This is a genomic window from Haloarcula halophila (genome assembly GCF_029278565.1).
Taxonomy (GTDB): Archaea; Halobacteriota; Halobacteria; order Halobacteriales; family Haloarculaceae; genus Haloarcula; species Haloarcula halophila.
The window spans coordinates 285145-342815 of sequence record NZ_CP119560.1 but is presented as its reverse complement, the minus strand read 5'-3'; the positions used below and the strand labels follow the sequence as shown (position 1 = coordinate 342815).

Genomic DNA, 57671 nt, shown 5'->3' with positions numbered 1-57671 from the left:
CCCGACCGGCTCCATCGTCACCGAGTAGCTCTGCTGTCCGGTCGCCGTTCCGTCGGTTGCCGTTCCGTCGGCCGCTGTCCCGCCGGTTGGGGTCGACTCCGAGCCACCACCCGAACAGCCCGCGAACAGGCCGATACTGACGGTCGCGCTGCCGTACTTGAGATACTCACGCCGCGTCGCTTGTCTTTCGCGATTGTCTTCTACCGGCATGTTTTTAGGTCAACCTAAAAATAGTAAAACCCTCCGGTCTCGCGGTGCGTTCGGGCCGATGCTGTGAGTGCGCCAGGATCGAAAATCCCGTTTTGCGAGGCTGCTGGTGGGATCTCGGCCGCCAGACTGGTATCAGTCCGCGTGACTGTCTGCCTGGTCGCCCTCGTGGCGCGCACGGAGTGGTTCGATCCGTGGTCCGCGGGGCGTCTGCTCGACCTCGGCGTCGATCTCGAAGACGTCCGCGAGCAGTTCCTCGGTCACGACCTCGTCGGGTCTTCCCCTGGCCTGGATCTCGCCGTCGCCGATGGCGACCATCTCGTCGGCGAGCCGTGCTGCCTGCTCGATGTCGTGTAACACGACGACGATGGTGATGTCGCTCTCCTCACGAAGCGTCTCGATGATCTCCATGACCTCCAGCTGGTGATGGAGATCGAGAAACGTCGTCGGCTCGTCGAGCAGGAGCACGTCGGTGTCCTGGGCCAGCACCATCGCGATCCACGCCAGCTGTTTCTGGCCGCCGCTCAACTGCCCGACCTCGCGGTCGCGCAAGTGGCCACAGCCGGCTAGTTCGATCGCCCGGTCGACCGCCTGCTCGTCGTCCTCGGTGGTACCCTCGAAGAACCCCCGGTGGGGATACCGGCCGTGATAGACGAGATCCTCGACGGTGATGCCGTCTGGTGAGGTACTCTCCTGTGAGAGCAGCCCCAGCGTCCGTGCGAACTCCTTCTTGTCGAACGACTGGACAGCCCGGCCGTCGACACGGACGGTCCCGGAGTCGGGCGAGAGCTGGTCGGCCAACCCCTTCAGGAGCGTGCTCTTTCCCGACCCGTTCGGCCCCACCAGCGCCGTCACCTTGCCGGCCGTGGCCGAAATGTATTCGCCGTCGATCACCGGCTCGTCGCCGGTCGGGTACGAGAGGACGAGCTCCTCTCCCTCGACGATCCCGCTGTCGGCGGTGCTCTCGTTGTTTCGTGCTGTCTTCGAACCACCCGATTCCGTTTCGTTCGGTCGTGGATGTTCCAGTGTCATCAGATCTCACCCATCTGTTGTTGCTTGCGCATCAGGTAGAGGAAGTACGGCCCGCCGACCAGTCCCGTCACGATCCCGACGGGGATCTGGACGGGGCTCAACGCTAGCCGGGCACCGACGTCGGCTCCGACCATCAGCGCGGGGCCGGCGAACACACAGCCGACGACGAGTTTTCGGTAGTCGCTGCCGACGATGTTGCGGACCATGTGCGGGACGATCAGACCGACGAAGCCGACGATGCCGGCGACGGCGATGCTGGCCGCGGCCGCCAGGACGGCGACCCCGGAGAGGGCAAACCGGACCTTCTCGACGTCCATCCCCAGCGACTCCGCCGTGCTCTCCCCGAGCAACAGGACGTTCAGCTGTCTGGAGCTGAGCAGCGCCAGCACCATCGCGACGGCAGTCCAGGGGAGGGCCATCCGGACCTGTTCCCAGTCCGTACCCGTCAGCGAGCCTGTCGTCCAGGCGATCGCCGACTGGACGACGCCGATGTCGTCGGCGAAAAAGAAGAAGGCCGTCTGGAGGCTGCCGAAGACGGTGCCGACGATGACGCCAGCGAGGACCAACCGTACCGGACTCGTGCCGTTCTTCCAGGCGATCGCGTAGACGATCAGGAACGCGACCGCGCCGCCGACGGAGGCGATCAACGGCAGGAACGCGCTCAGGCCCGAGAAGACCACGAGCGTCAGGAGGATCATCAGTCCCGCACCGGAGGAGACCCCGAGGATGAACGGGCTGGCGAGTTCGTTCCGGGTCACTGCCTGGAAGATCGCTCCCGAGACCGCGAGGTTCATCCCGACGAGCATGCCGACGAACACGCGGGGCAACCGGATGTTCCAGACGATGAGGCTCCGTCTGTTCATCTCCGGTACCTCCCCGCCGAGGATGAACGCCTCCCAGGCGTTGGCGTTCAAGATCACGTTCGGGTTGAAGACGGCCTGCCAGGCCTCGACGATCGTCATCGAGAACGCGCCAAAGCTCACCTGGATCAGCCCGCCGACGACGACCACCGCGAGACTGCCGAGACAGAGACTGAACAAGCTCCCGTCGAGCCACCAGAACAGCCGTTCGCGCCAGCCATCCGCCTGCTCGGTCGGTGCTCCGGTCGCCATCTATCCGGTCACCCCCGTCTCGTCGAGATACGCCCGCAGTCGCTCGTCCCCGATCGCGCGGAGCACTCGCTCGGTATCGAGGTGGTCGACGAGGCGGTCGATCCCGCGATTCCGTCGTCGCTCGATCTCCTCGTCGGAGAGCCGTGTCTCGAACGCTTCGTCGATATACTGTTCCCGGAGATCGGTCAGACGCTCCTCGGGGAGTTCGGGGCCGTCGGGGATCTCGTCGTGGAACCACTCGCGCCAGCGGTCCCGGTCGCTCCACTCGCCAGTGAACTCCGCCTCGGGACGCATCCAGTCGTACCGTTCGGCGACGCTGTCCGGGTACCCCTGCTCCCGTCGGCGGTCGGCCAGCAGCGTCCGCGCGACGTGGGCGCCCTGGCCCGCGCTGATCACTGCCTGGTCGTTGCGGTCGCCGGCGGGAGCGGCGACGTACAACCCCTCGATCGGCGTGCGACCGTCCCGATCGGGGTAGTCGGGATCGAACCGCTGTTCGGTCTCGCCGTGGTGTTCCCGTTCGGTGAACATCTCGCCGTCGGCCAGGGGACGCAGGTACGACCCGTCGTACCAGGCCGCAGCGACGACGGCGGAGGTGTGTACCGTCCGATCGTCTTGTGTCTCGACGACGAACCCGCCGTCGGGCGCTCGTCTGACACGATCGACCGTGTCTTCGACGACAGTCCCACCTGCCGCAGTGACGTGGTCGGACAGCAGCGAACGGAACGTATCGACGCCGATGCCGCCGGGGAAGCCGGGGTAGTTCTCCAGGTACGCACACCGCGGGAGCGCGGCCGGTCCCCTGTCGAAGACCACCGTGTCCAGTCCGTCTCTCGCGGTGAAGACGGCCGCCGAACAGCCCGCCGGGCCACCACCGACGACGACCACGTCGCGGTCCCGGCCCGGTTCGTCCGTCGAAGCTGTGTCCTCGGTGCTCACGATCAGATCGCCCCCGTGACGATATCTCCAATCCGTTGACGGTCGAACAACCGCTCGCCACCGAACAGTTCCGGGTAGAGTCCCCTCGCGGCCGTTTCGAGCTGGAAGAGGTTGATGATCGGTCCCTGGTAGGTCATCCCGCCGTAGACGACCCGGCCGGTGTCGACGGCGGTCAGTTCGGACGCGATCGGGTGGTCCCGCATGTGGGCGGTGACGTTCTCGTCGACCCACTCCTGTGTGATCTCGCCCGAGAGCCTGATCGCGATGACGTCGGGATCGATCTCCAGTAGCGTCTCGAAGTCGATCTTGCCGCCGCCGGCCTGGGCGTCGGTGACGCCGGCGTCGGCAAGCGCGTCTGTGGCCTCCAGATCCCGCCAGTGTTTGGACTGTGTCCCGGCGCCGATCCGGTACGGCCAGAAGGCTTCCGGCGGGTCGCCCGCGGGGACCAACACCGCGACGTCGGGCCGCTCGGACGGGAGACGCTCTCCCACGTCGGAGACTACCTCGTCGTGGTACTGTTTGAACGCCTCGTACCGCGCCCGTTCCCCGAAGAGGTCTGCGACCTTCTCGAAGGCCTCGTACAGCGAGTAGTACCGGTAGTCGTGCCAGTCGTACACCCGGGTGAAGGTCGTGTTACCGAACCACGGCGCGACGTTCTGGTCGATCTCCTCGACGTCTCCCCGATCCCACTGGAGGCGGTTGACCATGAAGTTGGGATCGACGACGTGGACGTCCGCGTCGAGTTCGTAGAAGAGTTCCTTGTCGGTCCCGTCCTGCCACAGTTCCGTCAGTCCGCTCTTGTCGACCGAGACGCCTGGTATCTCCTCGTAGCGGTATGCGCCGAACCGGCGACGGACGCCGATCGCCGAGAGGCCGTCGGCCTGTCCGAGTGCGACCCCCATATCGGCGTAGTCGCCGGTGTACGGGACCCACGTTTCGGGGACTGACTCGAACGCCACAGATCCGACCGGCTCCATCGTCACCGTGTGCTGGCCATCTTCGGACACGGTCGCCGTTGGGGTCGGCGTCCTATCTGTCACGGCCGACTCCTGACTCGACCTCCCGCTACTCGAACAGCCCGCAAGTACCCCACTCCCGAGGACTGCACAACCGTCTCTCACGAACTCCCTCCGTGTCGGTTGGGGTGTCCCGCCGGAATTCTGTTCCATGCCTTTAGGCTAGCCTAATAAGTATAAAAACTCCTCGAAATTTAGGTCGACCAAACTGTCGGCTATCGCGGGGCTCCACACTGTGGACACATCGGTGGCCCGCAGTCGGGGAGTTCGAGTCCGCAGTGTGGACATTCCGTCTCGCTGTCGGGCGAATCGATCGTCTCGGCGATGTTGTCTGTCGCCGTTCGAACGCTATCCACGGTCCCGACGCCGTCCGGTGGAGAGGCGTCCTGACCGTCCTCTAGACTCTTTCGCAAGAACGCGACCCGCTCGGTCGAGAACGCCGGTGGGTCGTCGGGGGCCGGTTCGATCCCGGCGAGATCCGCGAGCGACTCCGATCCGTGGTCCGAGGCGGCGAGCAAAGCAAGTGCTTCGGCCGCGCGCCCGCGAACGTACGAGTTGTCGTCGTCCAGCCGATCCCGGAGCGCGTCCGTCGCGGCTGCCACCGCTTCCGGATGTTCACACCCGATGGTGACGACGGCTGTCCCGAGCTGATAGCGGACGAGTTCGCTGTCGTCAGCTAAGTGATCGGCCAGCGACTCGACGTGGTGTCGGAGCCGACCCGGATCGCCAAGTGTGACGTACGCGAGCGCCTTGGCCAGCTTCTCTTTGACCTCCGGCTCGTCGAAGGAGAGCCCGACGCGAAAGTCCGCCAGTATCTCGGGGTCTCCGACAACGTCCGGGTGATCGAGCGCGACGTAGCCCAGCGCCTCCACGCACCGTGCCCTGACGTAGTAGAACTCCCCGTCGTCGGCTACCCGCGACGCGAGCGTCCCGACGGCCGGGACGACGACGGCGGGGTCGGACCGCGCGAGCGCGACGAACAGTTTCGCGGTCGTCAGCCTGACCGCTCGGTCGCTGTCGGTCAGGAACCGGGCGAACGCTTCGGCCAGCCCGTCGAACAGGGAGGGTCGGTCCTCGGCGATGTTCCGGACGGCTCGAAGGGATCGCTTCCGGGTATCGGGGTCGGCTTCGGTCAGCCGGTCCAGCGACGCGATGGTCTCCTCGGGCGGCGCTTCGCCGAGTCGCTCGGACAGGCGGCCCGGAGCCGGCGGCTGGTCGGAGTCAGTCATCGGACTGTCGTGCGTGATCCGTTCCCGCACCAGGCGCTTCAATCCGGTGGTTCGACGCGACCCAAGCGCCCGGGTCGGGACCGGATCACCCGGTCGCGGCGGCCTCGTCGAGCTGTCTCGCGACGACCGCCCGGACGCGGTCGTGGAACCGATCCACGGCGAACCGATCCGGCGGGAGTCGCGGTCGGGCGTCGGTCTCTACCGCGGCGGCGAGCAGGTCGGCCGCCTCCTCGACGGTCCCGTACAGGCGGTCGTCTGCGCCCTCGACCACGTCGCGCTGGCCGCCGGAATCGTGGGCAAACGGGACCATACCGGCCGCGACGTACTCCGCCAGCGCCATCCCGAAGTGTTCGCCGCGTTTGGGGTTCACCCCGTAGCGGTGCCGGCCCAGCAGCGTCTCCAGGCGCTCCCGCGGAACGGCCACCTCCAGTGTGACGTAGGCCCGGCGGTCGACGGCGGCCTCGACGCGGTCGACGTAGGACCGGTAGGCGTCGGGGGCCGACCCGACCAGGTGGAGGTGGAGGTCGTGGCCCCGGTCACGGACTCGATCGACCAGTTCTATCGCGTCCAGCGTTCGGTTGTCCGGGGCGATCCGGCCGACCGTCACCACGCCCCGCTCGCGCTCGGCCCAGGGCTGGCCGGGGATCGGATCGACCGGCGGATGCAAGACCGTCGCCGCCCGGCCGTAGCGCGCGGCGAGGTGATCGGCGGTGTACGAGGAGTTCGCCAGCAGCGCCGCGTCGTCGGGGAGCTGTCGGTCGGCCAGCCCCGCCAGCCGCGTCCAGACTCTGTCGGCTACCCCGTCGTCGTGGACGCCGTCGGGGCCTGGAACGTGGCCGTTGAACTGCGGGAAGTGGACGTACTGCACCGACGGGAGTGGCAAGGCGAACTCGTTTGCCGTACTGACCGCCAGGTCGAACGCGTCGGCCTGCCGGCGGAACCACCGGTCCAGGACGACGCTCCGGAACGCCAACTGTGGCCCGCGCCAGTCGTCGATCCGTGAGAGGAGCCCCGCGAGCGGGCCGGTTCCGGGCAGCGTCTCGACGGTCACGTCCGCGCTGGTCCCGAACAGCCGGTTCAACGCCGCGAGCGGGGTCGTCGAGATCGTAAACAGCGTCACGTCGTGGACGGCCTGCAACGCTTCACAGACGTGGAGACAGACCGCGTCGGCGCCGCCGTTGAAATCTAGCGTGTTGTGCAGGACCGCCACCCGTGCCATACCACTGGGTCGGAGTGAGACTGACTAAAACGGTTGGGACTGGACTTTTTTCCGCGAGGTCCCTCTGAGGGGTATGGAGTGTCTCGTCGTCGGCGCGGGTTCGGTCGCCGGGCAGTACCTCCCGGAACTGGCCGACCGGGCCGGGCTCACCGTCGCTGCGGTCTGTGACCGCGACGAAGACCGTGCGCACAGCGGTGCGGCGACCGTCCAGGGCCGAGCCTACACCGACATCGAGACCGCCCTGTCGGCGGAGGCGGCACCGCTGGTGCTCAACCTCACCAGCCACGCTGCCCACGCCCCGGTGACACGCCGGGCGTTGCTGGCGGGTCGACACGTCTACACCGAAAAACCGCTGGCACTCGACGCGACGACGGCGAGGGAGTTGGTCCACCTCGCAGCCGACCGTGGCCTGGGGCTCGGCTGTGCGCCGACGAACCCATCGAATCCAGGACAGCGACGCGCCGCGCGGTTGCTCGCCGACGGCCGAACGGGACGTGTCCGGGTCGCTGACGCGACAGCCCACGTCGGACGGGTCACGGAGTGGCACGACCGCCCCGAGTCGTTCCTCTCGGTCGGGCCGCTGTACGACGGAGCCGTCTACCCGCTGACCCTGCTCGTCGCCTGGTTCGGCCCCTTCGAGAGGGTCGTCACCGCCGACACGTCCCGCCCCTGGCCCGACCGCGAGCGCCAGCGACCCGATGCCCCGACCCACGTCGAGGCCGTCCTCGAACACCGTGACGGGCCACGCGTCCAGTTGACTGCCAGTCTCTACGCGCCACACCGAGCCCGTGAGTTCTACGGGCTGGAACTGCACGGCGACGACGGCTCCCTCTACGTCGACGACATCGGCGCACAGACCGACAGCGACGACCGCGTCCAGTTCGGGCGAGTCGGGAGAGACTACACGCCGGTCCCGCCGACGAGACCGGAACGGCCCGGGACCTACGCCGACGGCCCGGCGGCCCTCGCCCGGTCGATCCGGCGGGGGGATCCGGCCCGGACCACTGCTCGACGTGGTGCCCACGTCGTCGCCGCCTGCCAGGCCATCGAACGCGTCGCGGAGCGCGACGATCCGGTCTCCCTGGACGGTGCGGGTGTCACGCCCGAACGCGCCCCGGCACCGACGTACCAGCTCCTCGATACGCCGCCCGCAGAGGCCAGTCTCCGGCTCCCTCCCGTCGGTGCGTTCGTCCGCGACGGGGCGGCCGAGAGTGTCGAGGATGTGCTCGACAGCGGCTCCCAGCTGCTCGCCGTCGAGCCGTCTGGAGCGCGAGTCGTCGGGGACGCCCTCGCCGGGCCGGGGACGGCCGACCGTGGGTCGCTGCACCTCGCCGGCGTCGTCCCCGATGGGACCGGGGTCGAACGCGGCCTCGATCGCATCGCCGGAACACTGGGCGATCCGGTCGACTCCCTGCTGCTCTCGAACCCGACGAGCGACCGGCTTGGGACGGCATCTGGACTCCGAGACGCCGGTCGGGTCCGGGCCGTCGGCCCCATCGGGACGCCCCCGGAGACCGCCACGGAGTGGCCCCTCGTCGGAGCGACCGCGCCACCGGACGGGCCGACGCTCTCGGCACACCACCGACGGGGGACCCGTGTCCTCGCGCTCCTCGACGACCCGACGGCCCTCGTCGGCGAGCGGGCGAGGGCAATCGCAGAGCAACAGGGTGTCTCACCCGTCCGTACGGCGGTCGCGCTCGCGGTCCGGCGCGGGCTAGTCCCGGTCGTCGGTGAGGACTTCGCGTCGGTGCTGGCCGGTGCGGGAACGGCGATCCCCACCGAGGGACACGGAATCGGGGTGGGCGACGGATGAGCCACGACGGGTTGCCCCCCCTCTCCGAGCGCCGGCGCGTGGTCGAGGGGGTGGCCTTCGTCGTGCTCGCGCTGGCCGCGGTCGGTTCGGGGTACCGCTGGCTCTTCGGGACGACGATGCCCGAGACAGCAGGGCTGTGGCTCGGCCCGACGACCGCCGTCGTCGGGTTCGTGGCCGTGTTCACCTGGCGGCACCGCGAGGCGATGCGGACCACGGACGGGGTGGCGATGGAGTCGCTCGGGGTCGCCAACGCGGTCACGCTCGGCCGGGGCGTCCTGATCGGCATCGTGGCCGGGTTCGTCCTTCTCGAACCGGAAGGGCGGTACCTCTGGGTCCCCGCCGTCGGCTACGGTGTCGCCGTCGTCCTCGACAGCATCGACGGGGCGCTCGCGCGCTCGCTGGGGACCGAATCCCGCCTCGGCACGCGACTGGACATGGCCGTCGATACCATCGGGTTTCTGGTGGCTCCGCTGGTCGCGGTCGCCTGGGGCTGGCTCCCGGTATGGTACCTCTCGCTGTCGGCCGCTCGCTACTGCTACCGGGCGGGGTGTTGGCTCTACCGGGTCCGCGGCGGGACGGTCGGGCCACTCCCGAAGAGTCTGTTGCGTCGCCCGCTCTCGGGCCTCCAGATGGTGTTTCTCTGGGTCGCACTCGTCCCGATAGTTCCGACCGATCCGGTGGCGCTGGCCGCTCCGTTCGTCCTACTTCCGTCACTCGCGGTGTTCGTCCGGGACTTCCTCGCGGTCACCGTTCTGGCAACCGAAGAGTGAAACCGCTGGGAGCCAACAGTACCTTGTGCCAGAGAGCCCAGACGCGGTCGTACAGTTCTCGCTCGTGCAGTTGGACGACTACGGTCCGTGGACTGTGACACCCGATCCACGACCGGAACCCGCGCTCCAGGCGCTCCAATCCCGCCTCTACGCGGATCTCGCGGATTTCGTCGGGACCCGCGACGGCTACGTCTTCCCGGGACGGTACGACAACCTGCTCGCGGTGACGAACCAGGTCACACCCGAGCAACACCGCCGGTTCCAGTCGCTCGTCCGCAACCGGTATCCCGTGACGGCGAGCGTCGGCGTCGGGACAGGGGGGACACCGCGTGCTGCGCTCGGTGCCGCCAGCGAAGCGTTGCAAAACACCGGGAGCGCACAGGACGCCGACCGGACCGAGCAACTGGCCGTCTCGCGGACCGCCTATCCGACCGGGCCGATCACCGTCGCACACTTCGACGTCGTCGACGCGACCGGCCGGTACACCGACCGGGAACACGCCTTCGACGCCCACCAGCGCATCCGGCGAGCGGTGCTGGAACTGGGCGACGAACTCGGTCCCCACGGCGCGGTGACGTCGTTCGTCGGCGGCGACAACGCGATCTCCGTCTGTCCGAACCTCCCGACAGGTGTCTACGACGAGGTCCTGGCCGCCGTCCGGGACACGACCGGCGTCGAGATGCGCGTCGGCGTCGGGACCGGTGAGACCGCACAGGCGGCCGGACAGGGCGCAAAGGAGGCACTGGAGAGCGGCCGGGCGACTGGCGAATGGGTGACGACAGCGACCGACGCCGAGGCCGATGACTGACACCGCTCGCACCCTCTACTTCGACCGCCCGGGTTCGGTCAGCGTCCGCGAGCACCGCCGGCCCGAGCCCGACGCCGACGAGGCCCTCGTCGAGACACTCGTCTCCGGGGTCAGCCCCGGGACGGAACTCCTCGTGTACAACGGCGAGGTGCCCGAGGAACTGCCGGTCGACGAGACGATCGATACCCTCGACGGCACCTTCGAGTATCCGATCACCTACGGCTACGCAGCGGTCGGGCGCGTCACGGAGACGGGAGCCGATATCTCCCCGGAGTGGGAGGGCCGAACCGTCTTCGCGTTCAACCCCCACGAGAGCCACTTCTGTGCTACCCCGGAGGCGCTTCGCCCGGTCCCCGACGGACTGGACCCCGCGACCGCGACGCTGTTCCCGACCGCCGAGACGGCGGTGAACTTCGTCCTCGACGCCGCTCCCCGATTCGGCGAGCGCGCCGTCGTCTTCGGCGCCGGCCCGATCGGACTGGCGACCACGGCGGTCCTGTCGTCGTTCCCGCTGGCCGCGCTCGTCGTCGTCGACCCGGTGGTGTCACGGCGGGAACTGGCGGCGGCGTTCGGCGCGACCGAGACTGCGACGCCCGAAGAACTCGACGGCGTGACCGATGTTGTCGGGCCGGACGGGTTCGACCTCGCGGTCGAAGCGTCGGGCAACCCCGCAGCGCTCGACACAGCGATCGAGCAGGTCGGCTACGACGGGCGTGTGGTAGTCGGCTCCTGGTACGGAACGAAACCGGCGGAACTGGACCTCGGTAGACAGTTCCACCGCGGCCGTGTCGACCTGCTATCGAGCCAGGTGAGCACGCTCTCGCCTGAACTGCGGGGTCGGTGGACGAAAGCCCGCCGGATGGATCGGGCCATCGAAGTCGTAGAGCGACACGACCTCGACCGACTGATCACGCACCGAATTCCGTTCGCCGACGCGCCGATCGCCTACGAGATGCTGACCGCGGAGCGGGACGTGTTGAGTACGGTCTTCACGTACGACGAACAGGGGAATTAAGCCGCTCCCAGCCCACCGAACGGCCATGTACGAACTGTCCGTCTCCCGTGATTTCGTGGCACAACACTACCTGACGGTCCCGAACCCTGGACCGGAGGGTGAGATCCACAGTCATCACTACGAGGCGGACGTCCGGTTCGCCGGGCCGGAACTGGGCGACTACGGCTACCTCGTCGACATCGACGACGTCGAAGCGGTCCTGGACGCACTCGCCGACCGGTATCGGGACGAACTGCTGAACGACCTCCCTGCCTTCGAAGGAAACCCGAGCGTCGAGCGGTTCGCACGGATATTCGCCGACGAGATCGCCCGGCGACTCGACACGACGGTACCCGAGCGGCTCACGGTCCGGCTGTGGGAAGACGACGTTGCGTGGGCGAGTTACGAGCGGACGCTGTGACCATGGATCACGCACAGGTCCGGTATCTGGAAGCGAAACGCACCGTCGACGAGCGCGCGCTGAACCGCCGGGTCCGGGACGCGCTGGTGGCCCGACTCCCGGACGCGCCTTCCGTCGTCGAGTTCGCTCCAGGGACGGGCGTGACGGTCCCTCGCCTCCTCGACTGGGGACTCGAACCGTCCCACTACGTCGGGATCGAACAGGACCGGGAGCTCGTCGAGTCCGCCCGCGAGACCCACAGAACGGACCTCGAAGAGCGTGGCTACACGGTCACACGAACCGACGACGGGTTCGCCGTGGGACCGGACGGCTCCGTCGAGGTCGAGTTCGTCGTCGGCGACGCGACGGCGGTCGAGGACCGGGACGCCGACCTCGTGATCGCACAGGCCTTCGCCGACCTAGTGGCCCACGACGTCCTGCTCGACGCCATCGACCGTGCCCTCGGGCCTGAGGGGCTCGCGTACCTCCCGATTACCTTCGACGGCACGACGCTGTTCCAGCCCGATCATCCAGCCGACGACCGGATCGAACGGGCCTACCACGACAGTATCGCGGGACAGCCGGGACGGGACCCCCGGACCGGACGACACCTCATGGAGCGGTTCCGGGCCGCCGACGGGGAGTTACTGGCGGCCGGAAGCTCGGACTGGATAGTCCGCCCGCGCGCGTACGGCTACCCGGCCGACGAGCGGTACTTCCTGGAGTGTATCCTGGGGTTCGTCGCCGATGCAGTCGCCGACGGTCCAGTCGACGGTGCCCAAGACTGGCTCGCGACGCGACGCCGACAACTCGCAGACGAGGCGTTGACCTACGTCGCCCACCAGTACGACCTGCTGTACGCGCCGTGACTCACTCCCGACGGAGCAGCACCACCAACACGCCGACCAGGACGAGCTGTGCGATCTTGTCGATCGCTCCCAGCGTCCCCACGTCGGCGGGGAACGCCTTCGGACCCCCGGCGAAGTTCACGACGTACCAGAGGACGATCTGACCGGCGGTAAACGGGACCCCCAACCCGTAGACGAGTCGTCGTCGGTAGTCCATGGCGACTGCCACGCACGCGAGAACGAACACGACGCCAGCGAAGAGAAAGGAGAGCCCGAGCGGGCTCGGCGCGAACGAGAGCCCGAGACGGACGTGAATGAGTCCGCTGACGAGTGCGAGGACGATTCCCAGGTAGTGGAGCGGACCCAAGCTATCGAGATCGATCGGGCCGGACTGTGTCGCCGTGCTCATGCTGTACGGTTAGCCTACGGAAGAATAAATCATCGGCCGGGAAGCCGACGCCGACCATTGCGGGTAGTCCAACGGCGGGCACCGCTACGGCCCGGTGTCACTTCGCGAAGTAGCTCGTGAAGAACCCCGAGAGAAAGCCCGTGATAGCGACGGCGAGGGCCATCTCGCCGAGGCTGTACGGGCCGTCGTCCTCGTCGGCTAGCTTGACGGTGACCGCGACGCTGATCAGTAGTGAGATCGTCCCGTTGACGAAGTCGGTTGCCAGTCCCATACCGACAGTTGGCGCTCGACTGACAAATACCGTCGGGTCGGCGCGCCCCTCGGGACGCCAAACGGGTTTCCGACGGCGGTCCCTATGCCGGCGCAGATGATCCGACCGTTCGCTACGACCGTCCGCGTATCACGATTCCAGCGAAACACTTCTCAGCCCGGACAGCAGGACGGATGAGGGAGTTGCTCTCCGAACTGCTCGCGTGGGTCCTCGAACTCGATGCGGCGACGGTCGACGTTATCCTCGCGGTTCGCCACCCCGTGCTGACGAAGCTCATGACCTCGGTGACGGGACTGGGCTCGGCGTCTGCGGCCGCCGTGTTCCTCGGGCTCTGTTACGTGGCAGGCTGGCAGCGGGAACGGCGAGTGGGGACGATCGCGCTGCTCCTCTCGGGGATCGTCGTCGTCTCGTTGATGGCACTCGTCCAGCGGCCGTTTCCGCCCCAGCCCGTCTGTCTCACGGACGGAGCGAGCGTGGCTCCCCACTCGTTCCCGTCGGACCACGCCGCGGCGGTGACGGTGTTCGCACTCGTCGCCGGCGACTCCCAGCGGCTTCCGACCGGTGTCGTCGCGGGGATCGCCACCCTCGTGGCGGTCTCGCGGATCTACCTCGGGACTCACTTCCTGAGCGACACCGTCGTCGGCGTCCTGATCGGTGTCGGCGCTGTCGTGGTCGCGACGTGGTCCCTCGACCGGTACGGGTGGCCGTCGATCGACCGCGGTCGCTGAGCGGGGGACCACGCAGAGTCAAGTGCGCGTAGACCCTCGTATCGACCGTGTGCTGTTCCTGACTCATCTCCTCGCGGCCGCGTCAGTGGGTCGCTGGTCGCGCTTGGCACCGCTGTGGCTGATCGTCGGCGCAGCGTTGCCCGACCTCGTCGATAAACCACTCGCGATGGCCGGCGTCGTCGACCTCTATCACACGGTCGGTCACTCCGCGCTGGTGGTTCCCCTGGCAGTCGCGGCCGCGTACACCGGACGGACCGGGATCGCTCTCGCGGTCGGCTGGGGTTCCCACCTGTTTCTCGACGCTCTCCACATCGTCGTCAACGGTCGTCCCGGGGACGCGCTGTTTCTCGGCTGGCCGCTCGTGACCCCGCCGACGCCGCTGGCGATCCCTCCCGGCGAGTTCTTCGTCTATTACCTCTGGTCGCCGTCGTTTTTCCTCGAACTCCTGATCTGGACGGTCGCCGTCGGGATCGCCGTCTCCGACCTACGAAGACGGTCCGCTGCCCGTCGACCCGACAGCGACGAGCAGTGACTCCCTGACCGTCCGACTGTCTATTCGGCCGCCGACGGCTCAGGGGTCGTCGGTGCCCTCGAACACGTCCGCGAACAGCCTCGCCTGCGCCTTCCGAAGGTGGCTATGGAGCGTCGGCGAACTGATCCCCATCGACTCGGCCACTTCCTCTGCGTTGGCCTCCCGAGGCCACTCGAAATATCCGGCACGGTAGGCCACGCCCAGCGCTTCCCGCTGTCTTGCGGTCAGTTCGTCGAGCCCGTCCGACGGGAGCCCGTCGGCAGCGCGAAACGGGTTTTCACGCTTGCGTTTCGTCCGAAGGGTCGTCGCCGGGAACGCGGACGAGAGTCGGTCCAGCAACGCCTGTGCCTCTGCCGCCGACGGGACGAACACCTCGTAGGTCGCTGTTCCGTCGGCGACAGTCCCCTTGAGTAGCGTCGCGTTCCGTTCACAGATCGGTGCTAGCGACGTTGCCTGGCCGATCGCGATATCCAGGAGCCCGTCCCCGCTATCGCCGTGGACCGTATCGACTTCGACACCCGCAGCGGCCAGCCGCGATCTGGCCTGTTCGGCGCCGCCCGCCGTCACGTCCAGCAGCAGGTGGTGTCCGTCGTTGCTTCCGGCCGAGACGATCCCGAGGGTCTCCAGACGGACCTCCCCGTCCGCTGTCACGGCGGCGATCGGATCGCTCTCGTCGGCGACGGCGACGGTGAGCTGTACCCCGCCGTCGGCCGCTGTGAGCGCCTCGACCTCCGACGCGTCGATCGCGTGACCGACGAGTTCGCCCAGTTCCCGGAGCACGCTCCGCTCGCGGTCACTGACGTCGCGTTCGTGAACCAACAGTCCCATCGCACCGTACACCGTCTGGCCGTAGACCACCGGGACGACGACCCACGTGTTCGATGCCCCGTCGGGTTCCACCGGGAGTGTCAGCTCCGTCCCATCGCTGTCTCCGATCGCCCTGAGCTGTCCGTTGTCGAGTCGCGGCGGTGCCCTCGACATGGCGCTCGGGTGGCCGGACGAATCCGTTCGCACGTCGCCGGTGGTTCGCCAGCGATCCGCGTCGCCGGCCCAGGTCTGGACGTCCCCGATACAGACGCCAGCGTAGAGGTCGGATTCCGCGAGCCGGTCACAGACCGCTCTTTCGATCGATTCACGGCCGGTCACGGACGGCAGTGTCTGGTTGACGCCTCTGATCACGGCGTTGAGTTCGTTTACCGTGACCAACTCCTGTTCGCGTCGCGTCCTGGCGGTCACGTCGTAGAAGACGAGCGTCGTCCCCAACTCACGGCCGCTCCGATCCGTGATCGACGACGTTCGGATCTCGTAGGTCCGCGTACCACGCTGGACCTCGCCGAGCGCGTCCTCCGTATCGAAAGAGAGCCACTGCTCGTCGACGACCGACTTGGCCGGCTGGCCCACCATCGCACTCGGATCGCGGTCGAAGATCGTGCCCGCTTCCGGGTTCGCGTAGACGATCCGGTCCTCGGTGTCGACGATCAGGACGCCCGTATCGAGCTGTGTGATCGCGTCGCTCCGCCCGAGCTTCCGTGTCGCGGGGATCAGATCGAACAGCTGTCGCCGGAACACCGCGTACCCGAAGGCGAGCCCGCTGACCGCGAACGAGATCGCCGTGTAGTCGACGGCCGGGGTCGATCCCACGATGAATATCTCGTGGACGTTGGCGAGAAACGGGACCATGATCCCGACCAGCAGTAGTGCCGACTGATCCGCATAGAGGTGATCCGACTGATAGACCAACCGGAGGAGGACCGCGATGGCGACCACCTCGATCCCGTAGCCGTAGACGATGTTGATCCAGAACAACGGCCCGTACGTCGGGACCAGCACCGCCATCCCCTCGACGATGTGGACCGACTGCGCCGTCCAGAGGAGTTCGTGCCACGGGTTCGTCAGCGCGGCGACGACGACGAGTACCGGAATCGCCGAGACGATCGCGACGGTCTTCCGTGTCACCCACTCGTCGTGGCCGGTGTAGCTGAGCCCGAACAGAAGCAGGAACAGCGGGATCGTCGGGTGGGCGATCCACTGGATCTGTAGGATCATGACCCTGAGCGTCGGCGTCTGTATCTGGAGCCCGATCGCGTAGACGAACGCCCAGTGGGCGAGCGCGGCCGACAGCCCCGCGAACGGAACCGCACCGGGGGTCTCCCGGTGCCGATAGGCGAAGACGGCCAGCGCCAGCGTCGAGACGCCCGAGAGCAACAGGACGCCGGTAAAGAGGAGTCGGAAGATCATCGTGGTATCCGTGACAACTGTTGTGGTAGACGTGCTACCGTGGGTCGGGGTACACTAGCGAGAATGAATAGTCTTCCTATCATTCGGGATATCTGTTCCTGGATCGGTGACGTGCCGATCGATAGCTGTCTCCCCCTACCTACATCTCGAGGGACCGCCGCGAGAACCCTCCTACGCGTCTTCGCGGGGCCGTAGTTTCAGGGGTACCGTCCCACTGGGCTGTGAAGTCATCTGTGGCGTGACCGAGACTGATTCGGGTGCCTCGATCCGGTAGCGGCGCAGGACCGTCACCAGTGCGAGTTTCATCTCCAGTCGGGCGAAGTGACGGCCGATACAGATCCGCGGTCCGGCACCGAACGGGACGTACTCGTAGCCCCTCTCCCTGGGTGTAGTATCGACCCAGCGTTCGGGCCGGAACGTCTCCGGGTCGTCGTAGAACCGGCCGTCCCGATGAAGGTTCCAGACCGCCAGCAGGACCTCCGTGTCCCGTGGAATCGTGTGTTCGCCCAGGGACACTTCGGTGGTCGTCACCCGAGGGATTGCATGCACCGGCGGGAACAGCCGGAGTGTCTCGTCGATCACGTCGTCGAGAACGGACAGGTCCCGGACTGTCGAGAGCGCGGGAGTCCCCTCGACCGCGTCGTCGATCTCCCGGGCCACCCGTTCGGCAACGTCACCGTTCCGTCCGAGTTGGTGGAGCGCGTAGGTCATCGCCAGGGCGGTCGTCTCGTGGCCGGCAAACAGCATCCCGACGACCTGATCGAGTATCTCTTCCTGGTCGAACGCCGTCGACGGATCGTCGCGAAGGGCCACCAGCGCCGACAGCAGACTCTCGTCGGCCGGTCCCGGGCCAGTCCGGGAGAGCAGCGACTCCGCCCACGACCGTAGCTCGGCGGCTCCCTGCCGGAACCGGTAGCGGGCGGGCGTCGGGACCCAGTGTGGGAGCACCCACGACCTCGGTTTGAACCACAGGTTGAGTGCGTGTGCGGCCGTCGCCAGTTCGTCGAACTCCTCGTCGGACAGCGAGTGGCCCAGGACTACCTCGAAAAGGTTCTCCAGGGCGAGCTGGCGCATCTCGCTGTCGAGTTCGATCCGCTGGCCGGGCTCCCAGGCGTCGGTGTGGCGTTCGGTCACCTCCCGGATGGTGTCGGCGTGGTCGCGGATCCGCTGTGGGCTGAAAAACCCCTCCATCGCGTGGCGCTGGCGTCGCCACTGCTCACCCTCGACGGAGAGCAACGCGTCGCCGAACGCGATCCGGAAGTCCTCCAGTTTCGCGAACGACTCCCGGTCCAGTAACGCGGTCTCGATGTCCGTGGGGTCGGCGAGGACGTAGATCTCGCGACCGAGGAGGTTCATGACGAACCGCCCGCCGACCGACTCGACCGCGTCGCTGACGAAGCCGAACGGATCCCTCGCGAACGCCGGCGCGTGGCCGACGACTGGGTGCCCCGCCGGTGACGGCGGCGGTGCAGTCTCTCGGGGCATCTACGTGTCCACACCGCCGCGGGGCTTATCAGCGTGCTGTTGGAGCCCCACAGATGCAGCTCGGGGGGTCGAAACAGATCGCTCTACCCTCGTTCGATCGGTGCGATGGATCAAACGGTCCGAAAGACTCGTATCGTGTCTCTCTTCGTCGGCTCCCGGATCAACTGTGCGAACCTGAGCTCCGTGAAGATCGTCTTCCAGTTGCGGTGATAGAGCGGGAACTCGTCGTCGACCTGACTCACGGCCGTCTCTCCGCGGCCCCGCTGTGGGCTGTTGCCCTCGTTTTCAGCGGTGATGAGGATGTCACCCGCGATCCTGGCGATCTCCTCGAACACCCACTCGTCGTCCGGATGGATGTGCTGGAGGGTCTCGACGGTGTAGACGACGTCGAACGCGTCGGTGTCGAACTCCGAAACAAGCCCTTCGATGGCTCCGACGTGGAAGGTGCCCCGGTCGTGGAGTGTCGGATACTGGTCCGCCATCACTTCGAAGGCCTCGTCGTTGATGTCGATCCCGGAGAGGTTCTCGTAACCCCGCTCCAACAGGGCAGCGAGGTGGCGGCCGGAGCCACACCCGATCTCTAAGATCGTCGCCTCCGTCCCGACGTAGTGGTCGAGCACGTCTGTGAGCGTCTCGCTCACCTCGTTGGGACCGATGTCGGCGTAGTACTCCGGCGAGTACTTTCCCGACCGATCGGCCCAATCCGCTCGGACATCGTCCGGGTCCATACCGGCTCGAAGGGGGACACTCGTTTATGCCTCACGGGATCGTCCGGACACGGTTGGCACGGCCCTCGTCACGATATCGGGGAGAGTCACGCCACGCTCGAACTGCTCGTACGCGCCGGTTCCGTCACTGTGACGGCGCTAAACACTAGGTTCAGACAGTTATCCCGTGGTACACATCGGGACCCAGCGGCTGGCGTGTCTCTACTCCGTCGGTCCGGAAAGCGAGAAGCCGACGCCGTCGACGAGATGGGCCACGTATAGCTGCATCCCGAGAAAGAGACAGAACGCGGTGAACAGTCGCATCTCGCTCGTCGTAAAGAGGCCGTACAGTGGGTTTCCACCGGCCGGCAGGAACGGCTCCATCAGCGGATGATGGAAGGCATCGATCGTCACGTGTACGGTGACGGCCGAAACCGCCCCGAGGACGACAGTCCGTTTCGAGACCCGCTGGCGGAGTTTCGCCCGTCGCATGTACTCGGCTATCGAGGGACGCACGAGGAGAATCACACCGGCGAGGACGACGGCGAAGGCCAGACTGCCCAGGTAGCTATGCATCCAGTCGTGGCGCGGGCCGGGCCACACCCCACCGAAGACCAATGCTGCACGCCAGTCGACGAGGACGCTCCCGAGAACGACGGTCGGCATATCGACGTACCGGAACAGGAGCAGCCCGAGTAACAGTCCCGGACCCAGATGAAAGGGAGTCAAGGGCATAGATAGCCTGGAGTGGGCGCGGTGAAAAAAGAAGTGTCGGTCCGACGTGGGTCGTGACACAAAGCCGCGAGAGAGCCCGAGGTGAAAAGCATCCTCCGGCTCTCGTATCGCGTTCTGTTGCCTATCTAGACGGGACTCACCGTCAGAAGTTTCCGGTGACGATGTCTGCGAGCCGCTTCCGATCGAACAACTGCTCACTCCCCGAGAGTTCGCCGTAGCCGGGATACGCCCCAAATTCGTCGGGGTAGAGCTGCTTTGCGGCCATCTCCGTCTGGAACATGTTGATAATCGGACCCTGATACGGGGTGCCACCGACGTAGAGGTCGTCGTTTTCGACTGCAGTCACCTCGCTGCCGACTGGATGGTCCTGGAGGAGCGCTCGCTGTTTCCGGATCAGGTTTTCGCCTTGGAAGTCCCGATACGTGATTCCGAAATTGAAGATGATGACGTCCGGATCGTACTCCAACAGTCCCTCAAAGTCAACCGTGATAGAGGATTGGCCGTCGTACGCGCCCGCGAACGCGTCGACGACGTTCAGATCACGGTATTGTTTCTTCCCCCACGTCCGTTCGATCTCCGATTTCGGGTTATAGACGACCCAACCATCGCGGTTCTCGGGGTTGTATCGTCCGTTCACCAGCGCCAGGGATCGACGCTCCTCTTCCGGCGGAACGCGCGAGCGAACGTCCTCGATGAACGGTTCGTAGAGTGAGAGCAGTGCTTCGCCGCGTCGCGGTTCACCGAACAACTCGGCGTACTTCGGAATGTATTCGGGAAGGGAGAGATAGGGATACGGCTCACCGACCGGCCAGTAGGTCCACCCGTCGAAGCGCTTTCGTCGACTCTCGTTCCCGAACCAGGGTGCGACGTTCTCTCGAATCTCCTCGGCTTCCCCCTTTTCGAGCCCGTAGATCGAGATGAGGGGGTTCGGGTCGACAGCCAGCAGATCCGGGTCTAATTCGTACAGTACCTCGAGATCGGTATCACGTTCCGGCGTCGTAAATTGGGTGAGGTCCGCTTTCTCGGGTGCCGTCACGCCGTCGAGGAAGTCGTAGAACCCTTGATACCAGAACCGAGGGTCGGCCATACCGACAGCACCGTCGGCCTGGCCGAGTGCGGTCAACACGTCCGCAGTGAACCCGAGACCGCCGACCCACGAGGAGGGAGGGGTATCGAGCGTGAGTTCACCAACCGGCGGCATCGTAGCTGTGTAAGACCGCTCCTCCGTGGACGTGCTCGTAGACTCCGTTGTCGATCCGGACTCGGATTGGTCCGTACATCCTGCGAGCAATCCTCCTCCGACGATTGCCCCGCTGTACTTCACGTACTCCCTGCGCGTCGGCGCACCTCGTTCCGTCTCGTCTCTCGGCATGAGTTTAAGGCCAACCTAAAACAATATAACCCTGCCGATTTCTAGGCTGGCAGAGAGACAGTAATCGGCGATCGAATCCGGACAGTCACGTTCCCGTCGGGCGTCTTCGACGAAATAGTAGAGAATAGGCGGCTACTCCCCAATATTTTTAGACGTATTCAGCGACGTTCGGATATGGTCCTCGACGTACCTGTCCCTGTAGTAACGCTCCTCCATGGCTGGGTGAACTCACGATGACTGCAATCGAGACGACAGGGCTCACAAAGCGCTATAACGGCAGTTCCGCCGTTGCTGACCTCGATCTCACTGTCCGGGAGGGTGAAGTGTATGGGTTCTTGGGACCCAACGGCGCTGGAAAATCCACGACGATCGACATGCTGATGGATTATACCCGACCGACAGCGGGAACTGCGACCGTTCTCGGGATGGACGCTCGGCAAAAAGCCAGTCCGATTCACGCGCAAACTGGTATCCTCCCCGATCAGTTCGGCGTGTATACTACTCTTACAGGGCGTGAACACGTCGAATACATCCTCGATGCGAACGATGCAACTGGTGACCCCGAAACGGTGCTCGATCGCGTTGGTCTCGACGATGCGATCGACCAGCGCGCCGGTGGCTATTCGAAAGGGATGCGTCAACGACTCGGTCTTGCGATGGCGATCGCAGGCGATCCGGAACTGCTGATTCTCGATGAGCCGTTCTCCGGACTCGATCCGTACGGAGTGCGTCTCGTCCGGGAGGTCGTCGCTGCTGAACGCGACCGTGGAGCGACCGTCTTTTTCTCCAGCCACGTCCTCGATCAAGTAGAGCGCGTCTGTGACCGCGTCGGCTTACTTTCCCAGGGACGGCTTATCGCTGAGGGAACACCGACGGAACTCCGAGAGATGGCTGGCGTCGAAACGCACCTGCGAATCGAGACCGACGCCGACGATACCGCGGTACAGGCGATCAGAGAGTTAGACGGGGTCGAACGTCTCTCCCGTGAGGATGGACACGTTATCGTAACCTGTCCTCGTGACGTTCGCTATCGTGTCTTGGATGCACTCGACAGTACAGGGGCGACGATCCGGTCGTTTGACAGTGAAGCGGGGACGATCGAGGACGCGTTCGTCGAACTGGCGACCACCAATACGGATTAGTCGATACTCCGGTATCGATACAACAGCAGTGCGAGCCCGAAGGGGAGCACAAACCAGAGTCCCAGCTGGATACCCGACACCCCCGGGTGAAGGTACCACGCTGGAACGTCAACACCGTAATCGATCCGTACGACGACGATATTCGAGAAGTAATTCGGCTGAAGCTCGCTGATCACACCAGTGGCAGATCCCGCTGAGTTCGGAACGCCGATAATGGCGTTGGTCACGACGTTGAACAACTGCAACGGGGGCAACCAGCGTACGAAGAGGTATGTCGGGTTCTCCGGCGGAGCGAATCCAGTTACGGAGGTGCCCGTGAGTGTACCGTAGATCGTGTTCGAAAGGGAGTACCACGCGACGTGGACGACAGCGAAGAGCAGGACCGTGACGCCAGCGACCGACTGGCTCCGGACGATGGTGGATACCGTGACCCCCAGGGCGGCCATCCCCACCACGAATACGAGCGTGAACACGAGAAAGCCAGCAAACGTGGTGAGTGGCACAACCCCGTATTGAGGGACGGCGACGAGACAGGTGAGAAACACAGCAGCGACAATCGGCACGGCGAACGCGCTGGCTCGTCCGACAACGAGCCCAACGAGGGTAGCTGTCCGTGATACGCCGGTTCCAGCGGTCAGCCGGATGGAACCTGTGGTACGTTCACGTATGACTGCACGGAACGTTCCAAAGAGGACGCCGAAACCGCCCAGAAAGCCCAGCGGAGTCTGGAGCGCAGCAAGCGGAACGCGCGGACCGAGTGCAGCCTGAACGTATCTATCCGGTGAGAGACTGGCGACACCAGCAACGAGAACGAGGAGACCAACGACCCAGACGAGGGATGTCCGGACGAGACGGGAGAACTCACGGCGAGCAAGCGGCTGCCACGACCCCGGGAGTGCATCGACGACCCCGTCACGTCCGGTCGTGCTTCGGAACCGATGACCACTGAACCAGGGTACCGATGGACAGTGGTCTACAAGCGTTCCAAACACTCCCGTCCCACCACTGGGAGTGATGTCGGCCCGTCGGAGCATCGCTGTTCCCCCAAGCAGCGACACGACGGGCCACACGAGGAGGAAGCCAACCCCACACCATGCAGGTATGGGAGCGGCTGTCGGCGTGAACCGTCCTGTTTCACTGATCGCATCGGAAACCTGGGTAACAGCGCGGTCAGGTCCCACCGGAACACCGAACAGCCAGTTCGTGAGGACGTTGTACGCGCTCATCGGTGAGACCCATTCGGCAATCGCGAACACGGTTGGATACGCCATCTGATTCCCGGGCGGTGATCCGGTTGCGATCTGCCACAGAAACGCGAGAGTCACGTTGTCCCAGAATGCGAACGAAATCGTCACGACAGATCCGGCAATGACCGCACGGGTCGTTGACGAACCCGCAGCGGAGAGGCCAACTAGTATCCCCGTCCACGCGAATACGTATACCGTCGAGAGGCCGAGGAATCCAGCCAGTAACGTTACCGAGAAGCGACCGTACTGAACGGCATCGTAGCCGACTACCAGGATGGTTCCACCGAGAATCGGTACGAGAAGGGCCAGTCCACGTCCGAGAACCATTTCGAGCACGAACCGACGCCGTGTAAGTTTCGTCCCGAGGAGGATCCGTGCGGTTCCGGCTTCACGTTCCTGGATTATCGCGCGGAACCCGAGCGCAGTAGCTGCGAACGGAACGATTACTGCGACAGCGACTTGAGCGTTCGCCAATACCACTGCATCCGTCAGTATTTCGATTTCTTCAGAACCCGGAGGGGTCGTCAACCGGGACAGAAGAACGAAACAGACGCCGACGATCCACGGTGTCTTCCCGCGAAGATAGCGGCGGTATTCAGTACGAGCAACCGGAGTGGAGGGCATCGGTGCTAGATATATGGAAGATATCTGACTTAACAGCCTCGATATTGTTGTTTGTGAACAGCCCTGTAAAGGGTCCGTCGTTAGAACTCCCCGTTGACCGAGCCGGGCTCCTCTCCGAATTGATCGGGGGAGGGCTGCCTTGCGGCCATCTCCGACTGGAAGCGATTCAATATCGGCCCCTGTCGCCGCACACCCTGTACATACATCTGGCCTTCCTGTACATCGGTGATCTCATGGGCGATCTCGTCGTTTGCAAGCCCTGGTCGAATTTTCTCTCGGTCGAAAGACCCTGCCCTCGGAACGAGAACGATCAGGACATCCGGGTTCGCTTCGAGGAACAGTCCGGAGTCGAGCGTGACGGTCCGTCCGTCGTCGGTGTCTCATGACCGCTGAAACCGCATCCGACGGTTATTGCGTCCACCGAAGATAGATGGTGGTTCAGTTTTTGCGAAGACACTGTCATCAGAGATCGCATCTACTTCTGTGACACCGAGTGAGATGGGTATATCGAGATGTGGTTTACGATTGTAATGCGGGCCGAGGGCTACGTTTGTTTTCGACGGGGCTGCCCCATCGTGAGCGGTTTTCACACCTTTCCGGTGGGATGAGCGTAACGGACGCCGAGTACCCGAAGCCAGTAGTAGAGAGGACGCTGCCGATCGTGATTCCACACGGTTCGTCCCGACGACGTGGGTGCGAGTTTCGCAGACTGTCCAGTACTTCGGCGACAGTCGAATCCGCGAGACTGTATAGCTAATCTGTATAGCTATACCGTCTGACTAATCTTTAAGTCGGCATCCGCCGAACGGTCACGTATGCTCACCTACACGGTGTACAGTGAGGCCGGTGGCGTCGGGAAGACGACGTTGGCAGGCAACCTCGCTGTCGCTGACGCGAGGGCCGGAAACGACGTCCTCGCGATCGATATGGACCCACAGGAGGGGAGCCTCTCGTATCTCTTCGACGTGGCAGACAACCGCACAGATTCGGACGCCGACAGTCTCGTTAGACACCTCGTCGAGCGGCCACGCGGCGAGTTTAGCGGGCTCATCGAGCGTTCCGAAGGTGTCGATATCGTTCCCGCTCACAACTCGCTGGAGGTCCTCTCGAAACACCTCCGCCGAAGAGAGGAGGAAGCGGCCGATTTCGGCGAAAACTGGAATCCGAACGTCCAGTTACTCCGTGTATTAAAGGAGGCCGGCGTCCCCGAAAAATACGATACCGTCGTCGTCGACCCGCCGGCCACAGCGGACGTAAAGCTATACAACGCTATCCACGCGACGCGGAACCTCGTGATCCCGTTCGAACCGAGTGGGAAGGGGCAACAGTCGGTAACAGGCCTCGCAGACCTCGTCGATGGGTTGGAGCAGACGCTTGACATCAACGTCGGCGTCCTCGCTGCTGTTCCGAACCGGTTCAAGGGAACCAATGACCAACAGGAGATGCTTGAGGAGCTTCGAAACCAAGACTACGATGTCCCTGTTGTCTTCCGCGAGCGGACGTCCCTTCTCGAAGGGTGTTGGCGTCAGCAGTGCTCTGCCTTCGAGTACGTCGAGACACACAGGTCCCGCAAGCGCGACTACGAACTGGAGACGCTCGAACAGTTCGAAGAGTTAGCCGCTCGGTTGCGTTCGCCGCAAGAACAGGAGGCAACAGCATGAAATCGGGCTCCGGTGACGATCCGTTTGCCGAACCGAGTACGGAGAGTACGTCGTCCGAGCCTGACCGGTCACCAGACTCGACAGGGACGGAGCCCGAGTCCGTCGATAGTTCACCGGAAATTCCGTACAAGTTCCGACGGTCGTCGGTAAAAGCCGACAGGAAACAGCGTCCGATCTTCCTCAGACCACACATCGAGGATCGGGAATCCTCGTTTATCAGGACTCTCGAAGACGAACTCGGCGAAGATGTCTACAAGACCGATGCGCTTGAAGCGGCGCTCGTTGTCGCGATGGACAATCCGGAGCTTGTCGTCGAAGAACTGCGGGAATGGGGCTACGACTGGGATTGACCGAACGCCGACTGGCTCTTTCGGCTCACTGAACTACTGTCAATAGTTCGCCCGATCAACTGACTAGAGTGCCTATATAACATAGCTATACTTTCTAACTATATCAGCTACACTTTCTGACTATTCTACCCAGCTGACTCGTACGCTCAATCTGACTATCCACTCTGTTTAGTGACCTCGCTGGGATGGGCAGGCCAGGTACACCGGCAAGAACGGGAATAGCAGTGTCATTGGACATGCAAAATGGCTATACTATTTAGCTAAAACGTATCGGTGTATTGTCCACGGGAATCTCAGCGATTGACTGAGGAGAATGGTGTGAGACGAGTTTCGGACGCGGAGGCAGATCTAAGAATACCCTTTGCAGTTCAACGACTCTCCAGTGTTCGCCGAACGCAGTCAGTCAAAGCCCGCTCCAACACGCTAGCCGATCAGAAAACCCGCTTCCCCGTGATTATCGATACGGATCTACAGCGGGCGACCACCCAATACCACGGCCAGTACCCAAGGTTTAATTCAGTTACTGGTGTAGCTATCAGTGTATGCTTGATGGCTATGAGATGTACGACCTGACACAGCCGTGGTCAGGAGATACCCCAGCGTGGCCGACCTACGACAACCCCAAAGTGTGGTACGAAAAAAGCCTAGACACCGAGAAGGTAAACGGGCAGAAAATCGAGTTCATGAACCACACAGGGACGCATCTGGACGGTGAGAAACACTTCGTCGCGAGCGGGCGTGACATCGAGGAAGTCCCACTCGACGAACTCGTCAGCGACGCTGTTGTCGCGGATATCTCCGACAAGGTCGGGGATTACGATATCTACACCAGCGAGATGATCGAGGACGTCGTCGATGTCCAAGAGGGCGATATCCTCTTTATCCACACCGGCTATCAGAAGCACGCGTGGCACCGTGAGGAGGCAGACCCACACAGGTTCTTCTGTAAACACCCCGGCCCGAACAAGGAATTCGCCGAGTGGTGTCAGGAGAAGAACCTAAACTACCTGATCCTCGACTGTGGGAGCGCGGATCACCCGATGAACACCGTTATCCGTGATATCCGTCCCGAACTGGCGGACGAAGCGGCCGACCACCTCGGTGTCGACGATCTCGACGAAGTATTCCCACCCGAGGGGTACCAGCTGATGCATACCGAACTGTTCCCCGAAGGCATCATCCACGTCGAGAACGCACAGGTGCCCGAGGAGTTGCTCAACGAGCGTGTCCAGATCGGTACGTTCCCGTGGCGGTTCCGCGGCGGCGAGTCGAGCGTCTCCCGTGTCGTCGCGTTCAAAGAGACGTAGGACTGCATCGCGGTCCGGCAGACCGATCACTCCCCGAATTATAACTGTTTTCTGTCACCACGGCCCCCGGTAGCGCCACGGAGCACGTGCGTGGGTCACTGACTGTGGATCTCCGCCACGAGAGACACAGTTGTGGGATGGACAGGCTACGCGGTCGTATCTCTCGGCGTGTGCGCATCAGCTGGTCACCCTCTGTCGGGGGCGGTTGCAGCGGTGTCACACCAGTGTTGATCGCTCCGCCTGGACCACTGCGTACGAGAACGAAAGCTATCCTGTATAGTGGGATACGAACGTTTTCGATTCGGTTGGTTATGTTACAGGGTGGGATCTATTTAGCCTGACTGAATGAACGTTCGGTCACTGGTTGCCCCCATCCATGTCAATCGTTAACCTGATTCGCTGGCGTAACAAACGTACGTCTGATATTCTGTTGAGCATTTCCGCTCAATCGACACTGAGAGGATAGCTTAACGGGAGACACGAGCCGTTAACCGGCAAAGTACGTCCCGAAACCGACGTATTTCATATGATGGGATACGAGGGTCACGAGTAGGCCAAGTCGAGTTCGATGACGTTCTTGATGTCGGAGAGTTTCGAGGGGAACGTCTCACGAAACCGATCGTTCTGGATACGGTTGGTCGGACCGGCGATGCTGACCGCACCGAGGACAGCCCCGTTCCCGTCAGTTATCGGTGTAGCGACGCTACGGAGACCGTTGAGCCGCTCCTGGTCGTCGAACGCGATACCCCGCTCGGCGACCCGGTCGAGTTCGTCGAACAGTTCGTCACGGTCCGTGATCGTGTTCTCGGTCAACGCCGGTAGACCACGGCGTTCGACGATATCGACGGCACGTTCTCGGGGGAGGGAAGCGAGAATAGCCTTTCCGAGTGCGGCACCGTGGAGAGAGATCCGCTGGCTGATGTAACTATCAATATGGACGGCTTGCTCGCCCTCGGCCCGGTGTAAGAACACGCCCAGTCCGTGCTCCTCGACGAGCAGTGCGGAGATCTCGCCGGTGTCTTTCGCCAGTCGGTTTATCTTCGGTCGGGCTACCTCGTGGACATCGTGGTACGAACGGGCTTTCGCACCGAGTTTGAGGAAGCGACACCCGAGACGGTAGGACCCGCCCTCGTTGACGACGTACTCGTTTTGTTCCAGCGTCTTGAGATGGTTGAACACCGTACTTTGGGGCAGGTCGATCTCGTCGGCGAGTTTCGTCACGCCGACACATTCGTGTTCCTGTAACGCCTCTGCGATCCGAAGCGTCGTTTCGACCGCGTTGACCGGAACGTTGGAGCCCATACAACCAGCTACATCTTGACGGGGTAAATAGCTTTTTCATAGAATGAAATGAGTATCCGATTCACAGGGACGCACCGGCCAGATAGAATAAATATTCTGTATGGCGGGATAGCGGGTGTGTGACAATCACACGGTCCCAATGGTGGTCGATCAGAACCAACGAGAGAACCGAATTCGTGGAACGCTGTCAGGTATCGGCTGTCAGGGCATCGGGACGCCGTCGGCATCCCGTGGGAGGTAGTCACGGCCGCCCTTTTCGACCTGCAACTGGCCGTCTTCGACCACGACCTCGCCGCCGACGATGGTGTGGGTCGGCAGGCCGGTAAGCTCGTCCCCGTGGAACGTCGAGTAGCGCGGCTCCATGGTGTGATAGAAGTCGTCGTCGACGACGGCGGACTTCTCTAGATCGACGAGTACCATATCGGCATCGGCGCCCTCGACGAGGGCACCCTTACGCGGATACAGTCCCCAGCGGCGGGCGTTGTTCTCGGCACAGACCTCGACGAGACGCTCCATGCTGATGCGGTTCTTGTTGACACCTTCGCTCATCATCACCGGCAGGAAGTACTCGATGCCGTTGTTGTCCCCCGGGATCGCGTCCCAGATATCGCCGTATTTCCCCTCTTCTTTCTCCTTGAACGGCTTCTTGTGCGGACAGTGGTCGGTGCCGGCGTAGTCGACGACGCCTTCGCGCAACCCCTGCCAGAGTTTCCGCTTGCTCTGTTCGCCCCGCAACGGCGGGGAGATCTTCCCCCAGACGCCGAGGTCTTCCTCCTTGGTGTGGGCGAGAAACGCCGGCAGGGTCTCCGCGTTGATGTCGACGCCCTGCTCCTGATACCGCCGACAGATGTCGACCCCCTCGCCCGTGCTCATGTGAACGATGTAGGCGGTCGAGTCGGTGTAGTCGGTGAGTTTGGCGATGTTCTCGATCTGCATCGCCTCGGCGACGTTCGGTGCGGACTCCGACCACGCCTGGAGGTCGTTGCGGCCCTCCTCCTGGAGTTCCTGGCGCCGCTCGTACGCGAGATCCTCGTTTTCGGCGTGGAACATGACGACGCCGTTCTCGATGTCGGCGACCCTGTCGAGTACCTTGTAGACACGCCCGGAATCGGAGTGGTTGATCCCCAACTCGGGTGAGGCGTGTTTGTACCAGTTGTAGAAGATCTTGAACGAGCGGATGCCGGCATCCGCCAGTCCCTCGATCTCGTCGACGTGGTGGTCCTTGTGGACGATCGCGTGGTACCCGAAGTCGATGTAGGAGTTCTGTTCGCCTGCCTCGATGAAGTAGTCCATGTCGGGCAGGTACGGATCAGGCTGGAGGAGGAAGTTCACCACGGTCGTCACGCCGCCGTGGACGGCCCCGCGGGTCTCCGTCTCGAAGTCGTGGGCCAGTCCCTCGTGGTATTCGTACTCGTAGCGCGAGAGGCCCCAGTGGACGTGCGGGTCGATGAACCCGGGGATCAGGTAGTTGCCGTCGGCGTTGATACTGCGGTCTGCCTCGGGGAGCGACCGGTCAGTGCCGACCGCGACGATCGATCCATCCGTCGCCGCGACACCGCCCAGAATCGTTCCGTTCGGCGTCACAACTCGGGCATTGCGTATCCGCAAGTCTGCTTGCGACATGCTGTTTCACATCACTCACCCACGCGACTTAGCTTTTCCTACCCGTCGCGAGAGCGACCCTCGATGCTATCGACGATCGTCTCGTGGCATTCGACCGGATACGTCGGATACACTGTCACGGGCTTGGATTCGTTTTCGATCTGGATGCGGAGCGCGTACCGGTTTCCGTACGTCCGGTACATGCTCAGCACGCCGACGACGGCGAACGCGATTCCGACCAGTGGGTTCCGGGTTATCGCGACGTAGCCGCCGACCCCGATCAGGAGGACGCTCATGACGGCGAGATCCCACCGAAGGGACTGGAGCGTCACCTTCCTCACGTGTTCGTTGGCGATCTGTATCTTTTCTCCGTCGCGTTCGATGTACACCGCATCGTCGGTGTATCCGATCCAGCCGCTGTCGCGAAGCGACATCCGCGTCACGTCGACGGCGTCGTTCGTCTGTGTCATAGTTCGAAAAGCAACGGGGTCCACTTTGCAGTTTGGACAGCGGGCGCAGTCGATAGCGTCCGGCACCGCCATCGCCACGTGCTCTCGGTCGAAGACGTGGCCAGTGGCGGAAGTTCGTTCCGAGCGGTCAAAAGAGTGGAGTCCAGCTCAAACGGGCGACCGAGGTTCAGTCGTCGGCGACTTTCGGTCCGGAGTCACCGCCCGAGAGCAACTGTTGGTGGAACGGTTCGAACTCGTCGGCGTCCTCGGTGATCTCCTCCCACTGGGTCAGTCCACGCTCCTCGTCGGTACCCGGGATAGTGTTGTCGAGGATGAAGGCGGCGAGTCCGCCGACGGCGATCTCCGTCCCCATGACGATACTGATCGTCTGTGCGACCTCCGGGATGCCCAGCACCGCACCGAATACGGGGACGTTGCTGAGCCCGGTCTCAAGTGCGCCGCTTTCGAGTCCGGAGATGTACTGTGGAATCGATAGGCCGGCGAACAGCCCGAAGCCGAGCACGAACACGTTCCTGTTCTGGTTCATGTCGACGTGCTGGAGCTGCGAGAGCCCGACACCCACGATCTGTGCGAACATCGCGAGGAACAGCCCACCGACGATGGCGTTGGGGATCGTGGTCACGAACGCACCGAAGGGGCCGATAAAGGCGACGAGAATCATCACGATCGCACCGACCTGGACGACGTACCGGGAGGCGACGCCCGTGATACCGATGGCACCGATGTTCTCGGTGTAGGACGTGGAGCCGTTCCCGGTACCCATGATGCCGGCGAAGACGTTGCCGATCCCCTCCATGCCGAGCCCGTGGTTGACGCGCTTCTTGTTCGGTGCACCTTCACCGGCCATACGGGCGACAGAGTGGTAATCGCCGAAGCTCTCGATGGCCGACGCGAGCATTCCCGCGAACATCCCGACGATGAAGGAGGTGGTAAACAGCGGCATCCCCCACTGGAACGGCGTGATGACACGCACCAACGGCGCCTCTGCAATCGGACTGAGATCGACGATATTGACGACTCCCGCGACCGACAACACCAGCGCGAGTAGGTACGCCCCACCCAAACCGAGCAAGACGGGGAATAACTTGAACACCTGGGAGTAATCGTCGAGGTACTGCGAGAACAGCGTGATCAGCACGAGCGTCAGACCCGCGAGGTACCAGTTCTGGTTAGCCGAGATGATCTGCGGGACGCTGATGAGCGCCAACCCGATGAGCGTGATGACCACAGCGATGACGATCGGCCCCATATACCTCTTCAGGCGACCGAAGATGCCGAGATAGCCGATGAGGACCTCGACAGCCCCGGCGACGATGATCGCCCCCTGGAGTTCCCGCATCATGACCGTCGAGCTCGCGCCGCCGTCAGCGCCTCCGAGGGCGGCGACGATCGCGATAGCCGGCCCGAGCATCGAGAACGTCCCCCCCTGGACGATCGGATACTTGTTCCCGATGGTCGTCTGTGCGAGGGTCGCGATCCCCGAGACCAGGAAGAACGTCGCGATCAGCTGGGCCGTCTGTCCCCCGTTGAACCCCAGGACTCCCGCGAGTACAAGTGGAATCGCGATCGTCGACCCGATCATCGTCAGCCAGTGCTGTGTCCCGAGCAGGACCGACTTCCCCAGCGGTGGCTTGTCTTCGATACCGTACGTTACCATGTTTCCGCCGTCGGTGCGTGCTTCAGTTGCGTCGTCTGGTTCTGTCATTAGTATCACCGGTTGCTGGAATGCTCGTCATGGCAATCCATAGCTTGCGATAGGATTGGTATATACTAACAGGGTGATAAAACTATTGATGGGTGGGGTTATTCACGGGCACCTCAAACCTGTTCTAGCGGTCAGTCCCACTCTCGCGAACGACAGACAGGGAATTGTCGGGCCAACTTATATTATGAACGCCCGTCAAGATCCGGTATGGGACAACGTATTCTCGTCCCCGTGGACGACTCGGAACGCGCGAAAGAGGGGCTCCGGTACGCGCTCGAAAATTTCCCCGACGCGGAGTTTACGGCCTTACACGTCGTCTCCTCGGACACTGGTGACCTCGGGGCGTTCTCGAGACCGTCCGGGGGGGACCAGGAGCAGGCGGACGAGGGAGACACCGATTCCGGTTCCGCTTCGGCGCCCGGTGACCTCGGCGCGTTCCCGGGACCCGGCGGGAAGTCACCGGACCAGACGGAGGAGGACGACACCGGCGACCCCGCTCTCGGCATGGCACGGGAGATCGCATCGGAGCACGGAGTCGAGATCCAGACCGACCGGATGCGTGGTCGCCCCGATCGGGCTATCGTCAAGTACCTCGAAGAGAACGAGTACGACCTCGTCGTGCTCGGGAGCCACGGGCGCGACGGCGTCGCGCGAGTACTGCTCGGGAGCGTCGCCGAGAAGGTCGTCCGCCGGTCACCGATTCCGGTACTGGTCGTCCGGTAGTCCGACCGGAACTACTCAGTCGTAGCGCTCTCGGAAGCAGCCGTCGGCTCGGTCGGTGCTCTCCCACCGGGGAGGACCGCGTTCAACACGACCGCGGTGAGACCACCGACGAGGAGCCCGGAGCCAAGCAGTACCTGAATCTCCTCCGGGAAGGCCGAGACCGCGTCCGGACGTACCTCCACGCCGACACCGAGGACGATGGAGACCGCGACGATGGTCAGGTTGCGCTGTGACGACGCCACGCGGTCGGCGAAGATGCGGAGACCGATCGAGAAGATCATCCCGAAGAGGACGATCGCCGCGCCGCCGAGAACCGGGTCCGGCATCGCGCTGATGACTGCAGCGACTTTCGGGAAAAACCCCAGCAGAACGAGAAACACCCCACAGATAGCGACGACGAACCGGCTGGCGACGCCGGTAAACCCGATCAGGCCGACGTTCTGTGAGAAAGACGTGTTGGGGAACGCACCGAACGCGCCCGCGACCATGCTCATCACGCCGTCGGCAAGCAGCCCGCCCTCCATCTCCTCGTTGGACGGTTGCCTGTCGACGACACCGGTCGTCCCCTCGATATCACCGATCGTCTCGATAGACGTGATGAGATACGCGAAGGCGACGATGAGAATCGCGGTCGGTTCGAAGCTGACGCCGAATTCGAGCGGGCTGGGCAGCGAGATCAGGCCAGCACTCCCGACGCCGGAGAGGTCGAGAAGTCCCAAGGGGATCGACGCGATGTAGCCGACGACGACGGCGACGAGGACACTCGCGACCGACAGGAACCCCTCGAAGAACTGGTTGAGTCCGATGGCCACCACGAACACGAGCAGTGCTAATCCGATGTTGACGAACGCGCCGTACGATTCCGCGCCCGGTCCGCCCGCCGCGTAGTCCATGGCGACCGGAATCAGCGTCAGTCCGACCAGCATCACGACGATGCTCGTCACGAGCGGCGGGAACAGTTGTCGCAAATCGTCGTAGAAATAGCCGATGACCATCTCGACCGGAGCGGCGACGATGACCGCCCCGAAGACCGCCGCGACACCGAAAGACGTCCCGATGCTGATGAGCGGCGCGACGAAGATGGCGCTGGTTCCCATCACGACCGGCAGCCGAGCACCGACAGGGCCGACGGAGTATACCTGTACCAGCGTCGCGAGACCGGCGACCAGCAGTGCCATCTGGACGACGTAGGTCGTCTGTGCACCGTCGAGGCCGATCGCGCCGGCGATGACTAACGGCAACGCGACCGTCGAGAGGAACATCGCTCCGAGGTGTTGCAACCCCAGCGGAATCGCTTCGCCGAGGGGCGGCTTGTCCTCGATAGCGTACTGTACAATACTGCTCTCACTATCTGTGGTATCAGTCTCCATGGTACCCCGTACGCAAACTGTTCGTAATAAATCATACTCTCGTGTCAGGAATGGCCGTGGGAGAAAATCGGTCACGACATCCCTGACAGAGTGAGATCACGGCGTGTCCCCGCCACGTGTAACCGAGGATCGCTCCGTACGTAAGTTATTTTACGCTCTTGGTGCTCGGTCGTAGCATGCGTAGCGAACCAGCGTACGGAGTGCAAGCAGAGCTGAACGTTTCGGTAGAGATGCGTGACGGCACGGTGTTGGCGGCCGATATCTACCGGCCGACAGACCCCGAGACGGGCGATCCGATCTCGGAGCCGAAACCGGCACTGCTCGACCGCACGCCGTACGGCAAGCGCGGCCGCATGGAGCGCCACGGCGAGTGGTACGCGAAGCGAGGGTACGTCGTCGCCGTCCAGGACTGTCGGGGCCGATTCGAGAGCGAGGGGGACTTCTACATCTTCAAGAACGAGGCCGAGGACGGCCACGACACCGTCGAATGGCTCGCCGACCGACCGTACTGTGACGGCCAGGTCGGCACCTTCGGCACCTCCTACGGGGCGTGGGTACAGTCGGCGTTGGCGACCCAGGACCCGCCACATCTCGAAGCGATGTTCGTCAACCAGGGTGCCGCGAACGGGCGGAAAGCGACGTTCCGGCACAACGGCGCCTTCGAGTTGCGCTGGCTCTGCTGGGCGCTGACCCTGGGCGGCGGGTTCGCCAAGCGCGCGCTCGAAGACGACGACATCCAGCAGGCACTCGCCAACGTCGACGTTCGGGAGGTGCTCGAAGACGGACCGATCCAGCCCGGCCAATCACCGCTCAAACACATCCCGGACTACGAGGAGTGGACGTTCGACATCATGACCTCGGGGAACGCCAACGACGAGCTCTGGCAGTCCCCCGGGATCAACTTCGAGGCCTACTACGACGAGAGCGCGGACGTGCCCACCGTCTACGCGGGCGCCTGGTACGACTCGTACACCAAGGCGACCTGTGACAACTTCGAGGCGCTGGCCGGGCGCAAGGACAGCGACCACTTCCTCCTCATGGGTCCCTGGACACACGGGTGGAACAGCTACCCGCTGCCGTCCTGGAACAAGTCCTACTCCGGCGAGCTGGAGTTCGGCGAGCAAGCGCTGATGGACTACCAGCAGACCCGTCTGGACTTCTTCGATCACTACCTGAAAGGCGCGGACACCTGGAGCGACCAGTCGACCGTCGAGTTCTTCCAGATGGGGGAAGGCGACGGTCACCAGTCCCGCGACGGTCGCCTCTTCCATGGTGGCTCCTGGCGGAGCGCGTCGGACTGGCCCCTTCCGGAGACGGAGTTCACTGCGCTCTACGCACACGAAGACGGTGTCCTCCGGCAGGAGGCCCCGAATGAGGCCGAGTCACACACGAGTTACGAGTTCGACCCCAAGAACCCCGTGCCGACGCTGGGCGGGAACTGCTCGTCGTATATCACCTACGAGCCACGGGAGGAGAGTATCCTGGAGTATCCGCTCTCCGAGCGGAATCTGGTAGATATGACCGGCCGTGGCGGATACGATCAGCGGACGAGAGCGGACACGCTCGGGGCCGAGCGAGCCGATAGACCGCTGGAGACCCGCGACGACGTGCTCGTCTTCCGGACACCGCCACTGGAGGAACCGATGCGCATCGCCGGCCCGATCTCCGTCACGGTATACGGCGAGACCGACGCGCCCGATACGGACTTCACCGCCAAACTGATCGACGAGTATCCGCCGAGCCAGGAGTTCGAGGACGGATTCGCGCTCAACCTGGCGGACTCCATCTGCCGCGGCCGCTACCGCGGCTACCGGGAGACCCCGGATTTCGTCGAGCCCGGTGCCGTCCACGAGTACACCATGGAGCCGTACCCGACGGCGAACGTGTTCAAGGCGGGCCACCGCATCCGACTGGACATCTCCTCGTCGAACTTCCCGCGGTACGACGTGAACCACAACACCGGCGGGCCGCTGTACGGCGACCGCGAGTACAACGTCGCCACGAACACCGTCCACCACAGCGAGGAGTATCCGACCCACATCGAACTCCCGCTCCAGCCGGCCGACGACTAGCTGGCCCGACGATAGATATTTGTGTGAACGGCGACCACGTTACGGTATCACACTGCGAACAGTGGCAGTCGCGACGGTTACGACCCACCGGATACGACAACTATGATACAGCAATCGTTTCACGACGGAGCGGCGACAGACCCAGAGACGGCCGGCCGACGACCAGGTGCAGTCGGAGGTGACACGGGCCGATGATGGAGTTCAGCGGCGAATTCACGGTCGACGGATCGCCCGAGGAGCTCTGGAAGTACTTCACTGACCCGGACATCCTCTTGGACTGTGCCCCCGGCTGTAACAAGATGGTACTGGAGAGTCCGTCACACATCGTCGCTGGGCTCTCTGTCGGTGTCGGGAGCGTCAAACCGTCCTTCGACGTCGAGGCCATCGTGACGGAGTGTGACCGGCCGAAACGACTAGAGATACAGGCGACAGGTGAAGCCAGTCGGAACTCCTTCGACGTGACCGCCTGGCAGGAGCTTCACGACAACGGCGACGGGACGACGACGGTGTCTTGGCAGGCCAACGCGGAGATCTCCGGGATCATCGCGAGCATGGGCGAACGCGCCATCGGGAGCGTCGCCGACAAACTAGTCAACGAGTTCTTCCAGGACATGGAGGCACACGTCAACGCGGGGACACCCGCGGAGTCGAGGCTCCAGGCGGCGAGTAGCGAGGAGACCGAGGCGCTCTCGGAGAAGGCGGCGGAACCGGCGACCGAATCGGCAGGTGGCGACGCTGTCGGGGCAGTGGTCGGCAAGGCCGTCTCGCTGACCAGTGGCGACGGACCGAGCAACGGCCAGTCGTTCGCTGCCGGTGTGGTTCTTGGCATCCTCGGATCGGGACTCTGGCGACGACTCCGGGGGAGCAACCGACAGCCGGTCCCCACGCGGACCCCGTCGACCGGAACCCCACGAGCGACGGAGCAACCGACCCAACAGCCAGCCTCGACCGAGGACAGCTCTTCACTGCTAGTGCTTGGACTGACGGCCGCACTGGGCGCTGCCGGTGCGATCATCTGGCAACAGTCCCAGTCGGCGGACGCGTCAGCGTCGGAGACGACCGATCCGACCCCGGCTGTGACGGACGAATCAGCCGACACCGTCGAGGGCGACGACAGTCAGACGGCTCCGGCGAGTACCGAACCCGAACCGATCACCGCCAGCGACGCCACGAGCGAGAACCCGCTCGACAGGCTGGAGAGCCGTCCGTAAGCCCCGACCACCCACACCGATCGAGTCCTGCCAGCCGATCGCTGACAGCGACCGTGGGAACCAAACCGCATTTACTGTGCAACGACATACGGCCAACAGGCCATGCCCGACCGATCACGTATGAAGGCTGTTGTACTCCCTGACTGGGGCGGAGAACTGGCAGTCGAGTCACGCGAACGACCGGACCCGGCACCCGACGAGGTCCGCGTCGAGGTCCGTGCCTGTGGCGTCACACGCACCGTCGAGAACGCGATACAGGGCGGACTCGACGACGACCCGGGGCTCGTCCCGAGGGTGCCAGGACACGAGTTCGCCGGTGTCGTCGACGCCGTCGGCGAAGACGTCACCGACCACACTGTCGGCGACCGCGTCGCGGCGTACTTCTATCTCACCTGTGGCCGGTGTGACGCCTGCCGGCGCGGGGACGCCAACCAGTGTACCGACTTCGGCGGGTGGCTCGGCGTGAATACCCAGGGCGCGTACGCCGAGTACACGACGCTCCCGGCCGCAAACGCCCTGCCGATCCCCGACGACCTCTCCTTCGGGGCCGCGGCGATCGCCGCCGACGGAGTGGCGACCCCGCTGCACATCTGTGAGCGGACCGACATCGGTGACGAGGATACCGTGCTGGTCATCGGTGCGGCCGGCCGTATCGGCGTTCATCTGAGCCAACTCGCTGCCACGCGTGGCGCGACCGTCCTCGCCGCCGACGTGCGGGACGAACGGCTGGCACACGTCGATCGGGTCACCGGGCCGGCGGTATCGACGATCGACGCGAGCCAACCCGAGTTCGCGGCGCGGCTTCGATCGGCGACCCGCTACGGCGACGGCCCGACCGTCGTCGTCGACACCGTCGGCGACGTTCCGACGCTCAAAGCCGCGTGGGACGCGCTCGCGATGGGCGGGCAGGTCGTCTCACTGACGACCCACCACGACCGGTCGTTCGCGCCGCCGCTGAAGGAGTTCGTCGTGAAGGAAGCCTCGCTCGTGGGATCACGGTACGCGACCAGACAGCAGGTGGTTCGTGCTGCGCGCCTGCTGGCTGACGGCCGTATCGACCCCGTGATCACGGACGAGGTTGGACTGTCGGCGGTGCCCGCGGTGCACGCGGACATCCGAGACGGGGACACGTTCGGGATGACGATTCTGGACCCCGCCCGATGACGCCTGTCCGTCTCCACGGCGAGAACACGCCAGCGGGGGAGTGTCGTCGCTGATGGCACTCCCGCGACGAGCGCTGACTGTCCTCGGCTGTGGGCTCTTCGGGATGGGGCTTGCCGTCGGCGGGTTCGGGACCTACGTCGCGGAACTCGTCGCTCGGGACTTCGCGCCCAGCGTCGCCGGCTTCGGGTCGACGCTGTTCCTCTTCGGGCAGTTCGTGATCGTCTGGCCGACGGACGTTCTCTCCCGACGCCGTTCGGTTCGTCTCGCCGCCACCGTCGGCCTGGGGGCCGGAACAGTCGGGACGGCCCTCGGTGGAAGCCTCTCCCTACCGCTTGCTCACGCCGGGCGTTTGCTGCTCGGGTTCGGGATGGGGGCGACGTTTCTGGCGTCGATGACCTACGCCGGGATGCGCGCCGACGACGGTGATGTCGCCCGAACACAGGGCCTCCTCGGCGCGACGTTCACGCTCGGTCTCGCGGTCGGTATCGCGGTCACACCGCGGGCTGTCGCGGCGGTCGGGCCGGTGGTACCGGCCCTCGCCGCAGCGGTCCCGGTCGCGGCCTCGGCGCTGTTCGCGCCATCGCTTCAGCCCGTCGCCTCCGGTGAACCGCGGCGGTTTCGTGACTACGTCGACGCGTTCTGGAGTCCCTCCGGGATGGGGCTCGGACTGGCCAACGCGGCATCGTACGGACTCCTCATCGTGGCTACGACGTGGTACACGGACGTGCTCTCCGGCGTTCCGGCGTTGCCGACGACGCTCGTTCTCGCGGGCTTTGCGACGGCGACGTTCCTCGGCCGAACGTACAGCGGGTGGCTCACGACGGTGACGACCGCGACACGCGCCGTCGAGGGCGGACTGGTCTTTCTCGCGGGGACGCTGGGGCTGGTTGCCGCCGCCCTGTGGCTCGGGGCACCGCTCCTGTTGGCCGTCGCGCTCGTCCTTACCGGGGCCGGGTTCGGACTGCCGTTCGGCCCGCTGTTCAGTCTCGCGTTCACCGACATCGACGCCGACGCCGGCGTCCTGCTGGTCGGGATGACCGCGATCGGCAACGTCGTCGCCCTGGCGTATCCGTGGCTCGTCGGGCAACTCCTGGAACTGACGGCGGGCTATACGGTCGGGTTCGTGGTGCTGTCACTGTCGACTATCGTCGTCGTCGGCGTCTGGCGACAGACCATGGGCGAGAGCGAGGGGTGAACGGTCGGGAGTCCGACTGCTGTGCAGTCCTGTGATCGGATGGGGTGCCGGTTCCACCCCGGGCCGCAGGCGGTACATATTTGAAACCGGTGAGTGTGTACGTACGTATGGCAGCGGAAAGCCCGATCCTCGAAGACATCACGGTTGTGGATCTCTCGACGTTCGTCACCGGCGGCTTCTGTTCGCTGATGCTCGCGAACCAGGGTGCGGACGTCATCAAGATCGAACGTCCGAACGTCGGTGACGACATCCGTCACTCCGGCCCGCCGTTTATCGACGGCGCGTCGCCGTACTACTGGACTGTCAACTACGACAAGCGAAGCGTCGAACTCGACCTCAAGAAAGCGGAAGGACTGGCGGCCTGCTACGATCTCGTCGAGAGCGCCGACGTCGTCCTCCAGAACTTCCGGCCGGGTACCGCCGAACGGCTCGGTATCGGCTACGACGACCTCTCCGAGCACAACGAGGAACTCGTCTACTGTGACATCTCGGCGTTTGGCAACACCGGCCCCTGGAGCGAACGCCCCGGCTACGATCTGCTCGTCCAGGGGATGAGCGGGATCATGTCCGTGACCGGTGAGGAGGACGGCGACCCGGTGAAAGTCGGGCTGCCACAGACCGATCTCATCACGGGTATGTGGGCGGCGTTCGGTATCATGAACGCGCTGTACCGCCGCGAGCGAACCGGCGAGGGGGAGTACGTCGAACTCGGGATGCTCGACGCGACGTTGCCGTGGTTGACCAAGCAGGCCGGCAAGGTCTTCGCCGGCGAGGAGCCGACACGGATGGGGACGAAAGACCCGGTGCTTGCCCCCTACCAGACGTTCGAGACCGCCGACGGCTACCTGAACGTCGCCTGTCTCAACCAGAAACTCTGGCGGGGCTTCTGTGAGGCGATCGACCGGCCCGACCTCGCCGAGGACGACCGTTTCGCGACCAACGCCGACCGCGTCGAGCAGATGGACGCGCTCGAAGCCGAGATCGCCGAGACGCTCACCGCCCGCACGACCGAGGAGTGGATGGAGATCCTCGTCGAGGCCGGGATCCCGGCCGGCCCGGTCCAGACCGTCGACGAAGCGCTGTCGAGCGAACAGGTCGAGGCCCGGGAGATGGTCAGCCACATCGACGACGGCGACCGGGAGATCCCCGTCATCGAACATCCGCTGAATTTCGGCAGCGCCGTCTCCGGATTCGACGCCGCCCCGCCGGACCTGGGCGAGCATACCGACGAAGTGTTCCGGGAGCTGGGCTACGACCAGGAACAGTTAGAGCGACTTCGGGACGACGGCGTCTTCGGTGACGAATAAGCTCACCGGCCCCGGAGAGATCGGCAACTTAACTGATCGGAGGACTAACGTGACAGTATGACACAGGCTACGTCCGAAGATCCCTGGAGTGTTACCGAAACGGATCTCCGGGAACAGATGCGTTCGCTCCGCCGGAACGACGCGGACGCCGCGGTCGTTACCGTCGCGGCCGTCGACGGGTCCGCGTATCGCCGACCCGGTGCGAAGATGCTCGTCCCGGCTGACGGGGAGGCCGCCGGTGCGGTCACCGCGGGCTGTCTGGAGGAACCGGTCGTCGATCTCGCCCAGGAGATACTCGCCACCGGCCAGCCACGGATCGAGGTGTTCGATCTGCTGGACTCCGACGACGACAGTTGGGGGTTGGGGCTGGGCTGTAACGGCGTCATCGACCTCTTCGTCGAACCGCTGGACGCGAGTGTTGACCGGCCGCTGGCGATGCTGGACAACGGCGACCCGGCGACCGTGCTCACGGTCGTCGACGGGTCGGGCGACACCCCGATCGGGAGTCGAACCGTCGTCGGAGCCGACGGGACACGCGAGGCCGTCCCCGACCGTGAACCGGTCCCGACGACACTCCTCGACGCCATCGGTGACACGATCGACCGAGTACACGGGACGGGGAGCACCCAAACGGTCGATATCGGGTCGGCGACCGTGCTGGTCGACAGCCTCCAGCCGGTCTCGGACCTGCTCCTCTTCGGGAGCCAGAACGACCTGCCGCCGCTGGCACGTCTCGCTTCCGATGTCGGCTTCCGCGTCACCGTCCACTCCCCCCGTGGGGGCGTCGACGAGTCGACGTTCCCCCACGCGGACACGGTGACGACTGGACACCCGACCACCATAACCGACAGCGTCGGGACCGACCAGCACACGTACGCGGTGGTCATGTCGCACAACCTCGTCGACGACCGCCTCGCCGTCGAGACACTCCTCACGGAGACCGAGGTACCCTACGTCGGTCTCATGGGTCCTCGCGAGCGGTTCAAGGAGCTTCGGGAGTCGATGGCGGAGGACGGCGTCAAACTCCCGAAGTCGGCGCTTGAACGGCTCTCGACGCCCGTTGGCCTCGATCTCGGCGGGGGCGAACCGCTGGAGATCGCGCTCAGCATCGTCGCGGAGGCACTGGCGGTCAGTAACGGCTGTGAGGGGGGACGACTTCGGGACCGCGACGGCCCGATTCACCCGAGGATACCGGAATAACGACAACAACACTTATTATCGCACTGGACGGAGTATCTTCATCGACAATATGTGGCCAGATAGCGCACCACGAGCGACTGCACGCGACCTGATCGACTGTCACGGCCACCCGGAGGTGCGTGGCACAGAATGAAACCCTCAGCGTTCGAGTACCACCGCCCTGAAACCGTCGAGGAGGCGGTGACGTTGCTGGCCGACCTCTCCGAGGCGGAACTGATGGCGGGAAACCAGTCGCTGAGTATCGTGATGGCCAATCGCCTCGCCAACCCGGACCACATCATCGACATCAACGCTATCGACGAACTCTCTCACATCGACGCGACCGGTGACGCCGTGGACGTCGGCGCACTCACCCGCCACCGCGATATCGAGCACTCGGACGTGTTGACCGAAGAGTACGCGGTGTTGTCCGAGTCGGCGGGACAGATCGCCGGGCCGACTGTCCGGAACCGCGGTACCATCGGTGGGAGTATCGGCGAGGCCGATCCCGCCGGCAACTACCCCTGTGTCCTCGTCGCGATGGGTGGTGAACTGGAACTGGCGTCGACGGACGGCCGGCGCACGGTCGACGCGGACGACTACTTCATCGCCTACATGATGACCGACATCGAGGAGGACGAACTCATCACCGCCGCCCGGTTCCCCTCCGATCCGTTCCCGGCCGCCCGAACCGGGATGACCTTCCTCGGGCAGAAACGGGCGGCACAGACGTGGCCGACGCTCAGCGTCGCGGGCGCGGTTCGCGTCGACGACCCCGACGCTGCCGAACCAGCCGTCGAGGAGGCCCGCATCGGGCTGGCAAACGCCGCGGACGTTCCGCTGCGGATCGAAGCCGTCGAGGCAGCGGTCGAGGGCGAACCGCTCGTCGACGCGACGGTCGAAAACGCCGGCGAGATCGCCTACGAGCGGGTCAGTCCGGCGGCCGAGATGCACGCGGACGAGACGTACAAGCGGGAACTGGCCCGCGAGTACACCAAGCGTGCGCTCCGGACCGCCTACGACCGAGCGATCGCCTGAGGACGGCCGGGCAATGCGATACGTTGGAACAGGTTTAAGGCGCTGACAGCCTTTGCTTGAAGGTGTCTAACAATCATGAGTACGGATGACGCAGCGGCGACTCCCGACCGCCCAACACAGGAAGTCTCTCTGACGGTCAACGGGGAAGAGGTGACTGCGGAGATCGAGCCGCGCCTGAAGCTCTCCGATTTCCTCCGGAACTACGTGGATCTGAACGGCGTCCGTGTCGGCTGCGAACACGGGGTCTGTGGCGCGTGTACGGTCAGCTTCGACGGCGATCTGGTCAAAAGCTGCATGATGTACGCGGTACAGACCGACGGCGGCGAGATCGTGACGGTCGAGGGGCTCGGCGAGGACGGCTCGCTCCACCCGATCCAGGAAGCGTTCCACGAGGAACACGCCCTCCAGTGTGGGTTCTGTACGAGCGGGTTCGTGATGTCGACCCGTGACCTCCTCGAAGAGGACCCCGACCCCTCACAGGAGAAGATGGAGTCCCATCTCTCCTCGAATATCTGTCGATGCACCGGCTACCAGAACATCTACGACGCCGTCAAAACTGCGGCCGACAAGATGGAGGACGAAGACTGATGTCGCGGTCCGAAGCCGCCCCGGACGAGATGCAGGACGAACCGGACGAGGAGACGTTCGTCGGGACGGGACTCAACCGGGTCGAGGACCACCGGATCCTGACCGGTCGCGCGGAGTACGTCCACGACATCACTCCGGAGGCCTGCCTGAGCATGGGCCTGCTCCGGACGACACACGCCCACGCCGATATCGTCGACATCGATACCAGCGCCGCCGAAGACCACCCCGACTGTGACCTCGTCCTGACCGGCGAGGACATCGCCGCTGAGTACAACCCGATGCCGTGTGGCCTCGATAGCATGTCCGAGTGGGCGCTTGCCCGCGATACGGTCCGGTTCGTCGGCGAGCCGGTCGCACTGGTCGTGGCCGACGACCGCTACGTGGTCGAGGACCTCATCGACCGCATCGACGTCGAATACGACACCAAGGAGGCGATCACGGACCCCGTCACGGCCAGACAGGACGAGACACTCGTCCACGAAGAGCTGGGGACGAACGTCCCCGATAAGGAGCGGCTGACCTTCGGTGACGTGGACGAAGCCTTCGAGGACGCGGACAACGTCATCGAGGACCAGTACTCGTGGGGTCGTATCTCGGGGGTCCCACTGGAGACCGCGGGCGTCGTGGCCGAGTACGACGAGGAGGCCGACAGTTTCGATATCGACTGTAACATCCAGCTCCACACGCTGGTCGACGACACCATCTACGAACCGCTCGGCTACGACCCCGACGACGTCAGGCTCAACGTCCCGCCGGACGTCGGGGGGAGCTACGGGACGAAGATCGCGATCCACCGCTACTGTACGCTCGCGGCGATGGCCAGCCAGCAACTCGACGGACGCCCGGTCAAATACGTCGAGGACCGGATCGAAAACCTCCAGGGCGGAGATATGCACTGCTCCGACCGGGAGTACATGATGCGGCTTGCGTACGACGACGACGGGACCATCCAGGGTCTCGACGTGAACTTCGTCGACGACTTCGGAGCGTACCCCCACTACCCGGTCAATCAGGCGCTCAAACCGCTCTCGGTCGTCACCAACGCCTACAACATCGAACCCGTCCGGTACAACTACGAACTCGTCCTCACGAACAAGACCGCCCAGACTGCCTACCGCGGGTTCGGCGTCGACCCGCACCTCTACGCGCTGGAGTCCGTCGTCGACGACGCCGCCTACGATCTCGGGATGGACCCTTACGAGTTCCGACAGCAGAACCTCATCCAGCCCGAGCAGATGCCGTACAAGCTCCCCTCGAAGAACATCTACGACTCTGGTGATTTCCCCGAGGCGCTCGCACGGATCAAGGAACTCATCGAAGAGGAGGAACGGACAGAGGGCGGGCTCCTTGACCCGGAGACCGTCGAACTGCAACGCGAGGACGGGAAGTACCGCGGCGTCAGCTACACCGTCCACATCGAACCCGGAGTCAGCGGGGCCGACTGGACGGACCGACAACGGTCCGACCGGGACGCACTCGCCGACCGTGAGATGGACGACGTCGACGAACTGCCCGAACACCTCCGCTGTGAGATCGAGGCCGACGGGACCGTCCGCACCTACCTGGCGACCGACTCGTCGGGTCAGGGCCACCAGACCATCGTCAAACAGCTCCTAGCCGACCAGCTCGAGATCCTGCCGAGCGACATCGAGGTCGACTACCTCGACAGCGTCGAGGCACCGACGGAGTACGGCAGTGCCGCGTCCCGGATGGCTGTCATGCTCTCCGGCGCGACGGAAGGGCTCGGTGAGACGGTCGTCGACAACCTCGAACGGCTCGCCGCCCGGCACTGGGACGTCGACCAGGAGGCGGTCCTCTACCGTGACGGCGGCGTCGAACGTGCGGACGGAACCGAGCGGCTCAGCCGTGCCGACCTCGTCGAGATCGATGGGGAAACCGACGGCGACCGGCTGACCTACGCCGAGTACGACTACGAGTTCCCGGTGTTGGACGTCGAGGAGTTCGGGGAAGCGCTCACGCAGAAGTATCCGGTCTACCCGACGGCGGCCTTCGCTGCCAACGCCCCCATCGTGGAAGTCGACATCGAAACCGGCGAGATAGAAGTGCTCAAGTTCTACTCGCTGCGGGACTGTGGCACACAGCTCAACCCGACGATCGTCGAGGGCCAGGCCCACGGCGGGTTGGCCCAGGGGATCGGCGCGGCGTTGCTCGAAGAGTTTTCCTACGACCAGTCCGGGCAACCACAGGCCGTCACGCTCTTCGACTACCTGTTGCCGTCGACGAAGAACATCCCCGAGATGCACCTCGAACACACGGAGACGCCGTCGCCGTTCACGACGACCGGCGCGAAAGGGACGGGTGAAGGGGGAATGATCGACGGCCCCGCGAGTATCGCCACGGCGATCAACCGCGCACTGGAGCCGTTCGACATAACCGCTGACCGCATCCCCGTGACACCCGACCGAATCCGGAAGAAGCTCCGCGAGGAGTGAGCCTCACCGGTCCGTATTCCGACCGTCTAGGTCCGTCGGGCGATCGATGTCCCGCAGGACACCCGGATCACCGGTTTCGATCATCGCTGCGTCCGGATCGTTCAGGAGGATCTCCCGACCGCCGACGTCCCCGTCGATGGTCGTCAGCGCGTCGAAGAACCGGCGATCGAAGAGGACCGGATTACCACGTGTCCCGTCGTACGCGGCCGCGAGCGCGTCACCGTCACCACGGCGATAGGCCCGAAGCAGCGTCTCGACGGATTGGACGGCAACGTCGGGCATATCTCCGAGCGCGAAGACGACTGCATCGTCGCCGCGTTCCCGCGTGGCTGCTACCCCTGCGGCCACCGACGTGCTTTGGCCCGCCTCGAACGCCCGGTTCACCCGGATATCGGCCCCGAGATCCGGGACGGCCTCGCGAACGCGCGCTGCCTCGTAGCCGACGACGACGGTCACGCCGTCGACGGAGGATGCAGAGAGCGTCCTGACGGCGTGTCTTACGAGCGGCTCGCCGTCGACTTCTTCGAGGAGTTTGTTCGAGTCACCGTAGCGGCTGCTCGTCCCTGCCGCGAGGACGACACCGTGAACGGTTGAGTGAGTCCCCTGGTCGGTCGCTCCTGTGGGCGTCCCCGTCATCTCACTGGATGGCAGCGTAGGGAACCACGGCGACATCTTGTCCGGCTGCCAGTGCGGAATCGGTCAGGACGAACCCGTCTGCGCGTGTCGCACGCGTGCTCGAAGACAGCACGCTCGGGTCGAACTCCCGCTCGTACACCTTCAGCGGGGAGTCTACGTGGCCAAGCGGCATCGCCTCACCGTCCGAGAGCACCACCGGGATCGCGTACTCGAACCCGTCGGGGCCGAGTTCGATCTCCCGAGCGATGGGGCGCCGTACTGTCGGCAAGTCCTGTCTCCCGGTGAAGAACGGCCGCACGACGAGTGACGCGACAGTGTGGGCACCGATCGGTTTCCCGGGGATCGCGAAGGCGACGGCGTCGGGGAGTGAGGCGAGTGCGAGTGGTTTGCCGGGTCTGAGACGGACACCGTGAAACTGGACCGTCCCGAGGTCGTCCAGCGCTCGCACGACGTAATCTTTCGGTCCGACGCTCGTCCCGCCCGTCGTTAGGACGACGTCGTGCTCCTCCGCCAGCCGGCGTATCGCCGCTTTCACCCGTTCGAACTCGTCGGGGACAGTCCCCTCGAACGTCGCCTCGTGGCCCCAGGATCGAACGAGTCCCTGTAACATCGGGGAGTCGAGATCCGATTGCGTGCCCTCGTGGATCTCGGAACCAGTTGCGAGGACGCCCACCGACAGTGGCTCGAACACCTCGACCGTCTCGTGACCGAGGTCCCGAAGGAAGACGGCGTCTTTCGGCCCGAGCCGTTCGCCGCGCTCGAACACTCGCGTGCCGGCCTCGACGTTGCTCCCCCGCCTGTACGTGGCAGTGCCGGGTTCGAGCGGCGGTCCTCGAAGCCGGTCGCCGTCGACGGTCGCCGCCTCGTATTTGAGCACGGCGTTTGCCTCCGCTGGCAGGGGCGCGCCCGTGGCGATTTCGATCGCCGATCCGTCGTCGAGTGCAGGCGGGTCGTCCTCGGGATACACGTCCGCCTCAACGATATCCAGCGGGTAGGCGTCGGTCGCATCGAACGCGTATCCGTCCATGGTCGCGTAGTCGAACGGCGGGAGGTCCGTCGTCGCCGTGAGTGCTGTCGCGAGGACCCGACCGCCGATCCTGTCGAGTGCGACCGTCTCAGTCGGACGGGTGGTGAACGTGCGGTCACGGACAGCCACCACACGATCGACGGCGTCGGTTCGGTGGATCAATTCCCGGGTTTCGTCTCCCATTCGATGATAGATCTTGTACAGCTACGGATAAAAAGTCCGCGTCGACTCACTGGTCGCGAATACAGTCTTCGATCTCCGAATCCCCGTCTTCGATCCCGGGCACCGCAGCGATTCGATCACGTGGACTGTTCGGCACTTATGAAACGACGCGGGGGATTCACGTTGGCGTCCGGTATCCCTATCGGAGCCAGTGAAAAGCTACAGACACCCGACCGTCCGACAGCAGTCCGATCGGCACCTAAATCGCTGCAGTTGTCACTAAGCGGTAAGTGTCGCCGTGGGAGACAGCTGAACCGCCGGGCGGTAACACGACGGACGCGATTACCACGCATCCACCGGCCCGTGACTGCCAAAACCAGATCAGTTGATACCACAGGTCACGATTCTAGTCCAAGAAACAGATATATCATGATAGTTTACCCACGAACAGGGACCAATATACGGGAAAGAAAACAAAAATACGAATACAACTCTACTCTTGACGTCCTCGAACACATCTTAGCGGATAATAGAACGAACTTCCGGTATTTAGCAATATATTCTCAAACACTGGACGAAAGTGGTTGTCTCGATGAGATAACTCGTCGTAAACCCGGTTTCTACTGGTATTTCTTCCCAATAGGTCACCCATGTCGTCGTCTGCGACGAACTCCGGGACCCGACGTCGTCGGAATCGCCGAAAACTGAGGATCCCGAACCCAACACGTAGTGAATCGGCCCCGATTTGTGCGCTGTTGTCGATACCCAGTTTTGGCTTCAGCAGTCCCGAGAGGGGAGGATGGTTTCGACGGGGAGTGGTGCTACTCTACAGTGCAGCAGGACGGATAACATATGTACGATCGTTATTCCAATCGTTCGTGCGACCGTCTTCGGTCCTCAACTGAACGTCGGGAACTCGTCGTCGGTCTCCTCCATGTTGATGTTCACTTCGATGACGTTCGCAGTGTTCACTACGTCCTCGATGAGTTGCTCGTGATACCCGGACTGTTTCATCCGTCTGACCGGCCCTGAGACGCTTATCGACCCGAGAACTCTGCCGTGGCGGTTGCGCACGGGTGCGCCGATGGCTTGGAGGCCCGTGATCTCCTCTTCCTCGTTGAGCGAGTACCCCCGTTCACGTATCGTTTCCAGGTCGTCGAACAGCGCCTCGCGCTCGGTGATCGTCGACTCCGTCTTCTCCGGGAGCCCGTATTGGTCGATGATCCACTCGACCCGCTCGCGGGGCAGGTGTGCGAGTATGGCCTTTCCGGTCGCCGAGAAGTGCAGATAATCCGCACGCTGGAGTTTGTTCACCTGATACTCGCTTCCGACCGCCTTCTCGCCGCTGACCTTGTAGAGGTTGACACCGAGTCCGTGCTCCTCGGTCGCCAGGTGAGCGAACTCGCCGGTCTTCTCCGCGAGTTCCTCCAGTTCGGGCTTGCCGATCTGGTAGAGCACGTTCTGATATCGAACGTACTCCCCGACGAGCAGGAACTGCAGGGAGAGTTCGTACGTGTCGCCCTCCTTGACCACGAACTTCTCCTCGCGGAGCGTACTGAGGTAGTTGTACACGACGCTCTTCGAGAGGTCGAGATGTTCGGTTAGTTCGGTGACGCCGGCGCCGTCTAACTCTTCGAGCGCTCGGACGATGTCGAACGCACGGGACACTGTTTTGAGGGTCCGCGGCGAACCGTTTGTCCGGTCGTTCGTCATACCAGTGTTCGGACCCGTATCGATATAGTTGTTTGTATTTCGCAAACGCTATTCGTCGACAGCTTCGCCGAGAGAGCGATAGGACCGGCACTCGGATCGAGCTCCCACAGCACTCTCAGTTGTCTTCTCCAGATATCAGGCAACAGCAGGGCTGAGTACAGCATCCTGGATTGCGTTCTCATACTCCGGAAAATACGAACGGGATCAGGTTCGCCGGGTCGGGTTAGAACGCGGAACAGGGAGCTACTACTGGACAGTCGACAGTGCCAGGAAAGCTACGCCTCGGCTAGCTCGGCGAGCGCACCCGCCAGAACCCGCGTCGCGTCCGCACAGTCGTCCCAGTCGGTCCACTCCAGAGGGTTGTGTGAGATCCCGTCGTGGGAGGGTGCGAACAGCAGTGCCGCGTCGGTCACGTTCGCGACGTGCATCGTGTCGTGTGCCGCGCCGGAATGCAGATCGAGCGTCCGAAGGTTCGCACGTTCACCGGCGGCGTGAAGCGCGTCCCGACAGCGGGCACTCATCTCGATCGGGCTGCGGTCCCACGGTCGTTCGATCGACGTACGGACGGGTCGCTCGTCCTCGATGGCACCGAGACGCTCCCTCGCTTCGTCGATGATGTGATCGATGGAGTCGTACTCGACGTCACGGACGTCGAGGGTCAGCGAGACGGTTCCGGGAATGACGTTCGGGGCGTTCGGAGAGACGTCGAGTTTTCCGACGGTCGCGACGGCAGTCTCGGAGGCATCACAGCGCTCGGTCGTCACCGTTTCGACGTCGAGAACGAACTCGCTGGCGGCTGTCAATGCGTCGGCGCGGTCACGCATGAGCGTCGAGCCTGCGTGGTCGGCCTCGCCGGTGATCTCGACCTGACACCGCGAGAGCCCGACGATACTCGTGACGACACCCGCAGCCGCGTTCTCGGTCACGAGCCGTTCGGACTGTTCGATGTGGAGTTCGATCCACGCGTCCCACGCACCGGCGTCGACCCGTCCCTCGCCGCGGTAGCCGATATCCGCCAGCGCATCCCCGAGCGGGACGCCGTCCGCGTCCTCGATAGCCAGCGCTTCATCAAGGCTCATGTCCCCCGCCGCGACCGCCGACCCGATGAGCCCGCCGTCGAAGCGTTGGCCCTCCTCCTCGGTGAAGCAGACGACCTCGATCGGGCGGGCGGGTTCGATCCCGGCGTCCTGCATCGTGCGGACGCTCTCCAGGCCGGCGTAGACCCCCAGCGGGCCGTCGAAGATACCGCCTTCCGGAACGGAGTCCAGATGGCTCCCGGTCGCGACGGGAGCGGCGCCCGGGTCGGCGCTCTCGGCTGTCCACCGGCCGACGATGTTCCCGACCCCGTCGATCGATATCGTGAGGCCGGCGTCACGGAGCCGCTCACAGAGGAACTCCCGCGCTCGTCGGTCCGCCTCGCTCCCCGTGAGAACCGTCCGTCCGCGGCCCTCCTCGGTGGGGACGGCACCGAACTCCGCGTTCGACTCGATATCACTGCGGAGCCGTTGCTGATTGATTTCCATAGCGCTTGCGTTGGGCTTCGTCGCTTCCCATATATTAACATTTCGCGGAAAAACCGACATATCGGTTCGTATCGGTACTGCCACCACCAGAATATTTATCAATGGTTGTTCGCATTGGTAGAGTACATGCGAAAGAATAGCAAGGGAGAAGAGTCGACTTCCAGCAACAGCTCACGGTCGCTTCGCGGTCGGATCGGCCGACGGACGTTCCTCGGTGCGGCGGCGTCGACGGGGACCGCTGCCCTCGCCGGCTGTTCCGGTGGCGGCTCCGGGGACGGCTCCAGCTCGGGCGGTGACGGTGGCGATACCGCGACCGAAACGAGCGGCGCTCCGAAACAGGGCGGAACGCTCCAGTGGGGCGGCGCAGTCCCGGTCCAGGGACTCGACCCCCACATCGACACCTCGGCGGCGTCGAAACGAGTCCTCGAAAACATCTACGAGGAAGTCGTTGCGCTGCAGGACGACTACTCCATCGAGCCCCACCTCGCGACCTCCTTCGAGCAGTCCGAAGACAACACGCTCCTGACGTTCGAGCTTCGCGAGGGTGTCACGTTCCACAACGGGAAGGAGATGACCTCCGCGGACGTTCTGGCCAGCTACGAGCGCGTCCAGAACGGTGACTACCTCGCGACGGGCTTTTTCGACTTCGTCGAGGAACTGCGTGCCCCCGACGACTACACCTTCGAGATCCAACTCACGCAGCCGTTCGCCCCCTTCCTGGCGAAGATGGCGACGGCGGAACTGTCGGTGATGCCTGCCGAGAAAGCCGAGCAGGACATGGTCGAGGAGCCGATCGGGACCGGCCCCTACAAGTTCGAGAGTCGGGAGATCGAGACCTCGTTCACGATGGTCCGCAACGAGGACTACTGGGGTGCTTCCGAGGAGGACGGCCCGTTCATGGACCGGATCGTCAAACAGGAAGTCCCCGACGCGAGCGTCCGCCTGCAGTCGTTCCTCTCCGACGAGTTCGACTTCATCAACGGCGTCGCACCGAAGGACGTCTCGCGGGTCGAGAACGCCTCGGGCGTCCGCCTGGAGCAGCAGTTCCCCAAGTCGCTGGTCTACCTCGGGATGAACTGCGACCAGGAACCGTTCGACAACAAGGACGCCCGCCTCGCACTGGACTACGCGATCGACAAGGAGATGGTCGCGGAGGCCGCGCTGTACGGCACGGGACAGACGACCGCGTCGCCGGCCGCACCCGGCAGCCCGTGGGTCCACCCTGACATCGGCCCCCGAGAGCGGGACCTCGACCGCGTCCAGGAGCACCTCGACGCGGCGGGCCTCTCGGACGGTTTCTCGGCGACCTTCAAGATCCCGCAGTCGTATCCGGCCCAGGTGCAGGCGGCGGAGGTCATCGCGAACAACGCCTCCGAGGCCGGGATCGACCTCGACATCCAGCGGATCACGTGGAACACCTGGCTCTCGGACGTCTACAACGACCGGAACTTCCAGGCGACGACCAGTTCCTACCTCGCGCTGTGGTACCCCGACGTGTCGTTCTACAAGTTCCTCCACCCCGACGGGGCGTTCTTCTTCACCAACTGGACCAACGACGAGTACAACTCGCTGGTCGAGGAGGCCCGGACGATCTACGACGACGACGAACGCGCCGACCTCTACCACCAGGCGACCGAGATCCTCCACGAGGAGCGGGCCGGCCACCTCTTCCTGTGGTGGCAGCCCAGCCTCTACGGGGCCGCCGACCAGTACAAGGGCGACATCGGCGCGCCGGACGGCTCGACGCTCCAGTTCGCCGACAACTGGCTCGACCGCTGATCCCCAGACACGATGTCGATGTACAACTACGTGGCCCGCCGTATCGGGTTCATGACGGTGACGCTGTTCCTAGTGACGCTTATCGCCTTCGGGATCACCAACATCCTCCCGGGCGACGTCGCGTTGCTCATCCTCGGTCCGAACGCGAACGCGGAGTCGATCGCGGCACTCCAAGCCCAGTTGGGTCTGGACCGCCCGCTGTACATCCAGTATATCGACTGGCTGGTCGGTCTCCTGCAGGGAGATATGGGCGAGTCGCTCCGGTTCGGTGACCCCGTCGTGGGGCTGATCGCCGAGCGACTCCCACGCTCGCTGTTGCTCGCGGTCACCGCGACGCTCGTCGCGGTCACGCTGTCGATCCCGCTGGGCGTCTACGCCGCGATCAATCAGAACGAGGCTCCCGACGTGTCCGCCTCGATGTTCGCGTTCGTCGGCATCTCGCTGCCGATCTTCCTGTGGGGACTCGTGTTCATCCTGATCTTCGCGGTATGGTTGAACCTGTTCCCGACGAACGGCTACGTCTCACCCGGTGAGGACCTCCTGGCGTCGTTACACCGGCTGGTCCTCCCCGCCGGAGCCATGGGCTTTGCGCTGACGGCCTACATCATGCGGATGACCCGGTCGTCGATGCTAGAGGTCCTCAGCGAGGAGTACATCAACCTCGCGCGAGCGAAAGGGATGAGCCAGCGGGTCGTCGTGCTCCGACACGCGCTCAGGAACGCGATTATCCCGGTGATCACGGTCATCGCGTTCCAGTTCAGTTACGCCTTCGGCGGCGTCGTCGTGCTCGAAGAGGTGTTCCTCTGGCCGGGGATCGGCCGGTTGACCCTGACTGCGATCCAGAGCCGCGACATCCCGCTCATCCAGGGTTGTATCATCGTCGTCGCGTTGATCTACATGCTGTCGAACTTCGCTGCCGACCTCCTGTACGCCTACTTCGATCCACGCATCCGCTACGGGGGTGAGAACTGATGGCGGCCGAACGTCAGACCGAGGCGTCCGATGGCGGGCGGTTCGGGCTCTCCGACTCACAGATCGAGCGCGTCGTCGCGTTCGCCCGGAAGTTCCGGCGCAACACGAAGGCGATGATCGGGCTGACGATCGTGTTACTGCTGTTCCTGGTCGCAGCCTTCGCGCCGTTTATCGCGCCGTACGGGATGAACGAGACGGACATCCAGGACCGGACCCAGGGTCCCTCGCTCGAACATCCATTCGGAACCGACGACCTGGGCCGTGACATCTTCAGCCGCGTGGTGCTGGGGAGCCGCATCTCGCTGTACGTCGGCTTCGGGTCGATCTCGGCGGCGCTCGCGATCGGAGCCATCCTCGGGGTCATCGCAGGTTACGCCGGGGGACTGCTCGACGAGGTGCTGATGCGGGTGATGGACGCCGCGATGGCGTTCCCGCCGGTGTTGCTGGCCTTGACGCTGCTCGTGGTGTTGGGGCCGGAACTCCGGAACGTGATCATCGCGCTCGCGTTCGTCTACACGCCCTACATCGCTCGGGTCTCTCGCAGCGCGGCGCTCTCCGAGCGCAACGAGGCCTACGTCGAGGCGGCGGTCGCCCGCGGGGAGAACAACACCCGGATCGTCTTCAGCGAGGTGCTCCCGAACTGCACGGCACCGATACTCGTCCAGGGGTCGCTGAACGTCTCCTTCGCGATCCTCGCGGAGGCGAGCCTCTCGTTCCTCGGACTGGGCGCACAACCCCCCCGTCCGTCCTGGGGGCTGATGATCGATACCGGACGGGGCTTCATGCAGTCCGCGCCGTGGATGTTGCTCTTCCCCGCGCTGGCGATCGGCATCGCCGTCGTCGGGTTCAACATGCTCGGTGACGGCCTGCGCGACGTCCTCGACCCCAAAGTGGAGGCGATCGAATGAGCGACGAGCGACCGGTGGACGGCGACGGGCCGTTGCTGGACGTGCGGGATCTCCGCACCGAGTTCCGGACGGAATCGGGCTCGGTCGTCGCGACCAACGACGTCTCGTTCTCGCTCGACCGCGGCGAGACGCTGGGTATCGTCGGCGAGTCCGGTGCGGGGAAGTCCGTCACGGCCCGTTCGATCATGCGCCTCATCGACTCACCCGGGGAGATCACCGGCGGACAGGTCGTCTTCGACGGCGAGGACCTACTGGAGAAGACCGACCGGGAGATGCGTGATGTCCGTGGGAACCGGATCGCGATGATCCCCCAGGACCCGATGTCTTCACTGAATCCAGTGATGACTGTCGGCGAGCAGATCACCGAGACGATCCGCCGCCACCAGGACGTTTCGAAGTCAGAAGCCCGTCGACTCGCCGTCGAGTCGATGGACGACGTCGGCATCCCGGACGCGAGCGAGCGCATCGACGACTACCCACACGAGTTCTCCGGGGGGATGCGCCAGCGCGTCCTCGTGGCCATCGGTTTCTCCTGTGAGCCGGACCTCATCATCGCGGACGAACCCACCACCGCACTCGACGTGACGACGCAGGCGAAGATCCTCGACCTGCTCAACGAGATGCAGGAGCGCGAGGGGACGGCCGTACTGATGATCACCCACAACCTCGGTGTCGTCGCCCAGACCTGCGACGACGTCGGCGTGATGTACGCCGGAAACCTCGTCGAGACGGCGGAGCTCGGGGACCTCTTCGAGCGGCCGCGACACCCCTACACTCGTGCACTGATCGACTCCATCCCGGAAGTCGAGACCGAGTACGACGAGCTCCCGACGCTGGACGGCTCGATGCCGGACCTCGCGGACCTCCCGAACGGCTGTAACTTCGCTCCCCGGTGTCCTCACGCGACCGAGGCGTGCCGGAGCGGCGACGATCCGTCGCTGGACCCGGTCGGCGAGGGCGCTTCGAGCGCGGCGTGTATCCACGCCGAAGACCTCGATCTCTCCGAGAGCACGGCCTCGGTGACGGGCGGCGGCCGGAGCGAGATCGACCGCAGCGGCGAACCGCTCTTCGACGTGCGGAACCTGAAAAAGCACTTCAGTGCCGGCGAAGGGATTCTCGGGAACGTTCGCCTGTCGAGGGACGGCGGCGGGCTCCCGACGATCGAGCGACGATACGTCAAGGCCGTCGACGACATCAGCTTCGACATCTATCCCGGGGAGACCGTCGGTCTGGTCGGCGAGTCCGGCTGTGGGAAGTCTACCGTCGCGCGGACGGTCCTGCGGTTGCTCGAACCGACCGCGGGCGAGGTCTACTTCGAGGGGCAGCCGGTCCACGAACTCGGCTCCGGCGAGATCCGGAGCCTGCGCCGCGAGATGCAGATCATCTTCCAGGACCCACACAGCTCGTTGAACCCGCGAAAGACCGTCGGGCGGATCATCGGTCGCGCGATGGAGCGCCACGACATCGCGACCGGCGAGGAGAAACGCCAACGCGTTCGGGAGCTACTCGAACGAGTCGGGCTCTCCGGCGACGCCGCGGGCAAATACCCACACGAGTTCTCGGGCGGCCAGCAACAGCGGGTCGCGATCGCACACGCGCTCGCCGTCCAGCCGAAGCTCATCGTCTGTGACGAGCCGGTGTCCGCGCTGGACGTGAGCGTCCAGGCACAGATCCTCAACCTCCTCAACGAGATCCAGGCCGAAGAGAACATCTCGTATCTGTTCATCTCCCACAACATCGGTGTCGTCCGGCACATCTGTGACCGCGTGGCCGTGATGTATCTCGGGAAGATCGCGGAGTTCGGCAGCATCGAGGACGTCTTCTCGCCGCCGTTCCACCCCTACACCGAGAGTCTCCTCTCGGCGGTCCCACACGCGAACCCGGACCGTGAGACCGACCGTATCCTTCTCGACGGGAGCGTCCCGAGCCCGATCGATCCACCCTCGGGCTGTCCGTTCCAGACCCGTTGTCCGAAGAAGATCGGCGACATCTGCGAGGACGAACTGCCGCCGTTGGAGTCCGTCAACGGTTCGGACCACCACATCGCCTGTCACCTCTCGACCGAAGAGATGAGCGAGCGCGAGTCGTTCATCGCTCCGAAACACCGAACGGATCCGACGGAACTGGACTGATCGGAGCGGTTCCCGATCGCGTATCGCTCGCGTCTCTCCTTCTCAGTACTTGATGCCGAACTCCAGCAGTTCCGGCGGGTACTCCTCGAACAACTCGTCCGTCTCGGCTCTGATGCGGGCTTTCGCTTCTCTCGCCTCCCCGAGCAGTGCCCGGAGATCCGCGACAGGGGTCTCCGAGAGGTCGACACGGAGGTTGTGGTAGAACTCCGGTTCGGGCGCGTGGACGAGGATCGCCGCGCTCATCTCCC

50 protein-coding genes and 1 pseudogene (2 of these 51 only partly in view) are annotated in these 57671 nt (G+C 64.2%); 26 read left to right on the top strand and 25 right to left on the bottom strand.

Features of this window, described 5'->3' with window-relative positions; all coding sequences use genetic code 11:
- The 7 genes and pseudogenes from P0204_RS17640 to P0204_RS17610 form a co-directional block, all read right to left on the bottom strand.
- Positions 1 to 210, bottom strand: partial view of an ABC transporter substrate-binding protein gene (locus P0204_RS17640; protein ID WP_276223461.1) — the 5' end (the start) only. 981 nt of this gene lie to the left of the window's left edge; only the first 210 of its 1191 coding nucleotides appear in the window; the start codon lies at positions 208 to 210; its stop codon lies beyond the left edge, outside the window.
- Positions 211 to 342: 132 nt separating this feature from the next.
- Positions 343 to 1050 (bottom strand): annotated as a pseudogene (locus P0204_RS17635) (ABC transporter ATP-binding protein); the annotation flags it as partial.
- A gap of 188 nt (positions 1051 to 1238) precedes the next feature.
- A complete protein-coding gene (locus tag P0204_RS17630; protein WP_276223457.1) occupies positions 1239 to 2351 on the bottom strand; it encodes a FecCD family ABC transporter permease in 1113 nt (370 codons plus the stop codon).
- On the bottom strand, positions 2352 to 3287 hold the full coding sequence (locus P0204_RS17625) for an FAD-dependent oxidoreductase (protein WP_276223456.1): 936 nt from the start codon (positions 3285 to 3287) through the stop codon (positions 2352 to 2354).
- A 2-nt stretch (positions 3288 to 3289) separates the two neighbouring features.
- The gene (locus P0204_RS17620) at positions 3290 to 4456 is read right to left on the bottom strand and encodes an ABC transporter substrate-binding protein (RefSeq protein WP_276223455.1); all 1167 of its coding nucleotides are present in this window, start codon (positions 4454 to 4456) and stop codon (positions 3290 to 3292) included.
- Positions 4457 to 4518: 62 nt separating this feature from the next.
- Positions 4519 to 5532, bottom strand: coding sequence for a HEAT repeat domain-containing protein (locus P0204_RS17615; RefSeq protein ID WP_276223453.1), 1014 nt, complete (start codon positions 5530 to 5532; stop codon positions 4519 to 4521).
- An 85-nt stretch (positions 5533 to 5617) separates the two neighbouring features.
- Positions 5618 to 6751 carry a glycosyltransferase family 4 protein gene (locus P0204_RS17610; protein ID WP_276223451.1) on the bottom strand — a complete coding sequence of 378 codons (1134 nt, stop codon included), beginning with the start codon at positions 6749 to 6751 and terminating at the stop codon, positions 5618 to 5620.
- A 73-nt stretch (positions 6752 to 6824) separates the two neighbouring features.
- Between P0204_RS17610 and P0204_RS17605 the strand changes: the two genes are divergently transcribed.
- Genes P0204_RS17605 through P0204_RS17580 form a run of 6 tightly spaced genes read left to right on the top strand, consistent with a single transcriptional unit; the run spans position 6825 to position 12405 of the window.
- Complete coding sequence (locus P0204_RS17605) at positions 6825 to 8564, top strand: Gfo/Idh/MocA family protein (RefSeq protein ID WP_276223450.1); 1740 nt, start codon at positions 6825 to 6827, stop codon at positions 8562 to 8564.
- Positions 8561 to 9334: a CDP-alcohol phosphatidyltransferase family protein gene (locus P0204_RS17600; RefSeq protein ID WP_276223448.1), complete on the top strand. Its 774-nt coding sequence runs from the start codon at positions 8561 to 8563 to the stop codon at positions 9332 to 9334. The genes P0204_RS17605 and P0204_RS17600 overlap by 4 nt, the downstream gene beginning before the upstream one ends.
- A 25-nt stretch (positions 9335 to 9359) precedes the next feature.
- Positions 9360 to 10142, top strand: coding sequence for a GTP cyclohydrolase IIa (locus P0204_RS17595; protein ID WP_276223446.1), 783 nt, complete (start codon positions 9360 to 9362; stop codon positions 10140 to 10142).
- The gene (locus tag P0204_RS17590; protein ID WP_276223444.1) at positions 10135 to 11157 is read left to right on the top strand and encodes a zinc-dependent alcohol dehydrogenase; all 1023 of its coding nucleotides are present in this window, start codon (positions 10135 to 10137) and stop codon (positions 11155 to 11157) included. Before P0204_RS17595 ends, P0204_RS17590 begins: the two co-directional genes overlap by 8 nt.
- Positions 11158 to 11182: 25 nt before the next feature.
- The gene (locus P0204_RS17585; RefSeq protein WP_276223442.1) at positions 11183 to 11557 is read left to right on the top strand and encodes a 6-pyruvoyl trahydropterin synthase family protein; all 375 of its coding nucleotides are present in this window, start codon (positions 11183 to 11185) and stop codon (positions 11555 to 11557) included.
- 2 nt (positions 11558 to 11559) lie between these two features.
- Complete coding sequence (locus P0204_RS17580) at positions 11560 to 12405, top strand: class I SAM-dependent methyltransferase (protein WP_276223440.1); 846 nt, start codon at positions 11560 to 11562, stop codon at positions 12403 to 12405.
- 1 nt (position 12406) lies between these two features.
- Here P0204_RS17580 and P0204_RS17575 read toward each other — a convergent pair whose 3' ends face one another.
- Complete coding sequence (locus P0204_RS17575; RefSeq protein WP_276223437.1) at positions 12407 to 12793, bottom strand: hypothetical protein; 387 nt, start codon at positions 12791 to 12793, stop codon at positions 12407 to 12409.
- Between the two features lie 97 nt (positions 12794 to 12890).
- The gene (locus P0204_RS17570; RefSeq protein WP_276223436.1) at positions 12891 to 13064 is read right to left on the bottom strand and encodes a hypothetical protein; all 174 of its coding nucleotides are present in this window, start codon (positions 13062 to 13064) and stop codon (positions 12891 to 12893) included.
- Between the two features lie 173 nt (positions 13065 to 13237).
- On the opposite strand from P0204_RS17570, the gene P0204_RS17565 reads away from it, so the two are divergent.
- Together P0204_RS17565 and P0204_RS17560 are read left to right on the top strand one after the other, a co-directional pair.
- Positions 13238 to 13792 (top strand): phosphatase PAP2 family protein, encoded by a 555-nt coding sequence (locus P0204_RS17565; RefSeq protein WP_276223434.1) that lies wholly within the window; start codon positions 13238 to 13240, stop codon positions 13790 to 13792.
- 49 nt (positions 13793 to 13841) lie between these two features.
- On the top strand, positions 13842 to 14324 hold the full coding sequence (locus P0204_RS17560; RefSeq protein WP_276223432.1) for a metal-dependent hydrolase: 483 nt from the start codon (positions 13842 to 13844) through the stop codon (positions 14322 to 14324).
- 39 nt (positions 14325 to 14363) lie between these two features.
- Here P0204_RS17560 and P0204_RS17555 read toward each other — a convergent pair whose 3' ends face one another.
- The 5 genes from P0204_RS17555 to P0204_RS17535 all read right to left on the bottom strand — a co-directional run bounded on the left by P0204_RS17555 (position 14364) and on the right by P0204_RS17535 (position 20690).
- Positions 14364 to 16562, bottom strand: coding sequence for a histidine kinase N-terminal 7TM domain-containing protein (locus tag P0204_RS17555; protein WP_276223431.1), 2199 nt, complete (start codon positions 16560 to 16562; stop codon positions 14364 to 14366).
- 171 nt (positions 16563 to 16733) lie between these two features.
- Complete coding sequence (locus P0204_RS17550; protein ID WP_276223429.1) at positions 16734 to 18047, bottom strand: cytochrome P450; 1314 nt, start codon at positions 18045 to 18047, stop codon at positions 16734 to 16736.
- Between the two features lie 110 nt (positions 18048 to 18157).
- A complete protein-coding gene (locus P0204_RS17545) occupies positions 18158 to 18775 on the bottom strand; it encodes a class I SAM-dependent methyltransferase (protein ID WP_276223427.1) in 618 nt (205 codons plus the stop codon).
- Between the two features lie 201 nt (positions 18776 to 18976).
- Positions 18977 to 19489 (bottom strand): hypothetical protein, encoded by a 513-nt coding sequence (locus P0204_RS17540; protein WP_276223425.1) that lies wholly within the window; start codon positions 19487 to 19489, stop codon positions 18977 to 18979.
- Positions 19490 to 19631: 142 nt separating this feature from the next.
- Complete coding sequence (locus tag P0204_RS17535) at positions 19632 to 20690, bottom strand: ABC transporter substrate-binding protein (RefSeq protein ID WP_336406470.1); 1059 nt, start codon at positions 20688 to 20690, stop codon at positions 19632 to 19634.
- A gap of 404 nt (positions 20691 to 21094) precedes the next feature.
- On the opposite strand from P0204_RS17535, the gene P0204_RS17530 reads away from it, so the two are divergent.
- Positions 21095 to 22003, top strand: coding sequence for an ABC transporter ATP-binding protein (locus tag P0204_RS17530; protein ID WP_276223421.1), 909 nt, complete (start codon positions 21095 to 21097; stop codon positions 22001 to 22003).
- On the opposite strand, the gene P0204_RS17525 is transcribed toward P0204_RS17530, so the two are convergent.
- Positions 22000 to 23874, bottom strand: a complete 1875-nt coding sequence (locus tag P0204_RS17525; RefSeq protein ID WP_276223419.1) for an ABC transporter permease — start codon at positions 23872 to 23874, stop codon at positions 22000 to 22002. The genes P0204_RS17530 and P0204_RS17525 overlap by 4 nt on opposite strands.
- A gap of 815 nt (positions 23875 to 24689) precedes the next feature.
- On the opposite strand from P0204_RS17525, the gene P0204_RS17520 reads away from it, so the two are divergent.
- The 3 genes from P0204_RS17520 (at position 24690) to P0204_RS17510 (ending at position 27192) form a co-directional block, all read left to right on the top strand.
- On the top strand, positions 24690 to 25535 hold the full coding sequence (locus tag P0204_RS17520; RefSeq protein WP_276223418.1) for a ParA family protein: 846 nt from the start codon (positions 24690 to 24692) through the stop codon (positions 25533 to 25535).
- Positions 25532 to 25885, top strand: coding sequence for a DUF7970 domain-containing protein (locus tag P0204_RS17515; RefSeq protein ID WP_276223416.1), 354 nt, complete (start codon positions 25532 to 25534; stop codon positions 25883 to 25885). Before P0204_RS17520 ends, P0204_RS17515 begins: the two co-directional genes overlap by 4 nt.
- Before the next feature lie 542 nt (positions 25886 to 26427).
- The gene (locus P0204_RS17510; protein WP_276223414.1) at positions 26428 to 27192 is read left to right on the top strand and encodes a cyclase family protein; all 765 of its coding nucleotides are present in this window, start codon (positions 26428 to 26430) and stop codon (positions 27190 to 27192) included.
- Positions 27193 to 27735: 543 nt separating this feature from the next.
- On the opposite strand, the gene P0204_RS17505 is transcribed toward P0204_RS17510, so the two are convergent.
- From P0204_RS17505 to P0204_RS17490, 4 genes are all read right to left on the bottom strand, one after another.
- The gene (locus tag P0204_RS17505) at positions 27736 to 28494 is read right to left on the bottom strand and encodes an IclR family transcriptional regulator (protein WP_276223412.1); all 759 of its coding nucleotides are present in this window, start codon (positions 28492 to 28494) and stop codon (positions 27736 to 27738) included.
- A 201-nt stretch (positions 28495 to 28695) separates the two neighbouring features.
- Positions 28696 to 30117, bottom strand: a complete 1422-nt coding sequence (locus tag P0204_RS17500; protein WP_276223410.1) for a dihydroorotase — start codon at positions 30115 to 30117, stop codon at positions 28696 to 28698.
- Positions 30118 to 30155: 38 nt separating this feature from the next.
- Positions 30156 to 30566, bottom strand: coding sequence for a hypothetical protein (locus tag P0204_RS17495; protein ID WP_276223408.1), 411 nt, complete (start codon positions 30564 to 30566; stop codon positions 30156 to 30158).
- A gap of 166 nt (positions 30567 to 30732) precedes the next feature.
- A complete protein-coding gene (locus P0204_RS17490) occupies positions 30733 to 32271 on the bottom strand; it encodes a uracil-xanthine permease family protein (RefSeq protein ID WP_379802029.1) in 1539 nt (512 codons plus the stop codon).
- A 207-nt stretch (positions 32272 to 32478) separates the two neighbouring features.
- On the opposite strand from P0204_RS17490, the gene P0204_RS17485 reads away from it, so the two are divergent.
- A complete protein-coding gene (locus P0204_RS17485) occupies positions 32479 to 32994 on the top strand; it encodes a universal stress protein (RefSeq protein WP_276223406.1) in 516 nt (171 codons plus the stop codon).
- Positions 32995 to 33005: 11 nt separating this feature from the next.
- Here P0204_RS17485 and P0204_RS17480 read toward each other — a convergent pair whose 3' ends face one another.
- Positions 33006 to 34364, bottom strand: a complete 1359-nt coding sequence (locus P0204_RS17480; RefSeq protein ID WP_276223404.1) for a uracil-xanthine permease family protein — start codon at positions 34362 to 34364, stop codon at positions 33006 to 33008.
- A gap of 176 nt (positions 34365 to 34540) precedes the next feature.
- Here P0204_RS17480 and P0204_RS17475 point away from each other — a divergent pair, with 176 nt between their 5' ends.
- From P0204_RS17475 to P0204_RS17435, 9 genes are all read left to right on the top strand, one after another.
- Complete coding sequence (locus P0204_RS17475) at positions 34541 to 36436, top strand: CocE/NonD family hydrolase (protein WP_276223402.1); 1896 nt, start codon at positions 34541 to 34543, stop codon at positions 36434 to 36436.
- Positions 36437 to 36627: 191 nt separating this feature from the next.
- Positions 36628 to 37647, top strand: a complete 1020-nt coding sequence (locus tag P0204_RS17470) for an SRPBCC family protein (RefSeq protein WP_276223400.1) — start codon at positions 36628 to 36630, stop codon at positions 37645 to 37647.
- Positions 37648 to 37767: 120 nt separating this feature from the next.
- Positions 37768 to 38811, top strand: a complete 1044-nt coding sequence (locus tag P0204_RS17465; RefSeq protein ID WP_276223399.1) for an alcohol dehydrogenase catalytic domain-containing protein — start codon at positions 37768 to 37770, stop codon at positions 38809 to 38811.
- A 52-nt stretch (positions 38812 to 38863) separates the two neighbouring features.
- Positions 38864 to 40006: an MFS transporter gene (locus P0204_RS17460; RefSeq protein WP_276223396.1), complete on the top strand. Its 1143-nt coding sequence runs from the start codon at positions 38864 to 38866 to the stop codon at positions 40004 to 40006.
- A gap of 107 nt (positions 40007 to 40113) precedes the next feature.
- Positions 40114 to 41313 carry a CaiB/BaiF CoA transferase family protein gene (locus P0204_RS17455; RefSeq protein WP_276223394.1) on the top strand — a complete coding sequence of 400 codons (1200 nt, stop codon included), beginning with the start codon at positions 40114 to 40116 and terminating at the stop codon, positions 41311 to 41313.
- Between the two features lie 57 nt (positions 41314 to 41370).
- Positions 41371 to 42513, top strand: coding sequence for an XdhC family protein (locus tag P0204_RS17450; RefSeq protein WP_276223392.1), 1143 nt, complete (start codon positions 41371 to 41373; stop codon positions 42511 to 42513).
- A gap of 129 nt (positions 42514 to 42642) precedes the next feature.
- Positions 42643 to 43530 carry an FAD binding domain-containing protein gene (locus tag P0204_RS17445; RefSeq protein ID WP_276223390.1) on the top strand — a complete coding sequence of 296 codons (888 nt, stop codon included), beginning with the start codon at positions 42643 to 42645 and terminating at the stop codon, positions 43528 to 43530.
- 75 nt (positions 43531 to 43605) lie between these two features.
- The gene (locus P0204_RS17440) at positions 43606 to 44118 is read left to right on the top strand and encodes a (2Fe-2S)-binding protein (protein ID WP_276223388.1); all 513 of its coding nucleotides are present in this window, start codon (positions 43606 to 43608) and stop codon (positions 44116 to 44118) included.
- A complete protein-coding gene (locus P0204_RS17435) occupies positions 44118 to 46571 on the top strand; it encodes a xanthine dehydrogenase family protein molybdopterin-binding subunit (protein WP_276223386.1) in 2454 nt (817 codons plus the stop codon). Before P0204_RS17440 ends, P0204_RS17435 begins: the two co-directional genes overlap by 1 nt.
- 3 nt (positions 46572 to 46574) lie before the next feature.
- On the opposite strand, the gene P0204_RS17430 is transcribed toward P0204_RS17435, so the two are convergent.
- From P0204_RS17430 to P0204_RS17415, 4 genes are all read right to left on the bottom strand, one after another.
- Positions 46575 to 47207 carry a nucleotidyltransferase family protein gene (locus P0204_RS17430; protein WP_276223384.1) on the bottom strand — a complete coding sequence of 211 codons (633 nt, stop codon included), beginning with the start codon at positions 47205 to 47207 and terminating at the stop codon, positions 46575 to 46577.
- 1 nt (position 47208) lies between these two features.
- The gene (locus tag P0204_RS17425; RefSeq protein ID WP_276223382.1) at positions 47209 to 48417 is read right to left on the bottom strand and encodes a molybdopterin molybdotransferase MoeA; all 1209 of its coding nucleotides are present in this window, start codon (positions 48415 to 48417) and stop codon (positions 47209 to 47211) included.
- A gap of 876 nt (positions 48418 to 49293) precedes the next feature.
- Entirely contained in the window at positions 49294 to 50109 is an 816-nt protein-coding gene (locus tag P0204_RS17420; RefSeq protein ID WP_276223381.1) for an IclR family transcriptional regulator, read from the bottom strand.
- 275 nt (positions 50110 to 50384) lie between these two features.
- Positions 50385 to 51632 (bottom strand): Zn-dependent hydrolase, encoded by a 1248-nt coding sequence (locus tag P0204_RS17415; protein ID WP_276223379.1) that lies wholly within the window; start codon positions 51630 to 51632, stop codon positions 50385 to 50387.
- Between the two features lie 126 nt (positions 51633 to 51758).
- On the opposite strand from P0204_RS17415, the gene P0204_RS17410 reads away from it, so the two are divergent.
- From P0204_RS17410 to P0204_RS17395, 4 genes are read left to right on the top strand one after another with little or no spacing between them, the layout of a single operon-like run.
- On the top strand, positions 51759 to 53411 hold the full coding sequence (locus P0204_RS17410) for an ABC transporter substrate-binding protein (protein WP_276223377.1): 1653 nt from the start codon (positions 51759 to 51761) through the stop codon (positions 53409 to 53411).
- 12 nt (positions 53412 to 53423) lie between these two features.
- Positions 53424 to 54383, top strand: coding sequence for an ABC transporter permease (locus tag P0204_RS17405; protein WP_276223375.1), 960 nt, complete (start codon positions 53424 to 53426; stop codon positions 54381 to 54383).
- Positions 54383 to 55291, top strand: coding sequence for an ABC transporter permease (locus P0204_RS17400; protein ID WP_276223373.1), 909 nt, complete (start codon positions 54383 to 54385; stop codon positions 55289 to 55291). Before P0204_RS17405 ends, P0204_RS17400 begins: the two co-directional genes overlap by 1 nt.
- Positions 55288 to 57423, top strand: coding sequence for a dipeptide ABC transporter ATP-binding protein (locus tag P0204_RS17395; protein WP_276223371.1), 2136 nt, complete (start codon positions 55288 to 55290; stop codon positions 57421 to 57423). Before P0204_RS17400 ends, P0204_RS17395 begins: the two co-directional genes overlap by 4 nt.
- A 42-nt stretch (positions 57424 to 57465) precedes the next feature.
- Here P0204_RS17395 and P0204_RS17390 read toward each other — a convergent pair whose 3' ends face one another.
- A protein-coding gene (locus P0204_RS17390; protein WP_276223370.1) for a DUF1028 domain-containing protein crosses the window boundary here: on the bottom strand, positions 57466 to 57671 show its final stretch. The gene runs 484 nt beyond the window's last position; only the last 206 of its 690 coding nucleotides appear in the window; its start codon lies beyond the right edge, outside the window — the gene reads right to left on this strand; it ends in the stop codon at positions 57466 to 57468.

Coding starts and splice junctions, on each gene's coding strand:
- P0204_RS17630 (WP_276223457.1), bottom strand. CDS start 2,351: ATGGCGACCGGAGCACCGACCGAGCAGGCGGATGGCTGGCGCGAACGG.
- P0204_RS17620 (WP_276223455.1), bottom strand. CDS start 4,456: ATGGAACAGAATTCCGGCGGGACACCCCAACCGACACGGAGGGAGTTC.
- P0204_RS17615 (WP_276223453.1), bottom strand. CDS start 5,532: ATGACTGACTCCGACCAGCCGCCGGCTCCGGGCCGCCTGTCCGAGCGA.
- P0204_RS17610 (WP_276223451.1), bottom strand. CDS start 6,751: ATGGCACGGGTGGCGGTCCTGCACAACACGCTAGATTTCAACGGCGGC.
- P0204_RS17605 (WP_276223450.1), top strand. CDS start 6,825: ATGGAGTGTCTCGTCGTCGGCGCGGGTTCGGTCGCCGGGCAGTACCTC.
- P0204_RS17600 (WP_276223448.1), top strand. CDS start 8,561: ATGAGCCACGACGGGTTGCCCCCCCTCTCCGAGCGCCGGCGCGTGGTC.
- P0204_RS17590 (WP_276223444.1), top strand. CDS start 10,135: ATGACTGACACCGCTCGCACCCTCTACTTCGACCGCCCGGGTTCGGTC.
- P0204_RS17585 (WP_276223442.1), top strand. CDS start 11,183: ATGTACGAACTGTCCGTCTCCCGTGATTTCGTGGCACAACACTACCTG.
- P0204_RS17580 (WP_276223440.1), top strand. CDS start 11,560: ATGGATCACGCACAGGTCCGGTATCTGGAAGCGAAACGCACCGTCGAC.
- P0204_RS17575 (WP_276223437.1), bottom strand. CDS start 12,793: ATGAGCACGGCGACACAGTCCGGCCCGATCGATCTCGATAGCTTGGGT.
- P0204_RS17570 (WP_276223436.1), bottom strand. CDS start 13,064: ATGGGACTGGCAACCGACTTCGTCAACGGGACGATCTCACTACTGATC.
- P0204_RS17565 (WP_276223434.1), top strand. CDS start 13,238: ATGAGGGAGTTGCTCTCCGAACTGCTCGCGTGGGTCCTCGAACTCGAT.
- P0204_RS17555 (WP_276223431.1), bottom strand. CDS start 16,562: ATGATCTTCCGACTCCTCTTTACCGGCGTCCTGTTGCTCTCGGGCGTC.
- P0204_RS17550 (WP_276223429.1), bottom strand. CDS start 18,047: ATGCCCCGAGAGACTGCACCGCCGCCGTCACCGGCGGGGCACCCAGTC.
- P0204_RS17545 (WP_276223427.1), bottom strand. CDS start 18,775: ATGGACCCGGACGATGTCCGAGCGGATTGGGCCGATCGGTCGGGAAAG.
- P0204_RS17540 (WP_276223425.1), bottom strand. CDS start 19,489: ATGCCCTTGACTCCCTTTCATCTGGGTCCGGGACTGTTACTCGGGCTG.
- P0204_RS17535 (WP_336406470.1), bottom strand. CDS start 20,690: ATGCCGCCGGTTGGTGAACTCACGCTCGATACCCCTCCCTCCTCGTGG.
- P0204_RS17530 (WP_276223421.1), top strand. CDS start 21,095: ATGACTGCAATCGAGACGACAGGGCTCACAAAGCGCTATAACGGCAGT.
- P0204_RS17525 (WP_276223419.1), bottom strand. CDS start 23,874: ATGCCCTCCACTCCGGTTGCTCGTACTGAATACCGCCGCTATCTTCGC.
- P0204_RS17520 (WP_276223418.1), top strand. CDS start 24,690: ATGCTCACCTACACGGTGTACAGTGAGGCCGGTGGCGTCGGGAAGACG.
- P0204_RS17515 (WP_276223416.1), top strand. CDS start 25,532: ATGAAATCGGGCTCCGGTGACGATCCGTTTGCCGAACCGAGTACGGAG.
- P0204_RS17510 (WP_276223414.1), top strand. CDS start 26,428: ATGCTTGATGGCTATGAGATGTACGACCTGACACAGCCGTGGTCAGGA.
- P0204_RS17505 (WP_276223412.1), bottom strand. CDS start 28,494: ATGGGCTCCAACGTTCCGGTCAACGCGGTCGAAACGACGCTTCGGATC.
- P0204_RS17500 (WP_276223410.1), bottom strand. CDS start 30,117: ATGTCGCAAGCAGACTTGCGGATACGCAATGCCCGAGTTGTGACGCCG.
- P0204_RS17495 (WP_276223408.1), bottom strand. CDS start 30,566: ATGACACAGACGAACGACGCCGTCGACGTGACGCGGATGTCGCTTCGC.
- P0204_RS17490 (WP_379802029.1), bottom strand. CDS start 32,271: ATGACAGAACCAGACGACGCAACTGAAGCACGCACCGACGGCGGAAAC.
- P0204_RS17485 (WP_276223406.1), top strand. CDS start 32,479: ATGGGACAACGTATTCTCGTCCCCGTGGACGACTCGGAACGCGCGAAA.
- P0204_RS17480 (WP_276223404.1), bottom strand. CDS start 34,364: ATGGAGACTGATACCACAGATAGTGAGAGCAGTATTGTACAGTACGCT.
- P0204_RS17475 (WP_276223402.1), top strand. CDS start 34,541: ATGCGTAGCGAACCAGCGTACGGAGTGCAAGCAGAGCTGAACGTTTCG.
- P0204_RS17470 (WP_276223400.1), top strand. CDS start 36,628: ATGATGGAGTTCAGCGGCGAATTCACGGTCGACGGATCGCCCGAGGAG.
- P0204_RS17465 (WP_276223399.1), top strand. CDS start 37,768: ATGAAGGCTGTTGTACTCCCTGACTGGGGCGGAGAACTGGCAGTCGAG.
- P0204_RS17460 (WP_276223396.1), top strand. CDS start 38,864: ATGGCACTCCCGCGACGAGCGCTGACTGTCCTCGGCTGTGGGCTCTTC.
- P0204_RS17455 (WP_276223394.1), top strand. CDS start 40,114: ATGGCAGCGGAAAGCCCGATCCTCGAAGACATCACGGTTGTGGATCTC.
- P0204_RS17450 (WP_276223392.1), top strand. CDS start 41,371: ATGACACAGGCTACGTCCGAAGATCCCTGGAGTGTTACCGAAACGGAT.
- P0204_RS17445 (WP_276223390.1), top strand. CDS start 42,643: ATGAAACCCTCAGCGTTCGAGTACCACCGCCCTGAAACCGTCGAGGAG.
- P0204_RS17440 (WP_276223388.1), top strand. CDS start 43,606: ATGAGTACGGATGACGCAGCGGCGACTCCCGACCGCCCAACACAGGAA.
- P0204_RS17435 (WP_276223386.1), top strand. CDS start 44,118: ATGTCGCGGTCCGAAGCCGCCCCGGACGAGATGCAGGACGAACCGGAC.
- P0204_RS17430 (WP_276223384.1), bottom strand. CDS start 47,207: ATGACGGGGACGCCCACAGGAGCGACCGACCAGGGGACTCACTCAACC.
- P0204_RS17425 (WP_276223382.1), bottom strand. CDS start 48,417: ATGGGAGACGAAACCCGGGAATTGATCCACCGAACCGACGCCGTCGAT.
- P0204_RS17420 (WP_276223381.1), bottom strand. CDS start 50,109: ATGACGAACGACCGGACAAACGGTTCGCCGCGGACCCTCAAAACAGTG.
- P0204_RS17415 (WP_276223379.1), bottom strand. CDS start 51,632: ATGGAAATCAATCAGCAACGGCTCCGCAGTGATATCGAGTCGAACGCG.
- P0204_RS17410 (WP_276223377.1), top strand. CDS start 51,759: ATGCGAAAGAATAGCAAGGGAGAAGAGTCGACTTCCAGCAACAGCTCA.
- P0204_RS17405 (WP_276223375.1), top strand. CDS start 53,424: ATGTCGATGTACAACTACGTGGCCCGCCGTATCGGGTTCATGACGGTG.
- P0204_RS17400 (WP_276223373.1), top strand. CDS start 54,383: ATGGCGGCCGAACGTCAGACCGAGGCGTCCGATGGCGGGCGGTTCGGG.
- P0204_RS17395 (WP_276223371.1), top strand. CDS start 55,288: ATGAGCGACGAGCGACCGGTGGACGGCGACGGGCCGTTGCTGGACGTG.